This is a genomic window from Myxococcus sp. AB056 (assembly GCF_006547365.1).
In the GTDB taxonomy this organism is placed as follows: Bacteria; Myxococcota; Myxococcia; order Myxococcales; family Myxococcaceae; genus Myxococcus; species Myxococcus virescens.
Genome location: NZ_VHLB01000044.1, coordinates 1 through 57,671, shown reverse-complemented (window position 1 = coordinate 57,671; position 57,671 = coordinate 1). Strand labels below are relative to the sequence as shown.

The window sequence follows — 57,671 nt, the reverse complement described above, 5'->3', positions numbered from 1 at the left end:
AGTCAGGCAGCGTGGTGACGAGCACGCTGAACGGTACGCGCCCGCTGCTGGTGGAGGTGCAAGCGCTGGTGGCGCCCACGGGCTACGGCACCGCGCGGCGCACGGCGATTGGCGTGGACGGCAACCGCGTGGCGCTGCTGGCGGCGGTGCTGGAGAAGAAGGAGGAGATTCCGCTGGTGGGCTGTGACTTGTTCGTCAACGTGGCGGGCGGCATGCAGCTCACCGAGCCCGCGTGTGACCTCGCGGTGTGCGCGGCGTTGGTGAGCAGCCTCCAGAATCGTCCGTTGGATCCAAAGACGCTGGTGCTCGGAGAAGTGGGCCTCGCCGGAGAGGTGCGCGCGGTAGGTCAGGTGGAGCCGCGACTGGCGGAGGCCGCGAAGATGGGCTTCCAGCGCGTGGTGCTGCCCGCGGGCAGCGCGCGGCGGCTGGAGGACGCGGGCCCGAAGATGAAGATCGTCGGGGTGGAGACGCTCGGCGACGCGCTGGTCGCGATGTTCGACTGAGCGGAGCGCGCCGCACGTGAGCTGAAGATGAAGTCACCCCGCGAGTTCCGTACTGCCAGCGCCCCCCCTGAGCTGTCCGATTTGACGGGGCCAACTCCACCGGAGGGAGCGCATCCAAGCCACACGGACACGCTCCCTCCCGAGGTACCGCGAGCTAGGCCTGCGGCCGAGGCATCACGGCGTAGCGCAGCAGCACGACGCCGTTGGCGTAGACCTTGGTGGACTTCAGGTCCAGGTCCACCACCTGCTTCAGCGAGACCACCAGCGGGATGCCCGAGCCGAGTATCAGCGGGTTCATCTTGAGCAGGACCTCGTCGACCAGCCCCTCGGCGAGCAGCAGCCCCGCGAACGCGCCACCACCGCTCAGGTAGATGTCACCGCCCTCCTTCGCCTTCAGACGCCGGACCTCGCCCACCGCGTCGTCCGACACCAGCTTCACGCGCGGATTCGGGCTCTCCTTCATCGTGCGGCTGAAGACGTAGGTGTCCATGTTCGGATAGGGGTCCGTCACCCCCACCTTGAGGCCGCCGTCATAGGTGCGCCGCCCCATGAGCACCGTCGCATAGGTCGCCAGCGACGCGACGTAGTCCGCGACGTGCTCGCTGTCCTTGATGAGGCGGTCCTGCATGAAGGCGCCGTACGTATCGTCCTCGTGGGCGATGAAACCGTCGACGCTGGTGGCAACGTGGTACTTGAGCTTTCGCATACGTGTTCTCCATGCCGCGCGCGCAAAGGCGCCGGTCATTCAGGTTCAGGAAGACGACTGGGAAACACAGCGGGGACCCACGCATCCGGACAGCAGCCCACGTCAACGCCACGGCACATCGGCCGGAGCGGCAAGGGCAATCACGGAAGCCTGGGTTAGCGAGCGAAGGTCATGGGACAGCGCCGTGAGGCGCCACATATAAAGTACGCACACGTTGGCGCCCTCGGCAACCCCCATCCGAGCAGGCAGCAGCACACAGCCACGCCCCGCGAGGGAGACGAGGCTCGATTAAAGTCCCGCACCGGACATGCCCCACGTTGCCCCACACACTTCGCGATGGCGTGACGCGCTGGGCTCGCTCTCCGCGCGGCTGCTGGTGGCGTTCCTCGTGCCCACCCTGCTCTTCGTCGCGGTGGCGGGCACCGCCGTCTACCAGCTCGCGCGCGTCATCCTGGAAGAAGAGCTGGGCACCAGCCTCAGCGGCATCGCCGCCGCCACCGCCACCCAGGTCCATGGTGAGCGGCTGCTGACCATCGAACCCGGCGACGACGTGGCGAGCACCCGCACGTGGCGCAACTTCGTCCGCACCTTCGAGAACATCGCGGAGGCCAGCGGCGTGCGCCGCGTCTACGCCGTGGACACGCAGGGTCGGATGCGCGTGGACGTCGGGGGTGGGCTCCCGGTGGGCGCGGAGATGCCGGAGTTGGCGCGCGACAGGCTGGAGCTCACCCGTGTCTTCGCCGGGGAGCGCGCCGCCAGCCAGGTGCTCTTCACCGGCTCGGACGGACAGCGCTACAAGACGGGGTATGCGCCCATCCTGTACGAGGGGCGCGTGGTGGGCGCCGTGGGGGTGGAGGCCAGCGCCGCCTTCTTCGGTCCCCTGCAGCGACTGTCACGCACCTACGCCATCATGGGCGCGGTGGCGCTGAGCGCGCTCGCCGTCATCGCGTTGGTGACGGCGCGCGGTCTGGCCCGGCCGCTGCGGCGGCTGATGGCGTCCGCGCTGCGAATCGGCCGGGGCGACCTGACGACCCCGGTGCCACCGGAGCCCACGCTGGAAATCGGCGTCCTCGCGCGCGAGCTGGAGGACATGCGCGGCGCCCTGGAGAGCCGGGACCGTCAGTTGAAGATGATGCTCGCGGGCGTGGCCCACGAGGTGCGCAACCCCATTGGCGGCATCGCGCTCTTCTCCGGAATCTTGAAGGAAGACCTCCAGGCCGGCGCCCACGCCGACGCGGGCGCGCACGTGGAGCGCATCCAACGCGAGGTCGCCTACCTCCAGCGCATCGTCGAGGACTTCCTCGCCTTCGCCCGCGAGCAGCCCCTGGCCCGCGCGCCCGTGGAGGCCCCTACCCTGCTCTCCGTCGTCTGCGAGCTGATGGCCGCTGAGGCCAGCGCCCGCGACGTCACAGTGGACATCGACGCCGCCCCCGCGGTGCTGGAAGCCGACGGCAGCCTGCTCACCGCGGCGCTGGTCAACCTGGTGAAGAACGCGGTGCAGGCATCCCCCCCGGGCGGACGCGTGCAGGTGTCCGGCGCGTCCAACGACGGCCACTACACCATCCAGGTCCGCGACACGGGCCCCGGCGTGCCCGGCACGGCGCGCGAGCGCATCTTCGAGCCCTTCTTCACCACGCGCGAGAAGGGCACCGGCCTGGGCCTGCCACTGGCGCACAAGATTGCGCTCGCGCACGGCGGCGCGCTGCGGCTGGACTCCGCGCCGGGCGACACGCGCTTCATCCTCACGCTGCCGCTGGGTGGGAAGCCGGGCCACGGCGCTTCCGTCACCCCGTCGCGTTGAACTGCCGCGCCATCCGCGCCACGTCGTCGGAGACGACCCTCAGCGTGTCGGTGGCCTCCTGTGTGGACTCCAGCCGCTTCAGCGTGGCGTCCATGAGCTGCGACAGGTCCGCGATGGCGTCGAAGATTTGCGTGAAGCCGGCATCCTGCTGCGTCACCGCGGCGGCAATCTGCCGGGCCGCGGTGGAGTTCTCCTGGGCGATGCGAGACAGCTCCCGCAGCGAGTCCCCTGACGCCCGCATCTGGTCCAGGCCCGTGCCAATGGTCTGCACGCCGGCCTCCCCCATCTTCGCCGCGTCGCGGATGCCCGTGCTGATGTCCTGGAGGATGCCGCGGATGCGCCGCGTGGCCTGGATGGACTGGTCCGACAGGCCGCGAATCTCGCGGGCCACCACCGCGAAGCCCCGCCCCTGCTCGCCCGAGCGCGCCGCCTCGATGGCCGCGTTGACCGCCAGGAGGTGGGACTGGTCCGCCAGGTCCTTCACCGTCTCGGTGATTTCGCCAATCTGCGTGGTGCTCTGGGCCAGCCGCGTCAGCCGTTCCTGGATGCCGTCCACCACGCGGCGGATATCCGCCAGGCCGTTGAGACTCCGCTCCACGGCGGCCTCGCCCTGCTGTCCCAGTGCCTCCGAGCGGCGGGCCACCTGAAGCACCTCCTCCGCTCGCTCGACGGCCATCAGCGACGTGCGCCGAATCTCCTCCGACGTCATCTGCGCCTCGTGCAGCGCGGACGCTTGACGGACCAGGCTCTGCTGGTGCTCATCGTGCGACTCCCGGAGATGGCGCCCCGCGCCGCTCAGCCGCGTGGCGGAGGCATTGAGCGACAGGGGCAACTGCCGCAGACGGACGAGCACCGCGTTCATGCCAGCCGACAAGTCCCCCATCTCATCCGTGGACACCCAGGCGGGCGAGACGACACGCCCCGCGGACAGTGACTCGATGGCCACGCCCACCGCGCCCGCCGCGTGCGCCTGGCGGCGCGCCAGCATCCAGGTGGTGACGGCGGGAATCGCCAGCAATCCGCCCACCCAGGCCAGCCCGAACGCCAGCTCCCCCGCCAGCATGCCGCCCATGCCCATCAGCGCCTCCGCCGAGCCGTGCGCGCCCTCCGCCACCAGCGCATTGTGCAGTTCGTCCCGGACGCCTTGCAGCTTCACCAGCACCACGCACCCGCTCAGCACCAACGCGCAGAGGCTGGAGCCAATGAAGGTGACGGGCATGAACCAGGCCTGCCGCGGCCAGAAGAAGCCGCCGCCCTTGAGCGCCATCGTCGGGTCCTTGCGCTGCTCCTCCAGCGCCAGCGGCAACAGCAACCGCTCCAGCGTGACGCTGATGGGAAAGCCCAGCACCACGCCGAAGCAGATGCCAATGAGCGTGCCCACCACGACCAGGGACAGGTCCTTCTTCCACAGCAGACACACGTGGAGGCTGAACCAGAGGCCTCCCAGCGTCCACGCGCCCCACGAGGATGCGACCGCGGCGCGCCACGGCAGGCGCAGGATTCGCTCCAGCCGCGCGCCGGGCGTGTCCTCCGGCCGCTCCCGCAGCGCGCCGTCCACCAGCACGTGCATCATGAACGCGGGATAGGCGATGCCCAGGCCCACGATGATGGGCGGCAGCACCCACGCCACCGCAATCAGGCCCGACCAACCCGCCACGCCCATGGCCATGCCATTGAGATACGCGGCGATGGGCGCCACCGGCAGCACCCACAACATGAACACCTTGAGCGCACGTCCCCGGTACTCCTGGATGACCTTGTCTGCGGCATTCATGTGGCACATCCCCCCGAGGCCATGGGCTCACACCCCGAGGGCAGAGCCAGAAGTCCTCACCCGCAAGTACGGCACTCTCCGCGCGAAGCGGACAGGCGGGTCATCCGGAAGCTGCCGCCTTCCGGACAGAGCACATGAAACACGGGGCCCGTGAGCCCACGCGGAGCCTCGAGGTGTGCGGGAGGCGCACCGGAGGGCTGTGCGCTGGTGTCGCGCGATTCAGTCGTTGCAGCACGCGTGGAGCGCGGCGGCATACATCTGCAGCGACTTCCTGGCCGCGGCCTGGACGCGGAAGGGCTCACCGGAGCCCGCGTCGGTGGACAGCTTGATGATTTCCAGCGCCTCCTCCGGGTGCTGGTCGTCATAGCGCGCGTGCACCTTGAGCCACATCATCGAATACGCGTCGATGCGCGCGCCATCCTCGGCATAGGCGCGGAAGGGCTCCACCACCTCCCGCGTCCACACGCCGGTGATGCCCTCCACCGCCCAGTTGGACGCGGCCACGCCTTCGGCCAGTGTCCCGTGCGCGCAGGTGTCGAGCAGGAACTCATGCAGCGCCCGCACCTCCGGCAGAGGGCGCTGGGTGAAGACATCTTCCGGCGCCAGGCCGATTCCGCGCATCCAGTCGATGAACCACTCGGCATGCTTCGCCTCCACGCCCAGGTTCTGCAGCAGCCAGCGGCGGGCGCTCGCGTCGCCAGGACGCTGGCCGTAGGTCGTCTTCGCCAGCGACAGGCCCATGTATTTGGGGAAGGACTCGACGATGAGGAAGAAGTGGGACAGCACCCGCCGCCAGTGACGCAGCGGCGGACGCTGACCGTCAGCCGTCGCGCGGAACAACGGAGGCCAGCAGGCCGCGTTCCACTCGTCGCGCACGGACTCCAACATCGACTCCAGCCAGCGCGGGTGCGCGGTGGGCGTGAGCACAGGGGGGCTGTAACGGTGGGGCGCGGCGGACGACATGGGCACGGCTCCTGGCTTCCCGACAGGTGACAGGCCGGCATGGCCTCCCTCACCCGCCCAAGCAGGACGGCATGGTTGCAATCGCTTTCCAGCGGCACCATCGGCCCAAAGGCAATCAGGCCGCGTTTCCCATATTTTGTTTCAAATCCGGGTGCGGGCGCGCGCGCTCGGTCCGCGAAGCCACAGTGCCCCTGACCGCGAGGCCGTGCGCGCTTCCGCTTTCGAGCGCTTCAGGGCGCGGAGGCCACCACGCGCCGGGCCTTCGCCAGCATGCGGCGCAGAGGCGCTTCGTCCGCATGCGTCATGGCTTCGTCCCAGGTGAGCCACCGCACGCCGAAGGACTCCGCCGGGTCATGCACCAGTGCGTCGGGGTTCTCCGCCACCACGAGGAAGCGCACGTCCAGGTGGTGGTGCTCCGGCTCGTCGCGGCGCGCGGGGATGGTGTGGATGTCCACGTCCAGCGGCCGGGGCGCGGCCAGGTGCAGGGACACGCGACATCCCGTCTCCTCACGGGCTTCACGCAGCGCCGTGGCCTCCATGTGGCCCGCGTCCGTGACATCCGCGTGTCCTCCGGGCTGCAGCCAGCGTTGGAGCTTGCGGTGATGCAACAGGACGACGCGCGCGCCCTCTGGGTCCACCACCACCGCGCTGCCCGTGAAGTGGGCCTCCAGTTGCTCCCGGGAGAAGGGGCGCGCCAGGGAACGGGCGAAGTGGCGCATGCGCTCCAGGTCCTCGCGCTCCTTCACGTCCTCGGGAACGTGACGCTCGAGCAGGGACTGGAGGGACGCGGCGGAAGAAACTTCGGATTCCATGCCTCCCCGTACTGCTCCCGGACAGGCGGCGCCAGCACCTTCGCACGCCTGTGACATGTGGCAACCTCCTGAGCCGGTGGAGCAAGCCGGTCCGGATGTGCTCTCATCCGGCGGCCCCGGGATGCGGCCGGCATCGGGTTGCAGGGAGAATCGACTCACGCCATGGCGCGAATCCTCGTCATCGATGACCACGACACGCTGCGTGAAGGGATGACTGTCACCCTCACTCGGGCGGGCCACACCGTGTCCGCGGTGCGCAGTGGCCAGGACGGACTGGCCGCCTACCGCAAGGCGCCGTTCGACCTGGTCGTCACCGACCTGAAGATGGACGGCATGGACGGCATCGAGGTGACGAAGTCGCTCAAAGCGCTGGATGCCGGCGCCGTCGTCATGGTGGTCACGGCCTTCGGCACCATCGAGACCGCGGTGCAGGCGATGCAGCAAGGCGCCTACGACTTCATCACCAAGCCCTTCCCGCCCGAGGTGCTGCGCGCCAAGGTGGACAAAGGGCTGGAGCTGGCCTCCACGCGCAAGCAGGTGGAGCGGCTGACGGCGCGCACCGCCGCGCACGACACGGACGCGGCCCTCACGCACGGCAGCCTGGTGGGCGACAGCGAGCCCATGCAGCGGCTGGTGTCCCAGGTGCTCAAGGTAGCGCAGAGCGACGCCACGGTGCTGGTGCGCGGAGAGAGCGGCACCGGCAAGGAGCTGGTGGCCCGGATGCTCCACCAGCGCTCCCCGCGCCGAGACGGCCCCTTCATCGTCGTGCACTGCGCGGCGCTGGCGGAGACACTGCTGGAGAGCGAGCTGTTCGGGCACGAGCGCGGCGCCTTCACCGGCGCGGTGAAGCGCAAGCTGGGGCGCTTCGAGCTGGCGGACGGCGGCACGCTGTTCCTGGACGAGATTGGCGAGATTCCCGCCTCCGTGCAGACGAAGCTCTTGCGCGTTCTCCAGGAGAAGGAAATCCAGCGCGTCGGCGGAGAGGACACGTTCAAGGTGGACGTGCGCGTGGTGAGCGCCACCCACCGGGACCTCCAGGCCGAGGTGAAGGCCGGACGCTTCCGCGAGGACCTCTACTACCGCCTGCACATCGTTCCGGTGGTGTTGCCGCCCCTGCGCGAGCGGCCCGAGGACATTTCCCTGCTGGCCCGGCACTTCGTGGCCAAGCACGCCATGCGCGTGAACCGGCGTGTCATGGGCCTGGACGACAGCGCGCTGCGTGCCCTGGCCCGCCACGCGTGGCCCGGCAACGTGCGCGAGCTGGAGAACGTCATCGAACAGGCGCTCGTCTTCGCCGAAGGTGAGCAGCTCACCGACCTGGACCTGCCCTCACACCTCACTGCCAGTGGCACCCCGCGCGTCGAGGCGGGCCTGCCAGTGCTCCAGGGCGACCGCCCCCTGCCCGACATCCTGGAGGATTTGGAGCGTCAGCTCATCGCCCGGGCCTATGAGAAGGCCAGCGGCGTGAAGACGGAGACGGCCCGTCTGCTAGGTATCAAGACGTCCGCGCTGTACTACAAGCTGGAGAAGTACGGCTTCCTCCCCAAGGGGACGCCTCCCGAGGAGAGCTGAACCTCGAAAATCTGTCACCCGCCCCCGCCCCCCATGACTTTTCACCGGTATCCCACCTCCGCCCCTGTCCCCCTGGATGCTCCAGGTGTCCGGAATTGTTGGACGCCGAGGGGCCTCGAACCCCGGGGATGGGCTGGCAGGCTGGCACTCACCTTGCTCTGGGGCTGTCGCTGATGAATCTCCGCCCCCTCGCCCTCCTGCTGAGCCTGCTGCTGGCCATGCCCGGTCAGGCCGCGTCTGGGCTGGAGGCGGTGCGGGGACGGGCCCAGTCGGCTCGCGCGGAGACGCGCTCGCTGCGGGGTCAGCAGCAGGCCCTGCGCGACGAGCTCAACGGGCTGGCGGCACGCATCGAAACGCTGAAGGCGCAGCGCCAGGGCAAGCTGATGGCGGGGACGGAGCTGGAGGACGCGCTGCGGCGTTCGCAGGAGCTGAGCGGTCAGCTCACCGGGCTGGCGCAGGCCGTCGTCGCGGCGGAGGGCGAAGCGGAGCGCGCCCACCTGGCCCTGCACACGGCGCTGTCGGACGAGCTGACGCGGCTGCTCGCGGCGTGGGAAGGCACGGCGGACCGGGGCCAGCGGGAGAAGCTGTTGGAGGCGGTGCGCTCCGTTCGCGCCGAGCGGGAGGCCATCCGCGCCGCCCTGCCCGCGTCCCAGGTGCCATCCCTGAACAAAGCCACCGCGGGCGGTGATGACCCCGAGGATTTGCTGGCCCAGGCGGACACGCTCCGCGATACCCGGGACAAGGTGCGCGAGCGGCTGAAGGCGCTGCGCGGCCGCATCACCGAGGTGCGCGAGGAGCGCGACCTGGACCGGCGCATGAACGACTTCCTCGGCGAGGAGTCGATGTTCGACGACCAGGACCGGCGGCTGCGCCTGCGCATGGGGAGCGACCGGGCGCTGCAGGTGGAGCGCTCCGTGCCAGGCACCAGTGCGCCGAACTTCCAGGGTGACAGCCCCGACGATCCCCCCCCCAACGTGGGCGGACGCCCCGGTGAAGGTGTCGACCCGGGCCGGCCCCCCTATCCGGCGCAGTTGTCTGCCCGGGCCACGGACCGGCGGCCCCAGGTCGAAACGCAGCGCGCCCAGGCCCTGGCGGCGGGCGGCCCCGTGGACCTGGCGGCGATGGAGGCCGAGGCCGCGCGGCTGGAGACGCTGGCCAGGGAACTGGAAGGCCGCGCCACGAAGCTGGAGCGGCGCGCGCAGGAGATGGGCGTCCCCTGAGGGACGCGCCTCCCGGCGCCGGACTACAAGAGCCCGGTCTCCACCTGGAGCTTCACCACCGCCTGCAGCCGCACCTCGCGCGCCGGCATGATGCCGCGGCCGCGGATGATGATGCTCATGGACGGCGCGGAGACGAAGGGCTGCAACTCCACGTTGTCCACGCGCAGCGACAGCACGGGGTTGGGCGGCCTCAGGTCCAGCTCGGACACGTCCTGGCGCGCCGCGATGCGCGCCTCCCGGTCTCCCGCGCGGGCATAGAACTCCACGGAGTCCAGGAAACGGAGGTCCTGGTCATTGGGGCTGAGGACCTTGAGCGTGAGTGACTCCACCTTGACGGACGTCACCTCGCCCTTGTGAATTCCCTGGTTCTTGAAGTCCTGGTTCTTGTCGAAGTCCATCCCCGCGAAGCTGCTGATGGCGGGAAGGCCGTTGAGGGGCGTGTCGACGCCAGGCGGGCCCGCGGGCACGGTCGACTCCCCTTTCACCTCGGTGGTGAAGGAGGAGGAGGCGCAGGCGGACAGGCCCAGGCAGGCCACCGCGAGAAAGGACACAAGGCGCATTCGCCCAATGTAACGGGCCGCCGGGGGCGTCGTCACCGGTGGGAGCGACTGGACGGCCGCCCCTGCCCTCCGGCGACGGAGTATGGTCGCGCGCCGTGGTCCGCTCCTTCGCGCCGCTCCTACTCGTCCTCGCCATGCTCGCCGCTGGCCGTGCGCCCGCGGCCGAGTGGGAAGGGGCACTGAGGGGAACCGGCCGCCTGCTGCTGGACACCAACGCGCCTCGGGACTTCTCCGACCAGCACACCCCCAACCCGGAGCGGGACTTCGCCCTCAGCCTGCTGGGCTCCGCCGAGGGGCGCGGCTCCTTCGAACAGGCCCAACTGGTGGGCCGCTACGAGCTGGGCACGCGCGCGTACCGCCTGTACCAGGACGAGAACACGCTGGTGCAGTCAGGCGCGGTGGAGGCGTCACACGCGCTGGGCACGGCGCTGGGAATCGGCCTGGAGGGCCACGCGAAGGACCGGCGGGGTGGCTCGCGCTCGTACTCGGACCTGGGGACCACCGCGTTCCTGGAATACGCCCCGGACGTGCGACTGGCGCTGCGAGTGCGGGCAGGCGCCCGGCGATTCGTTTACCGGCCAGACCCCACCGCCAACTTCGGCGGCCCCGAGGTGGGCGTGCTGGGCCGCTACCGCTTCGACCGGCGGCACAGCCTGTCCGTCTTTGGCGACTGGAACTCCCGGCGCTTCGGCACCCCACCCCGGGCACGCCCGTCGGGGACGGGGGGCGACTCCGGACTCCTCGCCGGCCGGCGTCAGGATGCAGCCCTGACGGCGGGAGCGTCGTACACCTACCGAGGCCCGCTGGCCCTGGGGCTGACCTACGCCTTCCAGGAGAGCTCCTCCAACAGCTACGGCGAGACGATTCGCCGGCACCGGGTGTCAGCCAACGCCGGCGTCCGGCTGCCCTGGCGGGTGACCCTGCTGGCGCAGGGCTCGCTGGGCATCACCCAGTATCCGGACGGCATCTATCTCTCCCCGGAAATCATCCTGGTGGAAGAGGACGAAGGGCAGAACTCGCTGTCGGTGAAGCTGGCCCGGCCGCTGACGGAGTCGCTGGACCTGGAGGCGACCTGGGGCATCTGGAGCACCCGGCTGCCCCGCAACTCGCTCACCTACACGCGCCAGGTCTTCAGCACCGGCTTCACCTGGCGCTACTGAGGGCGTGGCCTATGACAGGTCGGCGATGCGCTCGTCGATTTCCTCGGCGAGCCCCGGGTGCCCCTGGGCCAGGGCGTGCTCCCGGGCCCGGCCCAGCACCTCGCGCGCCTTGTCGGACTCCCCCGCCCCGGCCCAGGCATCCCCCAGGGCCACCATGGCGGCCGCATAGGTGGGGTCCAGCCGGACGGCCGACTCCAGGGCCTGGGCGGCCTCCGGGTACTGCCGCCGCTCCAGGTACAGCTTCCCGAGGGAGAAATGGCTCATGGGGGAGTCCGGGAAGTCCACCACCATCTTCTTGAACTGTTCCAGCCGGGCGTCGCTCATGGACACCAGCAGATAGAGGACCGCTTCCGTGTTGCCAAGGGTGCGGTAGGGTGCGCCGCACATGGCCACGAAGAAGAAGACGACCGCGAAAAAGACCACCACCCGGGCCCCGGCGGCCCGGAAGAAGACGGTATCGGGCAAGACGCCCGCGAAGAAGAAGGCCCCCGCAGCCAAGAAGTCGGCGGCGAAGGCCCCCGGCAAGGCGCCCAGCAAGGCCCCCGCGAAGAAGAAGAAGGCGAAGCTCCCAGTTGCCCCGCCCCAGAAGGTGGGCCCCGCGGAGAACCCGGCCGCCAAGGCGCTGGCGCACCGCATCGGCAACCTGCTGGTGGACAAGAAGGCGCAGGACGTCGTCATCCTCGACGTGCGCGGGATGACGTCCTACGCGGACTACTTCGTCATCGCCTCCGCGGAGACCGACCGCCAGGTGAGCGCCATGGCGGAGAACGTCCAGGTGCAGCTCAAGACGGGTGACGAGCCCCTGCGTCCCATCGGCACCGAGGGCTTCGAGACGGGCCAGTGGGTGCTGCTCGACTACGGCGAGGTGGTGGCGCACCTGTTCCTCACCGACCTGCGCGCGCACTACGACCTCGAGGGCCTCTGGGCCGACGCGTCTCGGGAGAAGCTGGCCTGAGGTGAAGGTCCGGCTCCTCTCCATCGGCAAGGACCGCTCGGGCCTGTATGAGCCCGCGGTCCAGGAGTACGCCAAGCGCCTGGGCCACTACACCCGCTTCGAGCTGGTGGAGCTGGCGGAGGCCAGCGGCAAACGCCTCAAGCCCGGCGACGCGAAGGCCGCCGAAGCCGAGGCGATTCTCTCCAAGCGCAAGCCGCAGGACTGGCTGGTGGCCCTGGACGAGCGCGGCTCGCTGCTCGACTCCGTCGAGCTGAGCCGCTACGTCGGCAAGGCGCAGACGGGCGCCAAGGACCTGCTGTTCATCATTGGCGGGGACGAGGGGCTCGACGCGCGCGTGCGGGACGCGGCGAACCTCACGCTGTCCCTGTCGAAGATGACACTGCCTCACCGGCTGGCGCGCGTGGTGCTCATCGAACAGCTCTACCGCGCGTTCACCATCCTCAAGGGCGAGCCCTACCACAAGTAGGCGGCCGGGCACGGGGCCCGGCGCCACCGTCAGGCGTGGCGCGCGGGTGCCGTCAGCCCGGGCATGCGCACTGACGCCTCCTCTGAACATCTCCCCACTTCCGCGCCGCAGGCGCCCGTGCGTGTCATCGCCTCCGCCCAGTCCTGGGTGGAAGGCGAGGCGGTGCGGCAACTCGAAGCCATGGCCCGCTTGCCAGGAATGAAGCTGGCGGTGGGCCTCCCGGACCTGCATCCCGGCAAGGGTGCTCCGGTGGGCGCGGCCTTCACCTCCGAAGGCTTTCTCTATCCCTATCTGGTCGGCAGTGACATCGGCTGTGGCATGGGCCTGTGGAACGTGGACCTGCTGGCACGTAAAGCCAAGCCCGAGCGTTGGGCAGGCAAGTTGGACCTGGAAGGCCCGTGGACGGGTGACACGGAAGGTTTCCTCCAGGAGCACGGCGTGAAGTCCTCGGGCTACGAGGCCGCGCTGGGCACGGTGGGCGGCGGCAACCACTTCGCGGAGTTGCAGCGGGTGGACGCGGTCCATGACGCGAAGGTCTTCAGCGCCCTGGGCCTGGAGGCGGACCGCTTGCTGCTCCTGGTGCACTCCGGCTCGCGCGGCCTGGGCGAAGCGATTCTCCGGGCCCACGTGGACCGGCACGCGGCGGGCGGGCTCGCGGACGACTCACCCGAGGCGCAGACCTACCTCACGCGCCATGACCACGCGGTGGCCTGGGGCCGGGCCAATCGGGCCCTGGTGGCGCGGCGGATGCTGGACGGCATCGGCGCGATGGGCCAGCGAGTCCTCGACGTGTGCCACAACAGTGTCACCCCTCTGCGTGAGATGGGACGGACGCAGTGGCTGCACCGCAAGGGCGCTGCGCCGTCCGACGAAGGGCCGGTGGTGATTCCCGGCAGCCGCGGCGCACTGAGCTACCTGGTGATTCCCACCGGTGAGAGCCACGTCAGCGCGCACAGCCTGGCGCACGGCGCGGGCCGCAAGTGGACACGCACGGCGGCCCGGGAACGGATGCGCGAACGCTTCACGGCGGAATCGCTCACCCGCACCGCCTTCAAGAGCCACGTGGTGTGTGAGAACAAGGACCTCCTCTTCGAGGAAGCGCCGCCCGCGTACAAGCCCATCGACCGCGTGGTGACGGACCTGGTGGAAGCGGGGCTGGTCCGGGTGGTGGCCACCCTGGCGCCCGTCCTCACGTACAAGACGCGCGCCCGGCCGGAGTAGGGTCTCCCCATGCAGCCTTTCCTCGAGCCAGACTCCCCGCGAGTGAGCTCCGCCATGGAAGCCAATCAGGTGGAGCACATGACCTATCTGACGCGGAGCCTCCCCGGCGCCATCGTGAAGGACACTCCCGGGCTGCTGCTCGTCGACTCCGGGTTGCCCTGCAACACCTTCAACGTGGTGTGCCGGGCCCGGCTCGAGCGCCACGAAGCGGACGCGCGCATCGCCGCCGCCGTCTCCCACTTCCGGGACAAGGCCTTTCCCTTCGCATGGTGGGTGGGACCGGACGCCGCGCCCGAGGACCTGGACGCCCGCCTGTCGGCGCACGGTCTGGTGAACGCCGAGCAGGAGCTGGGCATGTCCATGGACCTCTCCCGGCTGCCAGGACTCACGCGGCCCTCGGGGCTGTGCATCCGCCGCGCCGAGGACGAACACACCCTGACGGACTTCGCCCGCGTCGTCGCGGCGAACTGGGAGCCCGCCGACCCACACGTGCTGGACTTCTACGCGAGGACGGCGCACGTGGCGCTCGCACCCGACAGCCCCATCCGCTTCTTCGTGGGCTACCTGGACGGCGAGGCGGTCGCCGCCAGTGAGTGCCACCGGGCGTGGGGGGTCGCGGGCCTCTACTCGGTGGCCACCGTGCGGCACGCCCGGCGACGAGGCATTGGCGCGGCGCTCACGCTGGCACCCCTGTTGGATGCCCGGGAGGCGGGCTACCGGACAGCCACCCTCCAGGCGTCCGCGCAGGGCCAGGGCGTCTATTCCCGGCTGGGTTTCGTACCCCAGGGGACCTTCCGCGAGTATCAATAGACGCGCTCGCTTTTTGTCCTCTCCCGTCTGGCGCCTGCATGGTTAGGGTTCGGAGCATGACGCCCGCGCACAAGGTCCTGCTCTGCATCCTGGATGGTTGGGGTATTCGCCAGGAGCGTGACAACAACGCCATCGTCCTGGCCGGCACGCCGCACCTCGACAAGCTGGCGAGCCCCTACCCCTTCACCGAGCTGCAGACAGCGGGTCTGGCCGTGGGCCTGCCCGAGGGGCAGATGGGCAACTCCGAGGTGGGCCACACCAACATCGGCGCGGGGCGAATCGTCTACCAGGACCTGGTGCGCATCAATCGCGCCGCGGAGTCCGGAGAGCTGGCGCAGAACCCCGTGCTTCGCGCGGCGCTCGACGGAGTGAAGGCGGACGGCAAGGCCCTGCACCTGCTGGGGCTGGTGTCGCCCGGCGGCGTCCATTCGTCCATGGACCACCTGTTCGCGCTGCTCAAGGCCGCGAAGGAACGCAACGTGGCCCATGTCTACGTGCACGCCTTCCTGGACGGGCGTGACACGCCGCCACAGAGCGCGCTGGGCTACGTGGAGGAGCTGGAGCGCTTCCTCCACGAGACGCACACCGGCCGCATCGCCACCGTGACCGGGCGCTTCTACGCCATGGACCGCGACAAGCGCTGGGACCGGGTGCACCAGGCCTACGAGGCGCTGGTGTTCGGCCGCGGGCCCAAGGCGCCGGACGCACTGAGCGCCATCCGCGCGGCCTACGCGGAGAAGGTCACCGACGAGTTCGTGAAGCCCACGGTGCTGGCCGCCGGTGACGGCACGCCGGTGGGCCGCATCCAGGATGGCGATGCGGTGCTCTTCTTCAACTTCCGCGCGGACCGGGCGCGGGAGCTGACACAGGCCCTGGCGTTCCCGGAGTTCAAGGAGTTCGACCGGGGCGGGCTGCGGCTGGGGCGCTACGTCTGCATGACCCAGTACGACGAGACCTTCAAGCTGCCGGCGCTCTTCGAGCCGGACCAGCCGCAGGACATCTTCCCGGAGCTGCTGTCACGCCAGGGGCTGCGCCAGTTCCGCACGGCGGAGACGGAGAAGTACGCGCACGTCACGTTCTTCTTCAACGGCGGCCGCGAGGTCGTCTACGCGGGCGAGGACCGGCACCTGGTGCCCAGCCCGCGCGACGTGAAGACGTACGACTTGAAGCCGGAGATGTCCGCCTACGAAGTCACGGCCGAGCTGGTGAAGCGGCTCGACTCCGGGAAGTACGACTTCGCGCTGGTGAACTTCGCCAACCCGGACATGGTGGGCCACAGCGGGCGGCTGGACGCGGCGATGAAGGCGGTGAAGGCGGTGGATGAATGCCTGGGCGCGCTGGGCAAGGCGTGCGAGCGCAACGGCTGGGTGCTGGCCATCTCCGCCGACCACGGCAACTGCGAGCAGATGGTGGACCTGGAGACAGGCGAGCCCCACACCGCGCACACGCTCAACCCGGTGCCCTTCCACCTCATCCACCCGGACTTCCGAGGGCAGAAGCTGCGCCCGGGCATCCTCGCGGACATCGCGCCCACCCTCTGCACGGTGATGGGATTGCCGCAGTCCAAGGAGATGAACCGTCAGGGCCTGCTGCCGTGATGCGCGCGGGGCACGGCCCGTGCTGAAGGCCCTGCTGGACGTGCTCTATCCCCCTTCGTGCCTCGCGTGCACGAAGGTGCTGCCGGGCCCCGAGGGCTTCTTCTGCGAGACGTGCGACACCGCGGTGGAGCGGCTTCCTCCCGCGTGCTGCCGCACCTGCGCGGAGCCCGGCGCGTTTCCTGGGGACACGTGTCCCCGCTGCCGCGCCACCCCGCCGCCCTTCACTCGCGCCTGGGCGCCCTTCGCCCACGAGGGGCCCCTGGCGCGCGCCATCCACCGGTTCAAGTACGAGGACCACCCCAATCTCGCGGGCCCGCTGGGGGCGCTGCTGGCGGACGAGGCGCGAAGCTTCCTCAGCCGCGCACCCGAGCTGGTGGTCGCGTTGCCGCTGCACACGCGGCGCTATCACGCGCGCAAGTACGACCAGGCGCAGTTGCTGGCGGGCGCGCTGGCGAAGACCACGGGGCGCAAGGCACCCGTGGGATTGCTGACAAGGCACCGCGAGACACAGCGCCAGGTGGGGCTGAGCGAGGCGGAGCGGGCGAACAACGTCGCGGGGGCGTTCGCCGCGTCTTCCCGCGTCTCGGGGCAGCGAGTGCTGCTGGTGGACGATGTGTTCACCACCGGAGCCACCGCCAGGGCGGCGGCCTCGGCCCTGCTCGAAGCGGGCGCCGTCCAGGTGGAGATGCTGACGCTGGCGCGGGCCTTCAGCCTGGAGTGAGCGGCCGAGGCCCGCGGGCTACTTCCGCGAGGCCCGGACCCGCTCCAGCTCTGCCTGGAGTTCGGCCACGCGCCGCTCCGCGTCTTCTCGGCGCCGGGACTCTTCTTCTCGGCGCCGGATTTCATCTTCTCGCAGGTGGGCCTCCTCATCCGCGCGCTGTTCAAGCCACGCGATGCGCTCCCGCATCCGGACGATGAGTTCGTCGGACTCCATCAAGAGCGCGTTGCCAGCCCAGAACCGGAGCCGGTCCCCCACCAACTCCAGCTCCAAGCCCAGCACCCGCGAGACGTAGCGTCCCTGCGTCGGCTCCATCCGCACGTAGACGCCCGCGCCGGGTGACGCCAGCGTGTACGCCTCCAGCCGCTCCCGGGAGCAGTCGTAGATGAAGTACTCGGGAATTCCGAGCCGGGCATAGCGCCGCACGTTGAACTCGGCGTCCTTCTTCCGGTCGCCCCCGACGTGGACCTCCATCACCCAGTCCAACCCACGGCACTCATGGCTGACGAGCCACTTCTCCCGGGGGTGGGCCCCCACATCGAAGACGACCAGCAGGTCTGGCGCGAAGCGCCGCTCGTCCGGGTAGTACACCGGCAGCTCCGAGCCGACGTAGGCCGTGCGCCGCTGATGACCGAAATAGCCCCGAAGAACATCCAACGCCCGGAACTTCGCCCACTGGTGCCGGTCCCCTTCGGGCGGCGCCATCTCCGCATACGTCACTTCCGCTGGCAGCGACTCCACCACCCGCGCCCGCTCCTCCGGATTCATCCTGTCCCACGCATCCTGCGAGGGCGCCCGGGGGAAGGCAGCCCCTCCTTCGTCAGTAGGCCGTCCCATGATGCCTTCATCGTGTGGCGGCACTCCGTCGCGGTCAATCCGCCCCCATGTCCCGGCGTCAGCAAATGGCGAACCAACGAACGCCTCCGACGCGCGCGGTCCGAGTCACCGCACAGCCTCGTTCGCGTTCCGGAACACGGCATCTCATGACGCGGACGCCCAACGCACACGGCCCCACTCTCCGCCTCTCCGGAAAGAGCCGCGTTCATCCGCGAATGGCGACACTCCAGGACTTCGGCCCGAGGGCCGACTGGAGTTAGCGTCAGCCCATGCGCTCGCTCCTCCCACTTGTACTCGCGGTCGCCGTCCTCCGCTGCGCCCATGCGCCCGAGGCGCCCCCCGCCGCTCCCGTGGCCACCGCCCCTGAATGGCCCGAACCCCAGCCTCCCGCGCTGCGGCTGCCCGACTCGGTCCGCCCCACGCGCTACGCGCTCGACCTGAAGCTGCTGCCCGCCGAGCCCACCTTCTCCGGCAGCGTCAGCATCGACGTGGACGTGAGCGAGCCGGTGCGCCAAGTCTGGCTGCACGGGCAGGACATGGAAATCTCGCAGGCCCGCATCGAAGCGGGAGGCCGCACCCTGGAGGCCCGTCCCGTCACCGCCAGCGAAGGGCGGCTCGGGCTGCTGCTCCCCGAAACGCTCGCGCCGGGCAAGGCCCGCATTCACATCGCCTTCACCGGCAAGGTCGACCGCGAGCGCAGCCAGGGTCTCTACGCCGTGGAGGAAGGCGGCGAGCCCTACCTCTACACCTTCTTCGAGCCCGTCGACGCGCGCCGCGCCTTCCCCTGCTTCGACGAGCCGGGCTTCAAGGTGCCCTGGACGCTGCGCATCACCGCCAAGGAGGACCACGTCGCGCTCGCCAACCACCCCATCGTCTCGCGCGAGAAGCTGCCGGGCGGGCTGGCGCGCGTCACGTTCGCCGAGAGCAAGCCGATGCCCAGCTACCTCGTGGCGTTCGTGGTGGGCCCCTTCGACGTGGTGGACGCGGGCACCGCGGGCCGCAACGCCGCGCCGCTGCGCTTCATCGTGCCGCGCGGCCGGGGCGCGGAGACGGCCTACGCGGCCAGTGTCACGCCGCGCATCGTCACGCTGATTGAAGACTACTTCGACATGCCGTACCCGTACGAGAAGCTCGATGTCGCGGTGGTGCCGCGCTACTGGGGCACCATGGAGCACCCGGGCCTCGTCGCGCTCGGACAGCCGCTGACGCTCATCCGTCCCGGCGAGGAGACGCTCGCGCGCCGCAAGTGGTACGTGAACATCGCCAACCACGAACTGGGGCACTACTGGTTCGGCAACATCGTCACCTGCCAGTGGTGGGACGACATCTGGCTCAACGAGTCGCTCACCTCGTGGCTGGACCGCAAGACGGTGGACCCCTTCGACACGAGCTGGGGCTTCGGCCTGGAGCAGAGCACCCAGTCCACGCTCTTCGCGTTGGACACGGACGCGCTCGCCGCCACCCCGCCGGTGCGCAAGCCCGCCAACACGCATGACGAGGTGCTGGGCTCGTTCGACAACGGCACCACGTACGCCAAGGGCTCGGCCATCATCGACATGTTCGAGGCGTGGCTCGGTGAGGAGCGCATGCGCGACCTGCTGCGCGGCCACATCAAGAAGCATGAATGGGGCGTGGCCACGTCGGAGGACTTCGCCGCCACGCTGTCGGCCGCCGCGGGGCCGGACGTCGCGCGTGCCTTCCGCAGCTTCATCGACCAGCCCGGCGCGCCGCGCATCGCCGCCGAGCTGCAATGCCAGCCGGGAGCCCCCGCGAAGCTGAAGTTCACGCAGGAGCGCTACGTCCCCGCGGGCTCCACCGCCAGCAAGGACCAGACGTGGTCCGTGCCGGTGTGTGTGCGCGCGGGCTCCGGCAAGACGTCCGAGCGCACGTGCACCATGCTCACCGGGGCCACGGGCGAGTTGGCGCTGCCCGGCAAGAGCTGCCCTTCCTGGTTCGTGCTCAACGCGGGCGGCACCGGCTACTACCGCTCCGGCTACACGCGCGAGCAGCTCAACCGCGTGCTGGCCGCGCCCACGGAAGCGCTGACGGTGCGCGAGCGGCTGACCCTGTTGGCCGACATGGAGGCCGGGGTGCGCCGGGGAGACCTGCCCCTGGGCGACGTCCTGCGCTACGTGCCCACCACGGCCAAGGCGGACCACCGCCTCATCATGCAGCGCGGCGCCCGGCTGCTGACCTTCGTGCACGTGGACCGGCTGTCCAACGACGAGAGCGCGCGCTACCGGAACTGGGTGGCCGCGATGTACGGCCCGCGGGCCCGCGCGCTGGGCTGGGAGCCCAAGCCCGGTGACGATGACGCGGTGAAGTCGCTGCGACCCAACCTGCTGGGGCTGGCGGCGCTGCGCGGCGAGGACCCGGCCCTGGTCCGGGACGCGAACCGGCTGGTGAAGGCGTGGCTGGCGGACCGGAAGTCCGTCCACCCGGAGGCCGTTCCCCTCGCGCTGATGGTGGCGGCTCGGAACGGAGACAAGGCCTTCTTCGACACGCTGGTCGCGCGCGCCCGCGCCACGGAGGACCGGACCGAGCGCAGCCGCGTCTTCACCACCCTGGGCGCCTTCCGGGACCCGGCGCTCGTGCGCGAGGCGCTCGCGCTGGTGGCCGGCAGCGAGTTCGACGTGCGCGACACCCAGTCCATCCTCACGGGGGCCTTCTCGATGCCGCAGACGCGGGCGCTCGCCTGGGCGTTCTACCAGGAGCACTTCGACGCGCTCGCCAGCCGGATGCGCTCGGACGAAGTCGCCGGGCTCATCGGACTGGCGGGCATGCTGTGCGACGAGAAGACCGCCGCCGAAGCGGAAGCCTTCCTCACCCCCCGCGCGGCGAAGCTGGAGAACGCGTCGCTCGCCCTCACCCGCGCCATGGAGTCCATCCACCTCTGCGCCGCGTCCAGCACGCTGAACGCGCAGAGCGTCAGGGACTTCCTGAAGGGCCAGCCGAGCCCCGCGAAGCTCCGCTGAGCGCACGACACGCCTCCCGTGCGCGTCATCGCGAAACGCATCTGCGTTCCGTCATGACGCGCACGGCCGCGGTGACTGCACCCCGTGGCAAGGGCCCACTCCAGCCACGTCCGGCACACGGGCTGCACTCAGCCCGCCGGACCCATGCCTCGAACGTACACAGCACAAGAGGGCGACTGCGTCTCCAGCATTGCCCACGCGCACAACCTCAGTCCTCAACGCGTCTGGGAAGCGCCCGAGAACGAGTCCCTGCGACGGGAGCGGACGAGCCCCCATGTGCTCAAGCCGGGCGACACGGTGACGCTCCCGGACAAGGAAATCCGGCAGGTCCCCTGCGCGACGGGAAGGACGCACACGTTCAGGCTCAAGGGCATCCCGGAGCGCTTCCGCCTGCGACTGCATGAGGACGGTGCGCCCCGGACGAAGGTGCCCTACCGGCTCGTCATCGGGGACGTCACCCACGAAGGAGAGACGAACGAGCAGGGCCTCATCGAGTGCGGGATTCCTCCCGGTGCCAGAGAGGCGACGCTGGAGGTCGGCGGCGAGGAGTACACACTGTCCCTGGGGACGCTCCGACCCGTGTCCACGGAGGAGGGGCTGCGAGCGCGCCTGGTGAACCTGGGCTTCCTCGAGAATGAGGCCAGCGAGGAGGACGCGCTCTCCGAGGCAGTCGCCCGCTTCCAGGCCGATTACGGGCTGATGCCCTCCGGCACGGTGGATGAGCGGACCCGGAACAAGCTGCGGGAGGCTCACGGTGCCTGAGACCACGACACCTCCTCCAGCGCCCAAGAACCGCCGACTTGGCCACGTCGCGCGCGGCGGTGAAATCAACACGCTCAACATCCGGTTTCCCGGCCGCTACTACGCGTTCGTCACGGAGCGGGAAGGCGCGGACGACGACCCGCTCTACCTGCGGCTGGAGTGCGTCGAGCGCGACTGGATGGACCGGGTCTGGAACGAACTGGAGAAGCAGTTCGACCCGGGCGACTTCCTCCGTTTCTTCAATGCCGTCATCAACGGCCGGCGCTTCGAGGACTTCTACGATGCGCTGACGCTGGAGCAACTCAACCTCTTCTACGTCGTCTATTACTGGTTCCTGCGGCGAGTCATCGACGACGGCAATGATTCCGCCCCGGTGTCCGTCTTCGAGTTCGAGCTCGCGCCCGGGGACCCGCTGCGTGATGACCTCTACGAGACGGACTGGTTCCACCTGGAGCTGCAGGCGGCGCCGGGCAGCACCCGCCCGGACGGGCTCTTCGTGCGGGCAGGCAGCGTGCGTCGCGCGGGGGTGCACACGGTGCGGGGCTTCACCCCGGACACGGACTCGCCGCCCGTGGAGCGCTGGCTGCGGAGCTTCCTGCGGGTGGAGGATCGCTCGGATGGCGGGCTGACGCAGGGCGCGCTCAAGGCGCTCCACTTCCCACTACCCGCGCCGCCACCACCGCCGCCTCCGTCTCGTCCAGGAGGCCCTGGCGGCTCCGGAGGCTCGGGCCCGATTCCCGAGCCGCCCGTGAAGGACCCCTTCGCCATTCCTTCCGCGCCCCTCCCCATCCCGGTGTCGGCACGGGTCGCCACCCCGGCGCTGGCCCGGTGGATGCGCGCCGCGGCCCGCCAGTTCTCCCAACAGGTGCGCGCCTTCACCGAGGAGGTCGCGGACTTCTTCGATGACTGGATGCCGCCTCCCGGAGGGCCCGTGCTCGCATTCGCCGGAGCAGCCGGCCCTGCGTTGGCTTCACGAGCGGTGCCCAGAGAACGGTCGCGGCCAGGTGCCCCACCGCCCACGGCCCACGCCTACGTAGGTGATGGCGCGCCCAATCCGATGGATGCGTCCGACCCGAACCGCTTGTTCGCCCCCTTCGTGGGGCTGTTCAACGTGGGCCAGGGCGCGTGCTCGGTGCTGTACGACAACCAGGGGCGCGCCATCGTCTATTACGACTTCGGCAGCCCGGCGAACGGCCAGCAGGGGACCTTCCCCATCATTCCAATGGGGCACTGTGTGGGCCCCTGCATGTGCAACGGCCCGCTCATCATCTTGTCCCACTGGGACATGGACCACTGTGATTTGGGGCGCTACTACCCGGAGTCCTTCCGCTGCCGGTGGCTCGCGCCGCAGCAGCACATGGGCACCGTCGTGTGCCGCGACACGGTCGCGCGCGTCGTCCACGACGGTGGCGAGTTCTACATCTGGGCGGCGTCGGGACGGCCTGGAACCGCCGCGAGTCCGCGCGGCACGCCGAGCTCCTATAACCGCCCAGGTGGCAGTCACATGCGGTTTCCCTGGGGCTTCGTCGAACGCAACTACCGTGAAGGCGCGCAGAACCCGCTCGCCAGTGGCTCGGACCCGCGCAACAACTCCGGGCTGGCGCTGTATGTCTGCGTGCGCGACGCGGCCGGCGCGGCTGCTGTCGCCGCCGGCCCCGTGGCCACCGACGCCAACAACCTGGGGGGCAATGGGCGAGGTCTGGTCACCATCGGCGGAGGCGCCCCTCCGGGATGGGTGGCGGCCGCGTTCGCGGGGCCCAACCTTCCTGGCATTGGAGGCGGCCTGGCCGCATTCCTCGCGGCGATGGGTCCGGCGGGTGGCAACCCCAATCCCGCGGCGGTCCTCGCCCGGCGACAGTCGGCCGCGGCCACCGCGGCGGTGGGCCCGGGTGGTCCAGGCGCCGGTCTCACCGCGAGACAGCGGCTGGTCGTCGCGACGCTGGCCGTGGCGTACCCCGCGCTCGCTGCCGTCACGGCGGTGGCGCTGGGCCGGGCCGCTGAGGTCGCCGCGGACGCCGTGGCGGTCGCGGGCGGAACCCTGCCCCAGATGGCGGCGGCGGCGGGCGCGGCCGTCATCGTGGCGAGCGGCGCGCCGGGCACGGCGGTCGCCACCTTCACGGCCATGGGGACAGCGGCGGCGGGCGGCGCGCCGCTGATGCCCGGGAGCGCCGGGGCCCTGGCGTTGGCCCACGTGCAAGGAGCCATCGTCGGTGCACCTGCCGCCTCCCCCGTCACGACGGCGGCGAATACGGCGGCCGGCGTCGTGCCACAGGGCGGCGAGGCGGTGCGGGCCGCGGTGGAGGCCGTGGTACGCACCCACGCCCCCGCGCCGCTCCCCGGCCTTTCGCTGGAAGGCGCGGTGGCCCGCGCCGCTGGCGTCAGCAACCCGGCCGCGGTCTGCAAGGCCCTCGCGCCCCCGCTGCCACCGACGCTCCAGGGAGAGGCGCCCTTCCACGCCAACGAGCGGTTCGTGCTCCTCACGGGCGACGTCAACTACCAATACATCCCCGCGCAGCGGCGCCCCTTCGCCGCACCCGGTGGCGGAGTTCCCGGAGGCGCGGTGCCGCTTCCCTACGCCCCCACGGCCCACCCGCCCGTCGTCGTGGGCCTCACCGCGACCCACCACGGCTCCAACAAGGTGGGAGCGAACGACCTGAATCCCGACAGGATTCCATGGGCCCCCAACACGCTGCCCACCCGTGCGGCCGCGGTCGCGCACGCGGCGTCAGCGCTTCCCAATCCCAACATCCGCCGGGCCGCGACGGCCGCGGCGGCCGCGGCGGCGCTCCCACTCCCATTGCCCGCGAACCTGGCGAACCTGGCCGCCGCGGCGGAACGCGCCGCCTATGCCTCCTCCGCGGGGGCCTTCACCCCGCTCGTGGTGGCCCGTGCAGCGGCCGCGGCGGTGGTCCTGGAGAACGCCGTCCCGAACACGCCACAAGCGCAGTTCGACCATTTGGGAGCCGTGTCCGCGGGCCCCCCGCCCGCTGTGCCCGCGCTGGTCGGCGGAACGGCGGTGGCCTGGGGCCTGGTGACGGCCGCGTTGGGCGGTGGCGGTGCGGCGGCGGTGCCAGGACTGGGCCCCGTGGTGGCGGTGCCAGGAGGCCCCCAGGTGGTCAGGGCGGCCACCGAGGCCGTCCTCATGGCCAGGGGGCTCCCCAACGCCCACCGCACCGCATCCGCGCGCAGAGCCGTGGAGCAGGCGCACGTCGGCGCGAGGCCCGGAGCGCCACAGCCCGTCCTGCAGGCCGTCGCCGCGGCCGTGGCCGTGCGGCGGAGCATCGCCCAAGGCGGAACCATCTCCGTCCCGACCGCCACCGCCATCGTCCAGGCCTCCCGCCTGAGCATCACCACCGGCGCCGGGGGGACCGTGGCGGCCCTCGCCGGAGCGGGGATTGCCAACCTCCCCGCAGTGACCCATCCCTATTTCGCCACCGCTGTCGCCGCCATTCCCAACCCGCCGCTGGCGGCGGTCCAGGCCGCGCTGGGGCTCGCGCGGAGCGCGCCCATCGACCCGGCGAATGCCCCCTTCGCTGTGGCCAACGCCTTCGCCCCCTCGCCCGTCCTTCCCGAAATCATCCTGGATGCCCTGGTGTCTCGCGGCCAGTCGCTCCCGAAGTTTCCGCTCGCGTTGGTTGAGATTGCCGCCGCCCTCGCAGCCATCGGGCCCGCGGCCTCTCTCTCCGAAGTGGCCGCCGTCGTCGAGGCGGCGCGCGCGGCGCAAAACGGTCAGGCGGCGGGCGCACCTCCCGCCGCCGGGCTCGCACACGCGGCAGCGGACCGCATCGGCTATTCCTACGGCGTCGCCATCCAGACGGGCGGCGCGGCGGCGGTCCCTCCCTTCGCGCACCGCTATCTCTCCCAGGGCGTGGGGCATCCTGCCCACCTCGCCATCGACAAGTACCAGCGCCGGGGTTGGGCGGTGCGCCGCAACACCAGCATGCACGCGGACCAGAGCACCCAGCCAGACCACAGCCCTCGCGGGCACCACGCCTTGGGGTGGGAGCTGGCCCCGTTCTACGAAGGACCGCTGCGTCCGGCCTCCGCCGTCACGGGCACCCTTTCGCGGACCTGCCATGGCTGCAAGGAGGTCGCCGCGGCCCGAGCCGCCGTGGCCGTGGGAGCGGGAACAGCGCCAGCCACCGCCGTGGCCACCGCCATCGGCGTGGTCCCCGCCGCGGCCGCCGCCACGGCCCCCGCGGCAGGTCCCGTCAACGCCGCGCAACTGGGCCGGCTGGGCGTTCCAGCCGCGCGAGCGGCACGTCGGAGCCTGGAGCCCGCCATCGCGGCCCGGGCCGCCGTGCCCTTCGCCAGGGCAGCGGTCGCGGGCGTCGCCGCGGCCCATGCCACGAGCGCATGCATCCTCGTGACCCAAGCGGCCCTCGCGGCCTGGTGGCCCGCCGCCACGGCACGAGGGGACGTCGTCAGGGGCGGGCCTCTCTCCCCGGCGGCCGCGATGCTCGGGGGCGTCCCGCCATCGGCCGCCGAGGCCGTCACGACGGCCCGTGCCGCGGTGCTTGCCGTCCCACTCGCCCTGGCCCCGGCGGACCTCGCCGCCGTGGTGGCCGCGCTGGCGGTGAGCCTGGGAGAACCGCCCCTCACCGCTGTCGCCGCGACCGTGGCGCTTCCCTTCCTGGGAGGCACGGGCGCGGCGGCCCTCAGCGCGGCCCACGCGACGGCCGCCGGTGTCGGGATTGATAACTTCGCGGCGGCCATCGTCGGAAGCGCCCATGCCTGCGCGTTGGGCGCGAACCTGCCAGCGCCCGTCGCCGCCAGGGTGGCCGCCATCTCCGCCATGGTCGGAGGGGCCCCACTTCCCGCGAGGCTGGATGCGGTGGCCAACGCCATCTCGGCGGGACCTCCGGTCGCGGCGCACCACGCCCTCCTCCTGCGCACGGTGGGCATCACCCTTCCGGCCATCGCCGCGGTCGTCGCGGCGGCAGCGGGCATGGCCCACGCGGGCGTGACTCCGCCAGTCGCGGCGGACGCGAGCACCTGTCATGCCGCCGCGGCCGCCACCGTGCCGGGCATCTCCCAGGCCGCCGTGAATGTCTGCGCCGCCACGCTCGCGGGCGGCGCCATCCACCCCATCCCAGCCGCTGTCGCGGGCCTCGTGGCTGCCTCCACGCCGACAGCCGCCGCCGCCGTGACAGCCGCGTCTTCCGTGCTGACAGCCACTGGGGCGGCCCCCCCGGCGCCTGGGGACGCCGCCGTCTGTTACGCCTCGGCGGCAGCCGCCGTCACCGCTGCGATGGGAGGCGCCGCCGCCGCCGCTGAAGCCGCGGCCAACACCCTCGCGGGCCTCCTCGTGCCCGCCGTCGGCAACACCGCGGTGACGGCCGCCACCGCCGCGAATTCCAGCGAGGAGGCAGCCGCGGCGGTGGCGGCGGCAGACGCCCTCGTTACGGCGGATGCATTGACGCTGCCGACCGCGGCCCAGTCGGCGGCCTGTTACGCGGCGGCCGCGGCGGCCGCGGGTGTTCCGGCGCTCGCGGCGAACGCGGCGGCCGGGACCATTGCCCTGGCCGGCGTCACCGCCGCCACCGATGCCAACACGGCACTGGTCGCGGGCGCCACCCCGCTCGCATGTGCCACCGTCGCCGCGGCCATGGTCGTCACCCAGCTCGCCGTGGGCGGCACCGCCAATCACCGCGCGGTCGCGGCCGCGGCCAGCGCTTCAGCCATCGGCATTCCCGCGGGGCCGGTGGACCAGGCCGCCCAGAGCCTCAGCGTGGGCATGGCCCATCCCATCTCCGTGGCCATCGCCGAGTCCGCGTCGATGCGGGCTTCGGGCGCATCCGAAGAAGCAGCCGCGGCCATGGCCACCGTGCGGGCGATCGAGCCTCGGAGCGCCCCCCTGGCCGCCGCGGCAGCAGCCAGTGCGGGCGTACCCGCCGCGGACGCCGCCGCCACGGCGGCCATCCGTCTCTTCAATGTCTGACCCGTCTGCGCCCTCGCGTGACACAGTTCCCCCATGTTCGACGTCGCGCGCTACCTGGAGCGAATCGGCGTGGGGGCGGAGCAGTCCCTCACGAGGCTGCACCGGGCCCACTTGGAGGCCGTGCCCTTCGAGAACCTCGACATCCACCTGAAGCGGCCCATCCGGCTCGACACGGACGCCCTCTTCGAGAAGGTCGTCGTCCAGCGGCGCGGCGGCTTCTGCTACGAGCTCAACGGTCTCTTCGCCCGGCTGCTGACGGCGCTGGGCCACCGGGTGACGCTGCTGTCCGCGGGCGTGGCCACGGCCCCGGATGGCAGCGCCTACGGCCCCGACTTCGACCACCTGGCCCTCCAGGTGGAGGATGAACAGGGACGCTGGTTGGCGGATGTCGGCTTCGGTGAGTGCTTCACCGAGCCCCTGCTCCTGGACACCCACGACGTCCAGGTGCGCTCCGGCCGCGCATACCGGCTCTCACCGGAGGGCGAAGACCTCATCCTCTGGAGCGAGAAGCCCTCCGGATGGGAGGCGGAGTACCGCCTCTCCCTCGTGCCCCGCCAGCTCGCGGACTTCGAGGGCATGTGCCGCTACCACCAGACCTCCCCGGACTCCATCTTCACCCAGCGGCGGCTGTGCACCCGGGCGACGCCAGAGGGGCGCATCACCGCCAAGGAGGGCACACTCGTCCTCACCCGGAGCGGGGTCCGGACGGAGCAGCCTCTCCCCGACGAAGACGCCCTGCGGCGCGCGCTCGTCGAACACTTCGGCGTCATCCTCCCGTCCCTGGAGTAGTGCGTACCTGTCCCCACCCCATCCTCCATCGTACGATGGCCAGGCAGGGGAAGCCCCAGAGGGGTTCGCCTGTTCATCCGCGTCGACGCCCCTGCCCGGGGCTGGCGCCCCTTACCGCAAGCCGTCCACCCAGGAGAACGGATGTCCCGCTTCACATTGCTGGCCGCAGTCCTCGTGCTCACCTGCCCGTTGTGGGCGCAGGCGAAGCCGGCCGCGGATGAGACCGCTCGCGTCCATGCGGCCGAGGCGATGAAGCAGGCCTCCTCCCCCCGAGGCGCCGCCAGCCTGCTGCGGATGCACGCGCTGGTGGACGAGGTGGAGGACCTCACGCCCCTGCTGAGCACCTACGCCTACGTGGCCTCCCGCCGCACCTCGGACCCGAATACCCGCGCCACCGCGCAGATGCTCCTGCTGGACACCGAGCGCGCCCGGGGACGGCTGGTGCGCGCCAACGAGGTGAAGCAGTGGCTGGGCTACGTGGGCGACTACTACGTCACCGGCGGCTTCGAGAACGAAGGCAAGGCCGGCTGTGACACCGACTTCGGCCCCGAGGCCGCCAACCTGGACCTGTCCGCCACCTACCCCGCGGCCAAGGGCGGCAACACCACCTGGCGCAAGCTGACGGCGAACACCGCGGATGGCTACATCGACCTGGCCACCGCCATCCGCCCCAACCGCGAGGCCGTGGCCTACGCCGTCACCTGGCTGGAGTCCTCCCAGGAGTCGCGCGTGTCGCTGGGCGTGGGCACGTCCGGCGCGTTCCGGCTGTGGGTGAACGGGCAGCTCGCCGCGAAGGAGGACCGCTACAACCTGCCGCGCCCGGACCAGTCCCGCGTGTCCGTGAAGCTGCGCAAGGGCCTCAACCGCGTGCTCGTGAAGGTGTGCCAGGAGTCCGGCCCGCTGGGTTTCTACCTGCGCCAGGAGTCGCCCACCGTGCGCGCGACGCTGCCGGCGAAGGCGCCCGCCCTGGAGAAGGGCACCGCGCCGCAGCCCCAGTCGCTGCCCACCCTCACCTCCGCCCTGCGCGCGATGGTGGAGAAGAACCCGGATGACGCCGCGCTGCGCGGCGACTACGCCCGGGTGCTGGGCTTCTTCCGCGCGTATGACGAGCGCGAGCACACCGCCAGCGCCGAGGCCGCGCGCGCCGCGGAAGCCGCCCCCAAGGACGCCCGGCTCCAGTTGCTCGCCGCCCACGCGCAGCGGGATGACCTGAACGAGCGCCGCCGCTTCCTGGAAGCCGCCATCGCCGCCGACCCTGCCATGCCGGAGGCGCGCGTGGCGCTGGCCGACCACGAGCTGGACCGCGGCCACCCCGAGCGCGTGCAGTCGCTGGTGGCGCCCGTGCTGGAGAAGACGCCGGATGACGTCAACGCGCGGCTGGTGCTGGCGCGCGCGCATGAAGCCCTGGGCGAGCGCCCCAAGGCCCACGCCCTGGTGGAGGAGACGTTCCGCCTGCAGCCCCGCGTGCCTCGCGCGGTGCGCGCCGCGGCCCAGGTGTCCCGGCAGCTCGACCGCGGTCGCGAGGCCATGGACCGGATGCGCGTGGTGCTGGCGCTGCGCTTCGACGACACCACCACGCGCCACATGCTCGCCACGATGCTGGCGGAGGCCGGGCAGGTGGAGTCCGCCCAGCGCGAGTACGCGCAGCTGGTGAAGCTCAACCCCTTCGACAATGGCTCCCGTGTGCGGCTGGCGGAGCTGAAGGCCAGCAACGGCGCGGTGGAGGAAGCCGTCGCCCTCTTCGCCGAGGCCCGCGCGCTGTCCCCGGACGAGCCGGAAGTCTATGAGCGCGAGGGCCGCGCCCTGCTGGCCGCGGGCCGCCGCGAGCCGGCGCTGGCCTCGTTCGAGCGCTCGCTGGCGCTGCGCCCGCAGAACCCGGGCCTGAAGGAGGCCCTGCGCACCCTCAAGGGCGAGAGCACCGGCACCGGCATGCAGTATCTGGTGGACGCCCAGCCGCTGGCCAAGGAGTCGGAGGCCTACGTCCACGAGGACGCCCTCTACCTGGTGGACAACACCTACGTGCGCGTCCAGCAGAGCGGCCTGTCCAGCCGCCTGCACCAGACGGTGGTCAAGGTCTTCAACTCGCGCGGCGTGGACGCGTTCCGCACCATCCCCGTCACCTATTCACCGGACCGTCAGGAGGTGCGCGTGCTGCGCGCCCGCGTCATCAAGGCGGATGGCTCCGTGGTGGAGAGCTACGGTGAGAACGAGCGCAACATCAACGAGCCGTGGACGGGCATGTACTACGACGCCCGCGCCAAGATTCTCTCCTTCCCCTCGCTGTCGGCGGGCGACACGCTCGAGCTGACGTACCGCCTGGACGACACCGCGCAGGACAACCTCCTGTCGGACTACTGGGGTGACGTGGAGAGCGTGCAGGGCGTCTACCCGAAGGTGCGCTTCCAGTACCTGGTGGACATGCCGCAGGCACGGCCCCTGTATTGGAACAAGAGCAAGCTGACCGGCGTGGCGAGCGCGCAGGAGACGCTGGATGCCGGCCGCGTGCTGTACCGCTGGAACGCCAAGCACGTCGCCAAGGTGGTGCCGGAGCCCGGCATGCCCGGCTGGGCGGAGGTGGCGCAGAACCTCCACGTCTCCACCTACCAGACGTGGGAGCAGGTGGGCCGCTACTGGTGGGGCCTGGTGCGCGACCAGCTCCAGCCCAACGCGGAGCTGCGGCAGACGGTGGACCAGGTGCTCCAGGGCGTGGACCGGAAGAATGAGCTGGCGGTGGTGCGCGCCATCTACAACTTCGTGGTGACGAACACGCGCTACGTGGCGCTGGAGTTCGGCATCCACGGCTTCAAGCCCTACCGCGTGGACCGGGTGCTGGCGCGCCGCTTCGGCGACTGCAAGGACAAGGCGAGCCTCATCCACTCCATGCTCCAGGTGGCGGGCGTGGAGAGCCGGCTGGTGCTGCTGCGCATGCGCAACCTGGGCTCCATTGGCGAGGAGCCCGCGAGCCTGGCGGCCTTCAACCACGCCATCGCCTACGTGCCCAAGTTCGACCTGTACCTGGACGGCACCGCGGAGTTCCACGGCGCCAACGAGCTGCCCAGCGCGGACCGGGTGGCCAACGTGCTGGTGGTGGAGCCCAACGGCAAGAGCACCTTCCTCACCACGCCGGAGGCGAAGGCGGCGGACAACGCCACGCGCATGTCGCTGAACGTGACGCTCCGCGCGGACGGCGGCGCTGAAATCACCGGCTCCAGCTCCGTGGGCGGGCAGCACGCGCCCGACTACCGCCGCGCCTACCGGCCGGAGGCCACGCGCAAGTCCACCTTCGAGCGCGCCTGGGCGCAGAGCTTCCCCGGCCTCACGGTGCACGAGGTGAAGCTGAGCGACACCACGCGGCTGGATGACGACGTGGCGCTGGACTTCAAGATGAGCATCCCGCGCTACTCGGAGGTGCTGCCCAACGGCATGCGCTTCCTGCCCTTCGGCACCGGGCGCACCTACCAGCAGGCCTATGCGTCGCTGGCGCAGCGCCGCTTCGACCTGGTGATGTCCAGCCCGTGGACCAACGGTTTCCTCCTGCGCTACGCGCTGCCCGCGGGCTGGACGGTGGCGGAGCTGCCCCAGGCCGTGGAGGAGACGACGAAGTTCGGCCACATCAAGCTGAGCTACCGCCTGGAGGGCGGCAAGCTGGTGGCCGAGGGCGAGGTGGCCCTCACCACCGCGCGCGTGTCCGCGGATGACTACCCCGCGTTCCGCGAGTTCCTCGGCCGCGTGGACCGCGCCTTCGGCCGCCGGGTGTTCATCCAGAACGCGGCCAACCGCACCGCGTCCTCGACGCCGTAGCGAACGCGAGCAGGCCCGCGCCCGCCGAACCTCCGGCGGGCGCGCGGTGGTTACGACTCCAGCAGACCCGCCAGCAGCGCGCGGACCTCGTCCGGGCCATTCACCCGGAACGCCGCGCGCGTGGGCTTGTTGCCCGCATGGATGGTGAGCCCGCCGGGCGGAATGGATGCGAAGAGGTCCTCGTCCGTGCGGTCATCGCCGATGGCCACCACGAGGGCCCCGGGCGCCGCGCCCTTCGTGGCCTCGCCCACCACGCGGCCCTTGTGCACGCCCTGCGGACGAATCTCCACCACCTTGTCCCCGGAGAGGATGTCCATGGACTGCCCGGCGAACTTCTCCGCCAGGTACAGCCGCAGCTCGCGGGACTGGATGGCGCCGAACTCCGCGTCCACCAGGCGGTAGTGCCACGCCAGCGACGCGGTCTTCTCCTCCACGAAGGAGCCCGGCACGCGCGCGGAGAAGGTCTCCAGTTCGGGGCGCACGCGCTCCTTCCAGTCGAACGTCACGCCCTCCAGCATCCGCCACGCCTCCCCTGGCGCCGGGCGGGACCACAGGCCGTGCTCGGCATACAGGCCCATGGCCAGGTCGCCCAACCATTCCTCCAGCGTCTCCTTGGGCCGGCCGCTGACGATGCTCACCGAGGTGCCGGGCCGGGCCACCAGCTTCGCCAGCAACCCCTTCAGCGCCGCATCCGGCGCGGCCAGCTCCGGCCGGGGCGCGTAGCCCACCAGCGTCCCGTCGTAGTCCAGGAGCAGTTGCAGCCGCTCCGCCTGCTTCATCTGCGCCAGCGCCTCGGGCGCGCCCGCCTCGGCGCGCACGTCCACCGCGGGCAGCGACTGGAGCCGGTCGAGGAAGGAGGACGTCCACCAATGCACGTCCCGCGACTTCACCTGCTTGCGCAGCGTGTGCATGCGCGTGCGGCGCTCCTCCTCCGCCATCCCCAGCGCCTTCTCGATGGCGTCCGCCATGGCGTCCACGTCGTAGGGGTTGACGACGAGCGCGCCCCCCAGCTCCGCTGCGGCGCCCGCGAACTCGCTGAGCACCAGCACGCCGTCGTCGTCCGGACGCGCCGCGCAGAACTCCTTCGCCACCAGGTTCATCCCGTCCCGCACCGGCGTGACGAGCATCACATCCGCGCCCCGGTACAACCCCACGAGCTGCCGTTCGTTGAATGAGCGGTAGAGGTAGTGCACGGGCACGTTGTGCACCGTGCCGTAGAGCCCATTGATGCGCCCCACCAGCTCGTTCACCAGCTCGCGGTAGTTGGCGTACGCCTCCACCTGGGTCCTGCTGGGCACCGTCACCTGGATGAACCGCAGGCGGCCACGCCACGCGGGCGTGCGCTCCAGCACGCGCTGCACCGCCAGGAGACGCCGCGGTATGCCCTTGGTGTAGTCCAGCCGGTCGATGCCCAGCAGGATGCGCTGCCCTTCGGAGGACCGGCGCAGGTTCGCCACCTCCTCCTGCATGCCGGGCTCGCTCGCAATCGACTCGAAGGCCTGCGCGTCGATGCCCATGGGGAAGGCGCCCACGCGCACGTCGCGGCCCTCCCAGATGATGCGGTCGATGTCCGTGTCCAGCCCGAGGTGCCGCAGCAGCGCTCCGGAGAAGTGCCGCACGTAGCTCACCGTGTGGAAGCCGATGAGGTCCGCGCCCAGCAGCCCCTTCAGCAGCTCACGCCGGCGCGGCAGCGTGCTGAAGATTTCCGACGACGGAAACGGGATGTGGTGGAAGTAGCCGATGCGCGCGCCGGGCAGCCGCTGGCGCAACATGCCGGGCACCAGCATGAGCTGATAGTCGTGGACCCAGATGGTGTCCCCGGGCTCGTAGTGCTTCGCCACCAGGTCCGCGAAGCGCTCGTTGACCTTGCGGTACACCTCCCAATCGCGGTCCTGGCGCGGAATGCGCTCCAGCATGTAGTGGCACAGCGGCCACAGGACGCGGTTGGAATAGCCTTCGTAGTAGCGGCTCACCTCGCTGGCGGACAGCGTCAGTGGCACGCAGCGCAGCTCCGCGAGCTGGGCGTCCACGCGGGCGCGTTGACTTTCCGACAGACGGGAGACATCCCCGGGCCAGCCAATCCACAGCCCCCCCGAGCGTTCGTGCGGACGGCGCAGGCCGGTGGCCAGGCCTCCCGCGCTGCGGACCACGGAGACAGTGTCCTTCTCCACCTTGACGGTGACAGGAAGCCGGTTCGAGACGAGTAGGAGTCGGGACATAGGCCCCTCCTGAATTAGTCACTCCGTGCAGGAATGGCCATCGTCGAAACGGGCTTCATGCCAGATGTGCGTCCCTCGTGTCGGGTGGCCATCGGTGTCCAGCCCAGCCGTGACAGCAGCGCGGGCTGCCGGCCCGGCTTCCACACGAAGGCATCCAGCACATAGTGCGTGGCCTGCGGCAGCGCGAGCAGCGGCACCACGAGCGACAACACGTCCGGCGGCAGCGTCACGTCGCTCTCGCCGAAGAGCGCGCCGTGTTCGCGCCACACGACCTGGTCCCACAGGAACTCCTCCGCCAGGGCCAGCGCCACCAGGAACAGCAGGAAGCCCGGCAGCCCCGCGCGCAGCAGCGCCGCCCCCGCGCCGTAGCCACCCTCCTCCAGCCGTCCCCGCGCATAACGGAAGAGCAGCGCGAAGTAGGGAACGCCGTGCAGCACCACGTTCATCACCGTGAACGTGAAGTCGTCCCGCGCGACGACGATGCCGCCGAACCACGCCACCCACGTCGCCACCACCAGCAGCACCTTGCCCGCTTGCACACCCTCGCCGCGCACCACCCGCGCGGCTTGGAAGCCGGCCCACGCGATGAGCACCGCCGCGTGAACCCCCAGCCCCACGGTGCCCACCCAGGACGGCAGGCCCGACAGGAAGTCCCCGGGCACGAACCACCAGAAGCCGCGCGGCAGGTTCGCATGCCACCAGATGACGGGGCCCAGCGTGGCGGCATAGACGGCGGCGGCATCCAGGCGCCGCTCCAGCACGGAGACGCGCGCCTTGCGGCCGTACAGTGCCACCCAGCCGTACTGCTGCCGCACGAAGTGGCTGAGCGCGACATAGGCGAACAGCGTCCAGAACGTGCCCGGCGACACCAGGTGGGCGAGCACGCCCGCCATGTAGGCGGCCAGCGGCGCGCCCAGGTAGAGCCCGGGGCGGGTCCGCAGCTCGTCCGGATCCAGATAGGTGCGGAACAGCGTGGACCAGACGTGGGCCACGTCCACGCAGACGACGAAGAGCAGCCATGCCCACAGCGGCGTGCCGCCCGCCACGCCCAGCCAGGGCGCGGCGAGCACGAAAGCCACGGAGACGAGCGCGCTGCCAGCGAAGACGGACAGGTCCACTCCCGGACTGAACAACCAGCCCTGGGAGGGCGCGAGAAGACGAGGCATCGGGGCCATGCAGCCTACCAGAGTCTCCGCGCCAGGGACTCGGCACCGGGCCCACGTCCGGATGCGGTATGAACCGTCCCATGCACGCCGCCGCGCCCACAGGGGCCCGCACGCACGGTGACAGGGTGGGCCTTGAACACGCCGCGGACCTTCCGCTGCCCCCTCCACGCTTCCGGCGCCGGCTGCTAGCGGTGATGCTGCTCGCCGGCTGGGTGCCGCTGGTGCTGCTCGGCGTGCTGGCACAAGCCGCGCTGGAGCGGGTGCTGTCGGTGTCCATCGCCCCGGTGGAGGGCGTGCTGGAGGAGGTCGCCTCGGAGCTGGCGCGGCGGGAGCTGCCGCAAGACTCGCTCAACGAGGCGCGGCTCAACCTCGCGCAGGCGGAGCTGGCGCGACGAGCCCTGGTGCGCCGCGTGCCCGCCTTCATCACCGCGCTGGTCCTCATATCGGGCGCGGCGCTGACGGTGGCTGCGGTGCTGCTCGGGCGGGCCCTCACGCGTCCGGTGCGAACCCTCACGGAAGGCATGTGGGCCTATGCGAGCGGCGACCTCTCCGTGCGGCTCGCCGCCCCCGAGCCTCCACGCGACGAGCTCCAGTTCCTCCTGGGCCAGTTCAACCGCATGGGCCAGGAGCTGCTGTCGCAGCGCGAGCGGCTCAAGTCCGCGGAACAGATTGCCGCCTGGCAGGACGTGGCCCGCGCGCTCGCGCACGAGCTGAAGAACCCCCTCACCGCAATGAAGTTGTCGCTCGCGCGTCTGAACCGGACGGATGCGTCCACGCCCCACGACACCACCCGCGTCACCGAAGCGGTGGCCCTCCTCCAGGAGGAAGTAGACCTGTTGATGCGGATGACCCAGAGCTTCTCCACCTTCGCGCGCCTGCCCGCGCCGCGCTTCCAGGACGTGCCCCTGCGCCCGCTGCTGGCCGAGGTGTGCACCCTGTACGCGGGCACGTCCCCCGTGCCCGTGGAGCTTCGGCCTGGCGCGGAGGCCACGCTGCGCGCGGACCCGGATGGCCTGCGTCGCCTCTTCGGCAACCTGGTGAAGAACGCCACCGAGGCCTCTTCCGCCAGCGCCGCGCCAGTCCACGTCACACTGGAGTCGCCGCAGCCGGGCACCGTGTGCGTCACCGTGGCGGATGGAGGCAGTGGCGTCCCCACCGTCCTCGAAGGCCCGGCCCTCACGCGTGGCCTCTTCAGCACCAAGCCCGGCGGCAGCGGCCTGGGCCTGCCCATCTCCCAGAAAATCGTCCACGAGCACGGCGGCAGCCTGCGCCTGGAGCCCGCGCCCGGCGGCGGTACGCTCGCGCGCGTGGAACTGCCCCTCACCCCGCCTCCGTCCCCATGAAGCCCGGTCCTCGCATCCTCATCGTCGATGACGACTCTGGCGTCCTCAGGGCCCTGCGCGGACTGCTGAGCGATGAGGGCTTCACGCCCGTGGAGGCCCGCTCCGCGGCGGAGGCCTCCCAGCTGCTCGACGCGCCCGAAGGTCCCCCGGCGATGATGCTGCTCGACCTGCGCATGCCGGGCGAGACGGGCCTGGAGCTGCTCGCGCGCCTCCCCCGGCCCTTCCCCGCGCCCGTGGTGGTGCTGTCCGGGGAGGCGTCACCCGCCGAGGCCGTGCAGGCGCTGCGGCTGGGCGCGACGGACTTCGTGGAGAAGCCGCCCTCCCCCGAGCGGCTGCTCACCGCCGTGCGAAACGCACTGGCACTGGGCTCGCTCCAGGAAGAGCGCGAGCGGCTGCTGGACGCACTGGCCCGCCCCGGCCACCTGGTGGGTGACAGCGCTGGCATGGCGTCACTGCGCCAGCTCATCGCGCGCGTGGGCCCCAGCGACACCGCCATCCTCATCACCGGCGAGACGGGCACTGGCAAGGAACGCGTGGCGCGGGCGCTGCACCTCGCTTCGGGACGCAAGGGCCGGCTCATCGCCGTCAACTGCGCGGCCATTCCCTCCACCCTGCTGGAGAGCGAGCTGTTCGGCCACGAGAAGGGCGCGTTCTCCGGTGCGCTGTCGCGGCGCGCGGGCCGCATCGAACAGGCGCACGGCGGCACGTTGTTCCTCGACGAACTGGGCGACATGCCTCTGGAGCTCCAGGCCAAGCTGCTGCGCGTCCTGGAGACGAAGGAAGTGGAGCGGCTGGGCGGCAGCCTGCCCGTGCCGGTGGATGCGCGCGTCGTCGCGGCCACGCACCAGGACCTCGCCCGCGCGGTGAAGGAGGGCCGCTTCCGGCAGGACCTCTACTTCCGCCTCAACGTGATGCCCCTCCAGGTGCCGCCTCTGCGCGAGCGGCCGGAGGACTTGCTTCCCCTGGCCCGCGCCTTCGCGGCGGAGTTCGCGGGGCCTCAAGTGCCACTGGTGCTCGCGCCCGGCGCGGAAACCTCGCTGCGCGCCTATGCGTGGCCGGGCAACGTGCGCGAGTTGCGCAACCTCATTGAGCGCCTCAACCTGCTCCGGGGTGAGGGCCCGCTCACCCTGGGCCCGGAGCTCGTCTCCGCGCCCCAGGCCACCGCCGTGGCCAGCCGTCCCTCCCTGGGACAAAAGAGCTACCGGGAGCACGTGGAGGACTTCGAGCGCGAGCTCATCCGCGCGGCGCTCCAGGAAGGCGAAAGCATCGCCGGAGCCGCGCGGCTGCTGCAGGTCGACCGGGGCAACCTCTACCGGCGCATCAAGGCGCTCGGACTCCCTGTCACCTGAAGCCCGCGGGAGTTCTGCTGATCTGCCCCCGATTTTCGGACCAGCCGCAACCACGGCCCCGGTACCGAAAGCGCCCCCATGCCTCCAGGCGGGTGCCGGACGGCCGCACGCAATCGCCACTGGCGATGTCAGTACCACATCACGACTCGACATCCCGATGTCTCCATGACATCGACATGGCTGCTCGGCCCTCGTTCTTTCAGGCACTTGCCCGACGCCTCTGGGTGGAACGGCCCGTGCTCTCCCTTCGTGCATGAACCGCTTCGCGCTCCTCATTTGTCTCCTCCCCGCGCTCGCAGTCGCGCAGCCAGCCCCTGCACCTGAGCCACGCTCCGACGCGCCCTCATCCGCGGAAGCCGCTCCGTCGCAAGGTGAAACGGGCAACACCCCGCAGTCAGAGCCTGCGGAAGGCGCAACCACGGCCACGGACAACCAGGAGGCTGGCGGCAAGCCACGCTCCCCCGCGACCGACGCCCGAGGCGACACCCCAACGGACACGAAGAAGTCCTGCCCCGACGACTTCGAGGACGACGACTCGGGAGACACCAGCGTTCTGGCCCCGCTTCAGCTCGCCGTGGATGGGCGCTCGCTCACGCCCGGCCGCATCGAACTGCACGGGCTTCACTGGCTGACGGATGCGCAGGTGCGTGCCTTCATCGGTGCGCCTCGTGCGGACTCGGAGGCCCTGCTGAGCGGACGAGAAGTCCACCTGTTCCTCCGGCGGCTCGCTCGCTCGGGACTGTTCGCCCGCGTGGAGCCGCGCGTGCGCGTGGCCGAGGCGCCGCAGCCAGCGGTCCTCGAAGTCCACCTGGAGGAGAACGCCGTCGTCTCCGCCGTGGAGGTGAACGGGCTTCAGGACCTGCAGGCCACCGAGATTCTCGAAGAGCTGCTCTGGCTCCCGCACCGGTTCCCCACCGAGGACGAAGACGACGACTCCTTCACCGCCACGCTGCGCGTGGACTCCCGGCGCGGCACGCTCTCCGTCGTCCGTCCCTGCCCGCCTCGCTATCCGTCCCGTGACTGGGTGGCCCGGCTGGAGCGCGGCACGCTGCACCCCGGCATCTTCCTGGGCGGCGTCGCCCACGGCCTGGAGCGCACGCTGAAGCGCCTGCGTGACGACGGCTACATGCTCGCCAGCCTGTCCGCGGTGTTGTCGCCGGATGGCAAGTTGACGGTGACGGTGGATGAAGGCCGGCTCGAGTCCATCGAAGTGCGCGGCGTGGACGCCGACATCGCCGCGCGTGTCCAGGACGCGCTGGACCTGAAGCCTGGCACCGTGTTCCTCCGCAGTGACGCGAAGCGCGCCGTGCGGCGGCTGACCTCGCGGCTCCCCTTCCTGGAGCCCGCGGACGCGGACGACTCCGACAGCCCGCGTGCCCAGCGCGCCCACATCATCGAGACGCGCGAGCCGGACGGCACCCGCGCCTATCACACGCAGGAAGCACCGCGCGCGAAGCCGCGCCACCGGGAGCAGGTGGAGTTCGAGCTGAACTGGAAGCAGTTCGCCGACTGGTGGGACGACGTGGACTCGGCCGACAGCATCACCCTCGAGGGCAAGAAGCTGGTGGTGCACCTGCGCACGCGGCGGCCCGACTTCGACGTGGACCTGCTTCCGATGCACACGCAGGTGACGGGCTTCTCGCCAGGTCTTGCAGGGCGGCTGCGCCTCTGGGATGCGAAGGACCGCGCGCACGTCACCGTGGATGCCGCGCTCACCATCCCGCTGCGGTGGGGCGGCCAGTATCTGCCGGATGACCCGGAAGGCACGCGGCGCCAGCGGCGCATCAACATGCTCGGTGGGGCGAAGCTCCAGGTGCCGCGGGTGGGGCTCGCGGAGCTGGGCGCGCAGGTCTACGACTTCACCGACACGCTGGACCGGTGGCGGATGGGCGACATCGACTCGTCGCTCTACTCGGCCCTCATCAACCGGCCGGACCGCGACTACTTCCGCCGCAAGGGGCTCACGGCCTTCGCCACCTGGCGCTGGGCGGACGACTGGCTCGCGGGCGTCGAGTACCGCAACGACCGCTACGAGTCGATGCGCAGCTTCACGCCGCCCTTCTCCCTGTTCCGGAACGACTCGGCGCCCTTCCCCAACGCGCCCGTCACCGAGGGCCGCTTCGACTCCGTGGTGGTGCGCATGGAGTACGCCAGCAACGTGCCCGCCGCCGCGTCCGTGGGCTCGCTGTTCCGCACGCCGGAGACGTCACTCTTCGACCGGGATGGCGACTGGGAGAGCCGCGCGTCGCTCCGGGGCCTGCTCACGCTGGAGGTGGGCAACGGTCCGGGGAGCGCGGGCGGTGACGCGCGCTTCTGGAAGCTGGTGAGCGACATCGCGATGGAGGTGCCCACCGGCTGGGACACCGGCCTGTCGCTGCGCGTGCGCACCGCGGGGGGCCACCGTCTGCCCGAACAGAAGCGCGAGGCACTGGGTGGATGGACGGCGCTGCGCGGCTTCGGCTTCAAGGAGTACCGCGGCGACGTGTCCGTGCTCACCAGCGCGGAGTACCGCTGGAGCGCCCTGGGCGTCTTCGTGGACCTGGGCACGGTGCGGGCAGATGACGCATGGACGGATGCACGGCTCGGCCTGGGCGCCAGCCTCCACTTCGGAGACAACGTGCGGATGGACGTCGCGTGGCGCACGGATGAGCGGGCCACCGCCACGCCCGAAGCCCGGCTGCTCTTCCAGCGGACCTTCTAAAGACGCATGGACTGGCCACGCAAACACGTGGGACGCAGGCTCGGCACGGCGCTCATCGCCGTGGCGGGCCTGCACGCCCCCACGGTCCATGCAGAAGAGCCGCGCACCACCTGCACCGCCACGTTGGCCGGACGGCGCGTCATGGTCCGTTCCGAAGCCTTCGACTTCGTCTCACCCGAGCTGGACCGGTTGGTGCGACTGGGCATGGCAGGGAAGCTGGAGGTGGAGCTGACGCTCTGGCAACGCAACACCGTCTGGTTCGACGCGCGAATGGACACCGCCCGTCTGACGCAGGTGCTCGCCTTCACCAAGGGCGCCTACGTGCTGGATGGACGCCCCCTGCCAGAAGGCCCGTCCGCACTGACGCTGGAGCGCGTGGCGTGGACCTTGGAAAAAAGGCCCGAGCCCGGCGCGCGCTATGAAGTGCGCATCAGCGTCCGCCTTCACGTCGTGACCGCCGCGAGCCTGGGCCGGGTGGCCGCGTGGCTCACGCAGGGGAAGCAAGCCCCGGGCGAGGAAGGCAACACCCTCACGGGCACCGTGCTGCTTCGCTCGGTGGCCGAGGACCTCGCCCGCGGCGCCAGTGCGCGCTGTGACGTCACCCGGCCGCCCTGAGCCACGGCCGCGCCGCACATCCGTCATGAACCCATCGAGCGCCCGGCCATCAGGCCGAGGCCAGGAGTCCCGTCATGCGACGTTGGCTGTCCTTGCTGTTCGCCCTGGCCGCTGGGTGTGCTCCGTCGCCACCCGCGTTCCCCGACCACGACGTCCAGGTCTTCGCGCCTCCGGGCATCGAGGCCCGGGGAAGCCGCGTCCCCGTCCTCTACGTGGAGGCGGAAAGGGCGCTGTACTTCCCCCAGGGCGTCGGAGGCGGAGGCTCACGGTACCCGGTGGTGCCCAGCCCTGCCGAGCTGCTGGCCCTGGGGCGACGCACCGACATCATCATCGTCACCGTCGCCCCAGGTCCGTCCACCGCCCACGCGGCTATTGCCGCGCCATGACCGTGTTCGCCTCCGTCGCGGCGTCGTGGACGTGCTCACCCGACACGTCCACCACCACCTCCGTCAGCGTCCCGCCCTTGAAGGCGAAGGGCGGCTGGTACTGCTGACTCACCGGTGAGTTCTCGTCTCGGCCGCATGTCAGCCCCTCGCCCAGGCTGATGAGCAGCGGCATGGTCTCCGAGATGTCGCGCTGCGCCACCAGGTCTCCGTTGATGAAGAGGCGCCCCAGCCCCGGCGCGCCCCGGCCCGCGGGCAGGTCAGGCGTCCCCGTGGGCTGGAACTCGAAGCGCAGCTCCGCGTGTCCCTTCGGCACGTCCACGGCGGACTCCAGGTGGAACTCCTTCTCTCCCACGAAGTTGTAGACGTAGTGCAGCTTCCCGTCCTTGACGAAGAGCGAGTACCCGCCCGTCAATCCACCGTGGCAGAGCAACACGCCCTCGACGCCGTCCTCCACCTCCACCCGCGCGGTGATGGCGTGGGCACGATTGAGGACGTGCACCGCCACGTTCTCCGGCGCGGGTGAGGTATTCGGCCGGTAGACGTAACGCTCCCGCTCCCGCGAAATCTGCGGCCGTTCCACGGCGAAGAGTTCGCGGGACGGCGTTATCAGCGGAAGCACATCGTACCGGCCCGCCTCGACGTACCAACGGGCAATCATCTCGATGAGCTTGTCGCGCTCCTGCGCGGCCACGTTCCGCGTCTCCGAGCAGTCCTCCGCCACGTGGTACAGCTCCCAGCCCTCCGTATCGAACTCGCGCAGTCTGGCCTCGGTGAGCTTCAGCATGCCGAACGGCTCGTGCGACTCCGTGAAGGACGGTCCGGGGAACGGGCACACCGCCCGCCATCCGTCGTGGTACAGGGCCCGGTGGCTGAACATCTCGAAGTACTGCGTGTGGTGCCGGCTCTCCGCGTCCGCGTCTTGGAAGGAGTACTTGAAGCTGACGCCTTCGATGGGTGACTGCGTGACGCCGCGAAGCTCCGTGGGCGGGTCGATGCCCAGGCAGTCCAGCACCGTGGGCACCATGTCGATGGCGTGGCAGTACTGAGAGCGAATCTCGCCCCGCGCCTGGATGCCTCGGGGCCAGTGGACGATGAAGGGGTCCGTGGTACCACCCCGATACGTCTCGCGCTTCCACCGTTTGAAGGGCGTATTGCCCGCCCAGGCCCAGCCCCAGGGATAGTGGTTGAAGTGGCGCGGTCCGCCCAGCTCGTCCAGCGCCGCCAGGTTCTGCTCCAGCGACTCCGGCGCGTTGTTGAAGAACTTCAGCTCATTGACGGAGCCATGCAGGCCACCCTCCGGACTGGCGCCATTATCGGAGATGACCATGACGAGCGTGTTCTCCAGCTCCCCGCTCGCTTCCAGTGACTGGATGAGCCGGCCGATGTGGTGGTCCGTGTGCTCCAGGAAGCCCGCGAACACCTCCATCATCCGCGCATAGAGCCGCCGCTCCTCCGCAGACAGACTGTCCCAGTCCTGCACGTCCGGGTCATGGCGCGACAACCGGGTGCCCGGTGGCAGCACGCCTGTCTCGAGCTGACGCCGGAAGACCTTCTCGCGGTAGGCATCCCAGCCGTCGTCGAACTGGCCTTTGTAGCGGTCCGCCCATTCCCGGGGGACATGGTGGGGCGCATGCATGGCGCCGGTGCAGAAGTAGAGGAAGAAGGGCTTGTCGGGCGCCACCTGCTTGGCGTCGGCGATGAAGCCGATGGCCCGGTCCACCAGGTCCTCCGTCAGGTGGTAGCCCTCCTCGGGTGTCTTCGGTGGCCGGACCTGATGGTTGTCGTGAACGAGGTCGGGGTAGTACTGGTGCGTGTCGCCCCCGAGGAAGCCGTAGTACCGCTCGAAGCCGCGGCCCAGGGGCCAGCGTGAGTAGGGCCCCGCGGCGCTCGTCTGCTCCGCGGGAGTGAGGTGCCACTTGCCCACGCAGTAGGTGTTGTAGCCGTGCCCAGCCAGCATCTCGGAGAGGAAGCCATTCTCGAAGGGGATGGTGCCGTTGCGGCCGGGGTAGCCCACGGAGATTTCGGTGATTCCCGCCATGCCATTGGAGTGGTGGTTGCGGCCGGTGAGGATGCACGAGCGCGTGGGCGAGCAGAGCGCGGTGGTGTGCATGTTGTTGTAGCGCAGCCCACCCTTCGCCAACCGGTCCAGGTTCGGCGTGCGGATGGGCGAGCCATAGCAACCGAGCTGACCGAAGCCCGTGTCGTCCAGGACGATGAAGAGGACGTTGGGTGCCCCCGGCTTCGCGCGCAGCGGCGCGGGCCAGGCAGGCGAGGACTCCTCATCCGTCCGGCCGATGACACCAGGGAATGGCGTTCCGGGAAGGTATTCCTTGAGCGACATGGCGCGGCCTCCACGAGGACGCGCGGGAATGAACGTGCCGCGGACCCTCGTGGAGGGAGATGCACATGGGGACCGACAATGCCCCCTGGCCTTCAGGCGGACACGAGCAGGCGGAACACCGCATGCCAAGGGCGCTCACCGCGTCAGAAGACCTCCTCCATGGGCGCCTGGAATGGAACGCGGCAGCCGGCGGCTACAGCCAGCTCACCTCACGCCGGCCCAGCTCCGCCAGCACGCGCTCCGCGGCCCGCACACCAAACCAGTTCGCCTCTTCGAAGAGACCCATGCCGCCCAGGTCCGAGTGCGCGAAGTGCAGCGAGTTCCCCAGGCTCTCCCCCGCGGCCTGCTTCGCCTGCCCCCACATGAAGCCCGGTGTGGGCCGCACCATGGCGTGGCCCCAGCGCTGGACCTCCAGCCGCTGCGCCTGTCCGGCGATGCCAGGGTGCGCGGGCAGCATGTCCGCCATCACCAGGGCCTCCCAGTCCGCGTAGCTGGCCGACAGCGCCTTCTCGCGCTCGGCCTTCACGTTCGCGCCGTCCATGGGCAGGTACCAGGTGAGCACCGTGGGGCCCTGCTCGTCCTGGCGCAGCGTCTGGTGCGTGGCCACCACGTAGCCCAGGCTGCGGCTCTCATAGAAGACGTTGTCCCAGGCCAGCGGAAAGCCCCGCGAGTGCGGCGGCGACGACAGCGTCAGGTTCGCCACCACCCACGGCCCATACGTGAAGCCATTCAGCCACGCCGGACGCTCCCGGCGCCACGGCGCCACCACGTGCGCGGCGATGAAGCGCGGACACGCCAGCACCACCTGCCGCGCCAGGAAGGCCCGGGGCTTGCCCGAGCCCGCCTCCAGCGCGTCCACACGGCAGCCGCCCTCCACGGGCTCCACGGTGTGCACCAGCACGTTGCGCTCCACCGCGCCGTTCGGCAGCGCCGACACGAGCTGCCGCACCAGCCGGCCATTGCCTTCGGGCCAGCTCAGGTAGCCCTCGCTGCGCTCGCCATTCCCGTCCTGCCGCGCGGTGAAGTACCAGATGCCGGCCCAGGCGGAGACATGCTCGGCGGTGGTCCCGAAGTCGTCGCGGCACGCGTAGTCCACCACCCACTTCAGCCGCGCGGAGCGGAAGCCCTCGCGCTCCATCCAGGCCGCCATGCTCAGCGCGTCCAGCGCCGTCCACTCGGCGTCGTCACTGGAAAGGCCGGAGGGCACCGCGAAGGCCCGGCGCCCCTTCGCGTCTCGCGCGGAGGCGAAGCCGTTCATCCGCGCCTCGAAGCGCCGCAGCTCCTCCAGGTCCTCCACGCTGGCGCCCGCGTGCAGGTAGAGCCCTTCGTACCAGTGGCCCCGGTAGAAGAAGCGCTCCTCCGGCTCGTGGATGAGCAACGACTCCTCGAAGCGAGGCCGACCCGCGTCATCCACGTCGGTGACGGCCCCCATCTCCCGCAGCAGCCGGACAACAGGACCCCGGTCCTCCAGCGGCGCCGGCAGGTAGTGCGCGCCCCATGGGTACGCGGAGATGGCGTTGCGCCCGGAGCGAGACGTGCCTCCCGGCTCCGCCTCCAGCTCCAGCACCCGCACGCCTCGCACGCCCGCGCTCGCCAGCCGCCAGGCCGCGGACAGGCCCGCCACGCCCGCGCCCACCACCAGCACCTCCACGGGCTCCACGATGTCCGCGCGGGGCAGCGGCCCGCCGCGCAGCCGGTGCCCCAGCTCCACGGCCTGGTCCACCACCGCGCCGGGCACACGCTCCCGTGGCCCTGACTTCCGGCACGCGCTGGCCGCCACCGCGGAACCGAGGAACGCGGCGACCAGCTCCCGCCGCGTCAGTTCCACCGCTGCCACTCCGCCTCGTAGTAGTGCACCAGCACCTGGTTGTTCAGCCGGTTCACCTCCACGGGCAAGGGCCCCATGTCCGGAGGGAACTGGGTGAGTGACGCCATCGTCGCGTCGTCCAGGAACAGCAGCCCTTCGGGCAGCGGCCGGTGCCGGGCGGGCGGCTCGTGCGCAATCAGCACGTAGCCCCACTCACCGAACGACGGCACCAGCGCGTGGTACGGCTCCGTCCAGAAGCCCGCGGCCTTGAGCGTCGTCTCCACGCACCAGAAGGAGCGCCGGGCGAACAGCGGGCTGGTGCTCTGCACCACCGCCACGCCGTCCGGCGCGATGCGCTTCTTGAGCAGCTTGTAGAAACCCGTGGTGTACAGCTTCCCCAGCGCGAAGTTGTTCGGGTCCGGGAAGTCCACCACCACCACGTCGTACTGCGCGCCGCCCTCGGTGAGGAACTGCATCGCGTCCCCGTTGACCACCCGCATCCGCGGGTCCGTCATCGCGTGGCGGTTCAGCTTCGCCAGCTCCCCGTAGTTCGTCGCCAGCCCCGTAATCGCCGGGTCCAGGTCCACCAGCGTGACGGAGCGGACCTCCGGGTAGCGCAGCACTTCCCGCGCGGCCAGGCCGTCCCCACCGCCCAGGATGAGCACGTTCTCCACCTTGCCCGCGCGCACCATGGCCGGGTGCACCAGGGACTCGTGGTAGCGGTACTCGTCCAGGCTGGCGAACTGGAGGTTGCCGTTGAGGAACAGCGAGAAGCCCCGCTTGCCGCGCGTGAGGATGATGCGCTGATACGGCGAGCTGGACGCGTGGACCACGTCATCCGCGTAGAGCTGGTCCTCGTAGAAGGTGGTGAGCCGGTCGCCCATGACGAAGCCCACCAGCAGCAGCACCGTCAGCCCCACCGCCTTGATGCGCAGCCGCAGCGGGTTGCCCAGCAGCGGCGCCAGCAGCCAGGTGCTCCACAGCGCCACCGCCGCGTTCAGCACGCCGAACAGCAGGGACGTGCGCACCAGGCCCAGCTTCGGCACCAGCAGCAGCGGGAAGGCCACGCTGGCCGCGAGCGCGCCCACGTAGTCCAGCGACAGCACCTGGCTGATGAGGTCCTTGAACTTGACCTGGTCCTTCAGGATGCGCAGCAGGAGGGGAATCTCCATGCCCACCAGCGCGCCAATGGCAATCACGCTGCCGTACAGCGCCACCTGGAACAGGTCCGTCAGCGTGAAGGTGAGGAACAGCACCGGCGCGCAGATGCCGCCCAGCAGCGCCACCGCCAGCTCCACCTCCACGAAGCGCTGCGCCACCCCGCGCTCGATGTAGCGCGACAGGTAGCTGCCAATGCCCATGGCGAACAGGTAGCCGCCAATGACGGTGGAGAACTGGGTGATGGAGTCGCCGAGCAGGTAGCTCGCGAGCGCCCCGACGACGAGCTCATAGATGAGCCCGCACGTCGCGATGACGATGACGGTGATGTACAGCAGCGTCTTGTTCACGGCGTCACTTCACTTCGCACAGGCATGGGCGTGCTGCGCGCGCACTCATCCGCTGATGGCCGCGGCCACGATGATGGCCAGACCGATGATGAAGGAGCCGATGACGATGCCCACCGCCGTGTTCTGGTCGGCCTCCAGCTCCTTGTGCACGTCGAACGGCATGATGAGGCGGATGACATAGAAGCCCGCCACGAACACCGCCAATCCGATGAGCGAGTAGATGATGCTCGCCAGCACACCCTGAACGCTGACCACCACGCCAAGTAACAACATCACTTCCCTCCCATGTAGCCGCCAGTCCACAGCAGGACGCCGCCCGGCCCACGCCGGACATTGCCCGGTACCTTGTCCCGCTCTTCCTTCGTGAAGGGGGACCAGCCCGAAATCGTCAATGCCGCGTAGCCCAGCAGCACCAGTCCTCCAAACCACTTCATGACGCGCCTCCGTCACGTTTGACGACTCAAACCTAGACGTTGCTCTCCGCCCAGCGCCGCGTCTCGAAGCTGTGCGAGCGATACAACGCCACCACCGGCCCCACCACCATCAGCCCCAGCGCGAAGCAGAACCAGCTCGAGTTGGGCGTGTCGTGGATGACCTTCACCCGGTACGTCATGGGCCGCGGCCGCCTCGGGTTCGCCGTGAAGCTCGCCGTCGTGCGCAGCGCGTACTTCCCGGCGGGCACCGGCGACAGGTAGGTGCTGGTGGACATGTTGCTTTCGGTCCACTCGCCGTCGCCGTCGTTGCCGCGGTAGTAGCTCAGCTCTTCATAGAAGAGGACCACGTCGTTCGTGTCCTGGTTCACCAGGTCGCCCTGGATGCCCAGCCACTCGTTGAAGGGCGTGCCGCTGATCTCCACGCGCATGTTGCCGCGCTTGGGCAATTCGAAGGGCTCGCTGAAGTGCATGGCCGCGGGCGTGCCTGGCGCGGCATCCGGCGGTATCACCACCGCCTCGTCCAGGACGACCGCCTTCGCGGCGGACAAGGACAGCACGGCCGACAGCACGAACAACGCCAGTATCCAGAGGCCCGTCCAGACGAAGACGGAGCGCAGCCCCGACTGGTGCGGGTTCGGCTGGCTGGGGGCGATGCCCTCCCGCTGAGGCATCGGCTCCTTCAAGCCGAAGGCCTCCTTCACCACCTCGGGCTCCAGGTACTCGCCGTGGGTGTACGACACCTCGTCGTCCGTGGCGTCCACGTTCACCGAGTACGGCGCGGCGACGTACTCCGACGCCTCGGCCCGCTCGCCCACCCTCACCGTCCAGTAGAACTCCCCCAACACCTTGTCCGTGACCGCGGTGACGTGCTGGAAGCACTTGTAGCGGCGGTGCTCGTAGAAGGCGGCGACGTCGGGCGACAGCGACACGTCACCCGCGGGCAGCGGCTTCAGGAACACCCAGTGGCCATTGGAGTTCATCAGCCAGACGAAGCCGCGCGACGCGTTGTAGAGGAGGAACTCCTCCCACGGGTAGCGCACGCCCTCCACGGTGCACGAACGCTCCAGGTAGCCGATGCAGATCCACTCCGCGCCATCCAGCTTCCCCTTGGTTCCCAGGGGAATGATGAGCGGCCGGCTCGGCTTCTCCAGCATGCGCAGGAAGGACAGCTTGCCCTGGCGCGCGTCCAGCAGCGCGCCGCAGTAGGGGCACGCCACGCGCAGCGTCTTGTCCGGCGCGCGCAGGTCCAGGTTGCCGTTGCACTGCGTGCAACGGGCCTGCTGCAGCTCCACCTTGCGCACGCGGGGCCGGAGCTGCCCGGCCGGGATGCCCAGCTGCTCCAGCTTCAGCGCCTCGCCGACGAAGACCTCGGGCGAGTGCCCACGCGTGCCGAAGTCGAGCGTGAGGAAGGAGCCCTTGGGCCCCGTGGCGTCCACGTACCAGGCGTCCTGCGTGGGGTCCACGTCGCTGGGGAGCTGACCCGCGGCGGCCACCACGCGGCCATGGCCACGCTCCTCGATGACCCACGCGCGGTCGCGCAGGTGCAACCGCTCTCCCGGGTGCAGGTCCTCCAGCCCCACGCCCTCTTCGGGCCCCATGTCGAACATCAGGTGGAAGGCGCCCTCGGACTCGCTGAGCCACCCGGTGCGGCCGTCCGCGAACTCCACGTACCACTCGTCCCAAGGCCCCGCGCCGTGGTCCTTCTGCAGGTGGCCGACGATGGTGTACGCCACCTTGCGGTAGCGCCCCTCCGCGCGGAGCTGCAACGGCGAATCAGTGGGGACGATGCTGCCAATCTTCCCGTGGGACTCGAAGTCCAGGCCCTTGCGCGCCACCACCGTCTGGCAGTAGCCGCACACCACCACCTGCGCCGAGCCGGCGGTGAACTCCACCATCGCACCGCACGATGGACACTTCCCCTGCGTCACGCCGTCACCCCTCGCTTCAGCTCACGCACCACGCACGCCGTCGCGCCCAGATGGCGCGTCAGCAGCGCCTCGAAGTCCGGACGCTGGCGCTCACGGCAGCAGTACACGTTGAGCGCGGCGAACCCGTGCTCGGGAAATGTGTGGATGCCCAGGTGGCTTTCGGCCAGCAGCGCCAGCCCGGTGACGCCACCAGGCTCCGGGAACACGTGCCACTGCGGCTGGCCCACGACCTTCAGGTCCAGCACGACGATGAGCTCCTCGAAGAGCGCCGCCAGTGCCGCCGCGTCCTTGAGGCTGCCAGGCACGCAGCCGCTGGCGTCAACCAGCCATTCCTGTCCGGTGGTCAGCTTCGAAATCCTCCGTCCCCGGACGTCTTATCACGGGCCCTTCCTCGCGTCCGGCCTCATGTCACCCCCTGGAACGCACGGCGCCTCGTTGGCGCCCGCCTCGGGCTTCCCGGTACGCTGCCTTTCAAGATGACGCCGTCGCAGACCGATGCCCCACACGCTCCGTCCACCCCCGCCGCGGCCCCGAGCGCCATCGCCCGGCTCACTCGCACGCTGCGCGGACTGCCTCCCGCCGAGCGCTGGTGGGGCCCTGGCTGCGCGGGCATGGCTGGCTGGCTGAAGCGGGCGGCGCAGTCCCTTCCCCCCGAGGACCTCACGCCCCGCTTCCATGCGCTGCTCGCGCGCGTCCGCCAGGGGCTGCCGGTGCTGCCGGAAGAGGCCCGGCGCCACCAGTACGTGCTGGTGCGCGGCATGCTGGGAGACGAGCTGCCCGGCTACCTGCTGGACAACGTGCAGCGGCTGGAGCGCCGGGGACTGAGCGTGCGCGAGGCCGCGGTGGACACCGAAGGGCTGCTCGCGGACAACGTGGCGGTGCTCCGCGAGGTGCTGCGCGACGCGGAGTACTTCGGCCGCAGCGTGGTGATGGTGGGGCACAGCAAGGGCGGCGTGGAGTGCACCGCCACGCTGGCGCTCTACCCGGAGCTGCGCCATGTGGTGCGCGCGGTGGTGACGCTCCAGGCGCCGTATGGCGGCTCATCCATCGCGCACGACCTGGCCACCACGCCCCGGCTCCGGCGGCTCATCGACTTCGCCTTCCCGCTGCTGTTCCACGGCGTGTCCCGTTCCGTGGAGGAGCTGTCCTATCCCCAGCGGCAGGCCTTCATCCAGCAGCACCCCTACCCCGCCGACATCCCCACCGTGTCGCTGGCCACCTCGCGGCTGTCGCGCACCTCCACGCTGTACCCGCTCCAGCGCTACCTGCACGAGCGCTACGGGTACCAGGCGGACGGCATGGTGACGGCGGTGGACGCGGAGGTGCCCGGCGCGCGCGTGGTGCGGTTGCACGACATGGACCACGCGGAGGCCGCGCTGCGCGGCCTGCCGGGCCTGGTCCGCTACCACCCGGGCGACCTCACCGAGGTGATGGTCGCCCTGGCGTTGGAAGCGCGCTGAGCCTCACGCCGCGGCGGGCGTCAGCGTCACCTTCTTCATCACGTGGTCGATGGTGGAGAAGCGCAGCGCCATCTCGTACAGGCGGCGAGCCAGCGCCTCGTCCTCCTTCACCGCCACGCCCAGCTCCTGCCGGTTGACGCCCGTGAGGTTCGCGAGGTCCTCCAGCATGGCTTCCGTCGCCGCGCGGTCCGGCTGGATGCCGTCGCGTTCGGCGATGGCTCGCAGGACCAGTGCCAGCGTGATGCGGTACGCCGCATCCATGCGGGTCAGCGGATCCTGCAGCCAGCCCTCCAGCGCTTCCTGAAGCTCGTCGGGCTGGAAATCCTTGCGCTGGAGGATGGGCCGCTCGGCCTCCGCCCAGCGCTGGCGAATCTCCTCGTCCACCAGCGCGGCGGACAGCTCCACCGGCGTGCGGTCCACGAGCACGTCCATGACGCGCTCCTGGGTCAACCGGTCGACGTCGGCGAGCCGCTCCTGGGCCAGTTCGTCGCCCAGCTTGCGCATGATGTCCGTGATGGAGCCCATGCCCAGCCGTGACAGCAACTCCGGCGAGTCATCGTCCAGCAACTTCAGCTCTCGCGCCGCCTTCACGCTCACGAGGAAGCGGGCCGACTGCCCCCGCAGCGCCTCCACGGGATAAGTGTCCGGCAGCGTCAGCTCGATGCCGACCGACTGGCCCACCTTCGCCCCCGCCAGTGATTCGAAGAAGCCGGGCAGCCCCGGATCCGCCGCGACGCGCACCCACCAGTTCTCCCGGACCGAGAAGGGCATCAGCCGATTGTTGGCGAAGCCCAGCACGTCCACGAGCACGTCGTCCTCGAGCGCCACATCCTCGCCCGGCTGACGCTCGCGGACGTCTGCGTGCCGGCGACGGAGCGCATCGAAGCGGTCCACGAGTTCCTGCTCCGTCAATGGCGCAGGCGCCACCTGGGCCACCGACACCCCCTCCAGGGAAGGAGCCTCCACCGTGGGAAGCTCCACCGGCTCGGTGCTGTCGAGCTGCAGCGCCGCCGGCATCTTCTTCATGATGCCAAGCGCATGAAGCTCTGCCAGCGAACGGGCATTCTTACGACCGCCCTGCGAATCATCATGGGTCGTCATGGTCTCTCGCTCCGCCCCCTCGGATAGCACAACGCTCCGGCAGGCCCTAAGCCCCCCGGAGCGTTGAGATTGACGACGCGGCGCTTCCTAGAAGAAGGAGCCGATGAAGCCAGACACGGTGGAGACGGCCGCCCCCACCTGGCTCACGACCGGGATGTTGGTCGCGGCGGCGATGGACCCCAGCGCCGTCACTCCAGCGGTAATCTTCTTTCCAGCCGACGCGTTCGGGTCCGTGATGGTGTTCACGGCCGCCACGGTATCCGCCGCGGCGATGGCGACGTTGAGGCCCGGGGTGAAGCGGCCCGCGGCACGCGCCACCGCGGTGCCACCGCCCTGCACCGCGGCGCGCGCGGCGGTGCCAGCCGTGCGGGCGGCGCCCTCGAGTCCGCGCTCGGCGACCTCGGCGGCCGCGCGGCGCACGACCTGACGCGACGCACCTTCCAGCGCCGTGTTGGCGGCGGTGGTGGCCACGCGGTTGGCGGCGGCACGCGAGGCCTCCGGGGCCGCGGCGGTGAAGGCGGTGCGAGCCGCGTTGGTGGCAGCGCGGTAGTTGCTGACATTGCCCGCGAGGCTCAGGCCATCCCGCGCCGCCATCAGCCCCGTGGAGAGCGTGCCCGAGGCGGTGCCCACCGCCTCACGGACGTTCGCTTCGGTCGGGTTGCGAAGCGCATCGCGCACGTCACGGAACGTCTCGATGGCTCCGGTGGGGAGCTGCGCCACATTGGCCGCGAGGCTGACGGCACCGGCGCCGCGCGCGAGGCGGGTGTTCGCCCCTTCGACGACGGGGCCATTGCCGCCCGGCAGGTTGATGGGGCCGAAGCGGCGGGGCCCGAAGGCGTCACGCACCTGCGTGGCGACAGCGGCATCCGAGACAGAGCGGAGCCCAGTGGCGGCCTGCGTCACGCGGTTGTGCGCGTCCTCGAACCGGTCGGACTGCCCGGGACGGGCCTCCGTACGGGCCGGAGGAGGAGGCGGCGGCGGAGTCGGACGCGCCGTCGCGGGAGGCGGCGGGACGGGACGGGGCTCGTTGCGGCGAATCGGAGGCGCCATGGAGTGTGCTCCTACGGGAACTTGAAGGGCTTTATGAGGCTCTACCCGGATCATCGGGCTTTCTGGTGAATTGTTGTGTCCAGACTCACAGACCTTGCCGATTTTCACTCCGGGTATTTGACAGATACCGACCGATGACCCCGTAAGCCCCTGGAATCCATTGGAAAAGGGGCTAAGGTCCGCGCGCCATGCGGACCCAATTCCTGACGACTGTCCTCCTCTGCCTCACCCTCACCGCCTGCAAGGACTCCGACAAGAAGGAATCCATGGGGGGTGGTACCCCGCCTTCCGCGACGACGCCGGCGAAGCCCACGGCGCCGTCCGCCGCCGAGGTGCCGGCCGCGGCGCCCCCCTCCGAGGCCGCCTCGGGTGAATGGACGAAGAAGGTCCAGGCGGGCCAGGACGTCTACGCCACTCTCGAAACGAACCAGGGCGCCATCGTCGTGCGCCTCTTCTCCAAGGATGCCCCCAAGACGGTGGCCAACTTCGTGGGCCTGGCCACGGGCGAGAAGGCCTGGACGGACCCGAAGACGGGCCAGCGCGTGGAGGGCAAGCCGCTGTACGACGGCGTCATCTTCCACCGGGTGATTCCGGGCTTCATGATTCAGGGCGGCGACCCCACGGGCACCGGCCGCGGCGACCCGGGCTACCGCTTCGAGGACGAGTTCCAGAGCGGCCGGACCTTCAACAAGAAGGGCCTGCTGGCCATGGCCAACGCCGGCCCCGGCACCAACGGCAGCCAGTTCTTCATCACCACCTCCACGCCGGACTACCTCAACAACCGTCACACCATCTTCGGTGAAGTGGTGTCGGGCTACGACGTGGTGGAGAAGATTTCCAACGTGCAGCGCGACCCGCGCGACAAGCCCCTGGAGCCGGTCGTCATCCAGAAGATTGCGATGAGCGACCAAGCGCCGGCCGGCAGCGGGAACTGACGATGGAACGCGCCCTGCGCCACGTGGCCACACGGCTGGGTGAGCTGGACTGCCACGTCATCGACGCGCTCCCCGAGGGCGCGACGCCCGAACTGGTCGTCGTCCTCTCCCATGGCCTGGGCGCGCCCGCCACCGACCTGGTGCCCCTGGGGCCGGAGTTGATGGCGTTCCAGCCGGCGCTGGCGGACCGCGTGCGGTTCGTCTTCCCCGGCGGGCCCATGGCCTGGGCGCACGGAGGACGCGCCTGGTTCCCCCTGCCCGACGCGGTGATGCGGGGGGAGCAGCGCGACTGGGAGCAGTTCGCGCGCGACGTGCCGCCGGGCATGCCCGCCGCGCGCAGGGCGCTGATGAGCACCGTGGACGCGCTGTGCGCCGCGATGAAGCTGCCCTACGGGCGCATCGTGCTGGGCGGCTTCAGCCAGGGCGGCATGGTGTCCACGGACGTGGCCCTGCGCCTGGATGAGCCGCCCGCCGGGCTGTGCATCCTCTCCGGCACGCTGACGTCGGAGCCGGAGTGGCGCCCCCGCGCCCAGGGCCGCACGGGGCTGCCCGTGTTCCAGGCCCACGGGCGCTACGACCCACTGCTTCCCCTGGACAGCGCCGAGCGACTGCGGGACCTGTTCGTGGCGTCGGGCCTCACCGTGGACTTCCACGCCTACGACATGCCGCACGCCATCGTCACCGAGGAACTGGAGGCCCTGGCCGCGTTCCTCGCCGCGCGGCTGGGAGGACGCTGAGCCATGTTCCACGCGAAGGAGCTCACGGTGTCCAGCCGGGGCCGCGGCTTCACCGACATCACCGCGGACGTCCAGCGCGCCGTCGCGGAGAGCGGCGCCCGCCAGGGGCTGTGCACCGTGTTCCTTCACCACACGAGCGCGTCCCTGCTGCTGTGTGAGAACGCGGACCCGGACGTGCGCCAGGATTTGGAGTCCTTCTTCTCGCGGCTGGTGAAGGACGGGGACCCGCTCTTCGTCCATGACGCGGAGGGACCAGACGACATGCCCGCGCACGTGCGCACCGTCCTCACGCAGAACGCGCTGAACATCCCGGTGAAGGACGGCCGCGCGGACCTGGGGACGTGGCAGGGCGTCTACGTCTGGGAGCACCGGACCTCGCCGCACCGGCGCCGCGTCACCGTGTCCGTGGTGAGCTGACCGCTACGGCGCGCCCCCCTGCGTCGCGGCGACCGCCACCTTGCGCGGCTTGCCCGTCGGCCGGGCCTGACCGCGGATGCGAATCCACGAGCCCGGCGCGTCCTCCGTCGCGTGGACCATGGACCAACCGACGGGCACCTGCGGCGCGGCCCAGGCATAGAGCGCTCGGGCGTCCTTCGGCGACAGGTTGACGCAGCCGTGGCTCATGGGCTGGCCGAAGCGGTCGTGCCAGTAGGCCGTGTGCAGCGCGTAGTCGTCCTGGAAGAACATGGTCCAGGGCACCGTGGCCACGCGGTAGGTGTCGTTGCCGGCGGTGCCGCTGCCTGTCATGTCGGCCTCCGCGAATTTGATCCAGATGCGGAACAGCCCCTCCGGCGTGTCCGTGCCCTGCTTCCCGGAGGAGATGAGCGTCGCGTACACCGGCCGCTCGCCTTCGTAGGCCACCAGCACCTGGGCATCCAGGTCCACGTCCAGCCAGCGAGAGCCGGGCTCCACCTGCGGCGGCGCGTGTGAGAACCAGGCGACGTGCAGGTCGTCTCGCGCCACCCATTGGTCCTCCGCGATGCTCACCCAGTGGCCGTCCTCGGACAGCTCCTTCACTGCCACCAGCGTGCGTGGTGGCAGCACCGTTTCGCGGGCGGCCTTCGCGTCTGGCGCTGTCCGTACTTCCACGGCGGCGGAGGGGCGCGTGCGGGACTGGGCCCAGGCGAACGTCGGCGGCAGCTCGGCGATGGCCTCCGCGTTCACGCCTTCGTAGGAGGACGGCCGGTACTCGCGCAGCACCCGCGCCTCCAGGTACTGGCCGTCGGTGGTGCGCCAGTACGTCTTGCGGCGGATGCGGACCTGCCCACGGAGCTGTACGGATACGGAGCCCTTCAGCAGCACGCCCTTTCGCCGGGCGCGCGCCAGGGCGAGGCTGGGATAGGCGCGCACGCGCTTGCCTACGACCCGGGCGTAGATGCCGGGCGTCAGCTCGCCCTCGCGCAGCTTGGGGAGTTCGCGCACGCGGGGTTCGCGGAAGTTGGGCTCCAGGTAGCGCTCGCAGACCCAGCCGCGCGGCTCAATCTGAATCCAAGCCTCGCAGTCCGGGCCGCGCACCGCCGTTTCGCCCTGCCAGCGCACGCGCATGTCCTGCGCCACGGTGCCCAGTGCGGGTGCGTCCTGCCGAGGCTCCTGGCGGACCACGATGGAGCGGCGCACCCGCAGCGAGCCCGCGTCCGGAGCGAAGGGCACGGTGTACGTTCCTCCGTCCTCCGCGCCGCTCACGGGCTCCAGTCCCGGGTCGACGTCTTCGAGCACCAGCCCCGTGTCCTCGAGCGGCTCGCCGTCCGGGCCGAGCACCAGTTCCTCGCCCGGGTGCAGTTCGTCCGGGATGACGGTGAGCTGCTCGGGCAGAGGGAGTTCCTCTCCGCCCGGCGTGTCCTCTTCCTCCTCGGACGGGGCAAGGTCGTCCAGGGCGGGGTCGATGGCCAGCGCCGGCACCTCGTCGCGCGCCTCGGCCGAACCCTCATCATGCGTGCGGCGCGGCGGAGACAGCGTCGCCTCGGCCGAACCCTCAACGCCGCCGTCAGTCCCCGCATCCGCCGCGGTGCGCTGCCACGCCGCGAACAGCGCATCCGCGGCCGTGCGCCGGTCATCCTCGGGGAGGTCCTCAGGAGCGTTGGTATCGGCGTGAGGTGCGCGGACCTCCACGCCGTCTCCTGGCGTCCCTGGGCCAGCGCCGCCGTCGAACGCCGCGGCCCTGGGTGCCGACACAGATGCACTCAGCGTGTCACCGCGTTCCTCCGCGCCCCAGGGCGCGGGCACTCTCGCCACTGAGGCATCGGGCGAGGTGTCCTCCGGGCCGGGAGGCGGCGTGCAGGCAATTCCAGGCAGCAGCAGAACGAGCGGAAGCCAACGGCGCATGGACCTGACACGGTACGGAGGAGCGGCGGCACACTCAACGTCGGCCACGGTGCGCTCGCCTGCGTGCGGCTCCGTGTGAGTGGGCATTTCGTGCCATCGCAGCGGCCCTTGTCACACGCAGCGGAAATCACGGTCCGCGGCCCATGGCGCGCGCCAGGGCTCCCGCTCATCATCCCGCAGTGGGCCCAAGCGACGCGTCAGTGAAGACCGCCCGCGAATCACCCCGCACGCAGGCCAAGGCGGCGCGCCGGTGGAGACAGCCCCCGGAAGCCCGCAGCATCCCCGAGCCTGGCGCCCGGGTGTCCGCCTCCCCTGCCACCAGGCC

Annotated in this window: 44 protein-coding genes (1 of these 44 running past the window's edge); 25 read left to right on the top strand and 19 right to left on the bottom strand. The window is 70.7% G+C overall.

Annotation, left to right across the window (positions count from 1 at the left end):
• Window positions 1-503 carry the end of a DNA repair protein RadA gene (radA, locus tag FMP39_RS20075; RefSeq protein ID WP_141591938.1) on the top strand. Its footprint begins 865 nt before the window's first position, so the window shows 503 of its 1,368 coding nt (coding positions 866-1,368); its start codon lies beyond the left edge, outside the window; its stop codon occupies window positions 501-503.
• Between the two features lie 154 nt (window positions 504-657).
• Here radA and FMP39_RS20070 read toward each other — a convergent pair whose 3' ends face one another.
• Window positions 658-1,209, bottom strand: a complete 552-nt coding sequence (locus tag FMP39_RS20070) for a dihydrofolate reductase family protein (protein WP_141591937.1) — start codon at window positions 1,207-1,209, stop codon at window positions 658-660.
• A gap of 307 nt (window positions 1,210-1,516) precedes the next feature.
• On the opposite strand from FMP39_RS20070, the gene FMP39_RS20065 reads away from it, so the two are divergent.
• The gene (locus FMP39_RS20065; protein ID WP_141591936.1) at window positions 1,517-3,010 is read left to right on the top strand and encodes an ATP-binding protein; all 1,494 of its coding nucleotides are present in this window, start codon (window positions 1,517-1,519) and stop codon (window positions 3,008-3,010) included.
• Here the strand turns inward: FMP39_RS20065 and FMP39_RS20060 are convergent.
• From FMP39_RS20060 to FMP39_RS20050, 3 genes are all read right to left on the bottom strand, one after another.
• Window positions 2,994-4,784, bottom strand: coding sequence for a methyl-accepting chemotaxis protein (locus FMP39_RS20060; RefSeq protein WP_228558153.1), 1,791 nt, complete (start codon window positions 4,782-4,784; stop codon window positions 2,994-2,996). The two genes, FMP39_RS20065 and FMP39_RS20060, sit on opposite strands and share 17 nt — an antisense overlap.
• A gap of 219 nt (window positions 4,785-5,003) precedes the next feature.
• On the bottom strand, window positions 5,004-5,747 hold the full coding sequence (locus FMP39_RS20055) for a TenA family transcriptional regulator (RefSeq protein WP_141591934.1): 744 nt from the start codon (window positions 5,745-5,747) through the stop codon (window positions 5,004-5,006).
• Between the two features lie 230 nt (window positions 5,748-5,977).
• Window positions 5,978-6,559 carry an NUDIX hydrolase gene (locus FMP39_RS20050; protein WP_141591933.1) on the bottom strand — a complete coding sequence of 194 codons (582 nt, stop codon included), beginning with the start codon at window positions 6,557-6,559 and terminating at the stop codon, window positions 5,978-5,980.
• Window positions 6,560-6,721: 162 nt separating this feature from the next.
• On the opposite strand from FMP39_RS20050, the gene FMP39_RS20045 reads away from it, so the two are divergent.
• Both FMP39_RS20045 and FMP39_RS20040 read left to right on the top strand, forming a co-directional pair.
• Entirely contained in the window at window positions 6,722-8,131 is a 1,410-nt protein-coding gene (locus tag FMP39_RS20045) for a sigma-54 dependent transcriptional regulator (protein ID WP_141591932.1), read from the top strand.
• Window positions 8,132-8,304: 173 nt separating this feature from the next.
• A complete protein-coding gene (locus FMP39_RS20040) occupies window positions 8,305-9,351 on the top strand; it encodes a TetR family transcriptional regulator (protein ID WP_228558152.1) in 1,047 nt (348 codons plus the stop codon).
• A gap of 23 nt (window positions 9,352-9,374) precedes the next feature.
• Here FMP39_RS20040 and FMP39_RS20035 read toward each other — a convergent pair whose 3' ends face one another.
• Window positions 9,375-9,911: a hypothetical protein gene (locus tag FMP39_RS20035; RefSeq protein ID WP_194858484.1), complete on the bottom strand. Its 537-nt coding sequence runs from the start codon at window positions 9,909-9,911 to the stop codon at window positions 9,375-9,377.
• 38 nt (window positions 9,912-9,949) lie between these two features.
• On the opposite strand from FMP39_RS20035, the gene FMP39_RS20030 reads away from it, so the two are divergent.
• Window positions 9,950-11,071 (top strand): hypothetical protein, encoded by a 1,122-nt coding sequence (locus FMP39_RS20030; protein ID WP_141591929.1) that lies wholly within the window; start codon window positions 9,950-9,952, stop codon window positions 11,069-11,071.
• 9 nt (window positions 11,072-11,080) lie between these two features.
• Here the strand turns inward: FMP39_RS20030 and FMP39_RS20025 are convergent, their stop codons facing one another.
• The gene (locus FMP39_RS20025) at window positions 11,081-11,458 is read right to left on the bottom strand and encodes a tetratricopeptide repeat protein (RefSeq protein WP_171442961.1); all 378 of its coding nucleotides are present in this window, start codon (window positions 11,456-11,458) and stop codon (window positions 11,081-11,083) included.
• Here FMP39_RS20025 and rsfS point away from each other — a divergent pair.
• The 6 genes from rsfS (at window position 11,457) to FMP39_RS37490 (ending at window position 16,842) form a co-directional block, all read left to right on the top strand.
• Window positions 11,457-12,026, top strand: coding sequence for a ribosome silencing factor (rsfS, locus tag FMP39_RS38025; protein WP_228558151.1), 570 nt, complete (start codon window positions 11,457-11,459; stop codon window positions 12,024-12,026). The genes FMP39_RS20025 and rsfS overlap by 2 nt on opposite strands.
• A 1-nt stretch (window position 12,027) precedes the next feature.
• Window positions 12,028-12,492 (top strand): 23S rRNA (pseudouridine(1915)-N(3))-methyltransferase RlmH, encoded by a 465-nt coding sequence (locus FMP39_RS20015; RefSeq protein ID WP_090484809.1) that lies wholly within the window; start codon window positions 12,028-12,030, stop codon window positions 12,490-12,492.
• 63 nt (window positions 12,493-12,555) lie between these two features.
• Window positions 12,556-13,713: an RNA ligase RtcB family protein gene (locus tag FMP39_RS20010; protein WP_141591927.1), complete on the top strand. Its 1,158-nt coding sequence runs from the start codon at window positions 12,556-12,558 to the stop codon at window positions 13,711-13,713.
• A 42-nt stretch (window positions 13,714-13,755) separates the two neighbouring features.
• A complete protein-coding gene (locus FMP39_RS20005) occupies window positions 13,756-14,523 on the top strand; it encodes a GNAT family N-acetyltransferase (protein WP_228558150.1) in 768 nt (255 codons plus the stop codon).
• A 56-nt stretch (window positions 14,524-14,579) separates the two neighbouring features.
• Window positions 14,580-16,121, top strand: coding sequence for a 2,3-bisphosphoglycerate-independent phosphoglycerate mutase (gene gpmI, locus FMP39_RS20000; protein ID WP_141591925.1), 1,542 nt, complete (start codon window positions 14,580-14,582; stop codon window positions 16,119-16,121).
• 19 nt (window positions 16,122-16,140) lie between these two features.
• Window positions 16,141-16,842, top strand: coding sequence for a ComF family protein (locus tag FMP39_RS37490; RefSeq protein ID WP_194858483.1), 702 nt, complete (start codon window positions 16,141-16,143; stop codon window positions 16,840-16,842).
• 18 nt (window positions 16,843-16,860) lie between these two features.
• Here FMP39_RS37490 and FMP39_RS19985 read toward each other — a convergent pair whose 3' ends face one another.
• On the bottom strand, window positions 16,861-17,676 hold the full coding sequence (locus tag FMP39_RS19985) for a Uma2 family endonuclease (RefSeq protein ID WP_141591924.1): 816 nt from the start codon (window positions 17,674-17,676) through the stop codon (window positions 16,861-16,863).
• Window positions 17,677-17,945: 269 nt separating this feature from the next.
• On the opposite strand from FMP39_RS19985, the gene FMP39_RS19980 reads away from it, so the two are divergent.
• The 5 genes from FMP39_RS19980 to FMP39_RS19960 all read left to right on the top strand — a co-directional run bounded on the left by FMP39_RS19980 (window position 17,946) and on the right by FMP39_RS19960 (window position 31,944).
• Window positions 17,946-20,651, top strand: coding sequence for a M1 family metallopeptidase (locus tag FMP39_RS19980; RefSeq protein ID WP_141591923.1), 2,706 nt, complete (start codon window positions 17,946-17,948; stop codon window positions 20,649-20,651).
• Window positions 20,652-20,795: 144 nt separating this feature from the next.
• On the top strand, window positions 20,796-21,413 hold the full coding sequence (locus FMP39_RS19975; protein ID WP_228558149.1) for a peptidoglycan-binding protein: 618 nt from the start codon (window positions 20,796-20,798) through the stop codon (window positions 21,411-21,413).
• A complete protein-coding gene (locus FMP39_RS19970) occupies window positions 21,406-27,354 on the top strand; it encodes a flagellar hook-length control protein FliK (RefSeq protein WP_228558148.1) in 5,949 nt (1,982 codons plus the stop codon). The genes FMP39_RS19975 and FMP39_RS19970 overlap by 8 nt, the downstream gene beginning before the upstream one ends.
• Window positions 27,355-27,387: 33 nt before the next feature.
• Window positions 27,388-28,143: an arylamine N-acetyltransferase gene (locus FMP39_RS19965; RefSeq protein ID WP_141591921.1), complete on the top strand. Its 756-nt coding sequence runs from the start codon at window positions 27,388-27,390 to the stop codon at window positions 28,141-28,143.
• A gap of 141 nt (window positions 28,144-28,284) precedes the next feature.
• Window positions 28,285-31,944 (top strand): DUF3857 domain-containing protein, encoded by a 3,660-nt coding sequence (locus FMP39_RS19960; protein WP_141591920.1) that lies wholly within the window; start codon window positions 28,285-28,287, stop codon window positions 31,942-31,944.
• Between the two features lie 50 nt (window positions 31,945-31,994).
• On the opposite strand, the gene FMP39_RS19955 is transcribed toward FMP39_RS19960, so the two are convergent.
• Entirely contained in the window at window positions 31,995-34,163 is a 2,169-nt protein-coding gene (locus FMP39_RS19955; protein ID WP_141591919.1) for a bifunctional alpha,alpha-trehalose-phosphate synthase (UDP-forming)/trehalose-phosphatase, read from the bottom strand.
• A 14-nt stretch (window positions 34,164-34,177) separates the two neighbouring features.
• Window positions 34,178-35,329 carry a hypothetical protein gene (locus FMP39_RS19950; protein ID WP_141591918.1) on the bottom strand — a complete coding sequence of 384 codons (1,152 nt, stop codon included), beginning with the start codon at window positions 35,327-35,329 and terminating at the stop codon, window positions 34,178-34,180.
• A 68-nt stretch (window positions 35,330-35,397) separates the two neighbouring features.
• Here FMP39_RS19950 and FMP39_RS19945 point away from each other — a divergent pair, with 68 nt between their 5' ends.
• The 5 genes from FMP39_RS19945 to FMP39_RS19925 all read left to right on the top strand — a co-directional run bounded on the left by FMP39_RS19945 (window position 35,398) and on the right by FMP39_RS19925 (window position 41,723).
• Entirely contained in the window at window positions 35,398-36,672 is a 1,275-nt protein-coding gene (locus FMP39_RS19945; protein WP_194858482.1) for an ATP-binding protein, read from the top strand.
• Window positions 36,669-38,021: a sigma-54 dependent transcriptional regulator gene (locus FMP39_RS19940; RefSeq protein WP_141591917.1), complete on the top strand. Its 1,353-nt coding sequence runs from the start codon at window positions 36,669-36,671 to the stop codon at window positions 38,019-38,021. The genes FMP39_RS19945 and FMP39_RS19940 overlap by 4 nt, the downstream gene beginning before the upstream one ends.
• A gap of 253 nt (window positions 38,022-38,274) precedes the next feature.
• On the top strand, window positions 38,275-40,722 hold the full coding sequence (locus FMP39_RS19935) for a hypothetical protein (protein WP_141591916.1): 2,448 nt from the start codon (window positions 38,275-38,277) through the stop codon (window positions 40,720-40,722).
• 27 nt (window positions 40,723-40,749) lie between these two features.
• Window positions 40,750-41,337, top strand: a complete 588-nt coding sequence (locus tag FMP39_RS19930) for a hypothetical protein (RefSeq protein WP_228558147.1) — start codon at window positions 40,750-40,752, stop codon at window positions 41,335-41,337.
• 74 nt (window positions 41,338-41,411) lie between these two features.
• Window positions 41,412-41,723, top strand: a complete 312-nt coding sequence (locus tag FMP39_RS19925) for a hypothetical protein (protein WP_141591914.1) — start codon at window positions 41,412-41,414, stop codon at window positions 41,721-41,723.
• Here the strand turns inward: FMP39_RS19925 and FMP39_RS19920 are convergent.
• The 7 genes from FMP39_RS19920 to speD form a co-directional block, all read right to left on the bottom strand.
• Window positions 41,707-44,064, bottom strand: a complete 2,358-nt coding sequence (locus tag FMP39_RS19920) for an arylsulfatase (RefSeq protein ID WP_141591913.1) — start codon at window positions 44,062-44,064, stop codon at window positions 41,707-41,709. The two genes, FMP39_RS19925 and FMP39_RS19920, sit on opposite strands and share 17 nt — an antisense overlap.
• Window positions 44,065-44,257: 193 nt before the next feature.
• Window positions 44,258-45,892, bottom strand: a complete 1,635-nt coding sequence (locus tag FMP39_RS19915; protein ID WP_194858486.1) for an NAD(P)/FAD-dependent oxidoreductase — start codon at window positions 45,890-45,892, stop codon at window positions 44,258-44,260.
• Window positions 45,883-47,379: a polyamine aminopropyltransferase gene (locus FMP39_RS19910; RefSeq protein ID WP_141591911.1), complete on the bottom strand. Its 1,497-nt coding sequence runs from the start codon at window positions 47,377-47,379 to the stop codon at window positions 45,883-45,885. Before FMP39_RS19910 ends, FMP39_RS19915 begins: the two co-directional genes overlap by 10 nt.
• A 45-nt stretch (window positions 47,380-47,424) precedes the next feature.
• Entirely contained in the window at window positions 47,425-47,652 is a 228-nt protein-coding gene (locus tag FMP39_RS19905; protein WP_002635242.1) for a DUF350 domain-containing protein, read from the bottom strand.
• Window positions 47,652-47,813: a hypothetical protein gene (locus tag FMP39_RS37485; protein WP_020478251.1), complete on the bottom strand. Its 162-nt coding sequence runs from the start codon at window positions 47,811-47,813 to the stop codon at window positions 47,652-47,654. The genes FMP39_RS19905 and FMP39_RS37485 overlap by 1 nt, the downstream gene beginning before the upstream one ends.
• A 32-nt stretch (window positions 47,814-47,845) precedes the next feature.
• Window positions 47,846-49,741 carry a DUF4178 domain-containing protein gene (locus tag FMP39_RS19900; protein ID WP_141591910.1) on the bottom strand — a complete coding sequence of 632 codons (1,896 nt, stop codon included), beginning with the start codon at window positions 49,739-49,741 and terminating at the stop codon, window positions 47,846-47,848.
• Entirely contained in the window at window positions 49,738-50,046 is a 309-nt protein-coding gene (gene speD / locus FMP39_RS19895; protein WP_255508252.1) for an S-adenosylmethionine decarboxylase, read from the bottom strand. The genes FMP39_RS19900 and speD overlap by 4 nt, the downstream gene beginning before the upstream one ends.
• A 171-nt stretch (window positions 50,047-50,217) precedes the next feature.
• Here speD and FMP39_RS19890 point away from each other — a divergent pair, with 171 nt between their 5' ends.
• Window positions 50,218-51,201 carry a lipase gene (locus FMP39_RS19890; RefSeq protein WP_141591908.1) on the top strand — a complete coding sequence of 328 codons (984 nt, stop codon included), beginning with the start codon at window positions 50,218-50,220 and terminating at the stop codon, window positions 51,199-51,201.
• Window positions 51,202-51,204: 3 nt separating this feature from the next.
• Here FMP39_RS19890 and FMP39_RS19885 read toward each other — a convergent pair whose 3' ends face one another.
• Both FMP39_RS19885 and FMP39_RS19880 read right to left on the bottom strand, forming a co-directional pair.
• Window positions 51,205-52,302 (bottom strand): peptidylprolyl isomerase, encoded by a 1,098-nt coding sequence (locus FMP39_RS19885; RefSeq protein ID WP_141591907.1) that lies wholly within the window; start codon window positions 52,300-52,302, stop codon window positions 51,205-51,207.
• Window positions 52,303-52,389: 87 nt separating this feature from the next.
• Window positions 52,390-53,352, bottom strand: coding sequence for a hypothetical protein (locus tag FMP39_RS19880; RefSeq protein ID WP_141591906.1), 963 nt, complete (start codon window positions 53,350-53,352; stop codon window positions 52,390-52,392).
• A gap of 188 nt (window positions 53,353-53,540) precedes the next feature.
• On the opposite strand from FMP39_RS19880, the gene FMP39_RS19875 reads away from it, so the two are divergent.
• Genes FMP39_RS19875 through FMP39_RS19865 form a run of 3 tightly spaced genes read left to right on the top strand, consistent with a single transcriptional unit; the run spans window position 53,541 to window position 55,441 of the window.
• Window positions 53,541-54,287, top strand: coding sequence for a peptidylprolyl isomerase (locus FMP39_RS19875; RefSeq protein ID WP_141591905.1), 747 nt, complete (start codon window positions 53,541-53,543; stop codon window positions 54,285-54,287).
• 2 nt (window positions 54,288-54,289) lie between these two features.
• Window positions 54,290-55,024, top strand: coding sequence for an alpha/beta hydrolase (locus FMP39_RS19870; RefSeq protein WP_141591904.1), 735 nt, complete (start codon window positions 54,290-54,292; stop codon window positions 55,022-55,024).
• 3 nt (window positions 55,025-55,027) lie between these two features.
• Window positions 55,028-55,441, top strand: coding sequence for a secondary thiamine-phosphate synthase enzyme YjbQ (locus FMP39_RS19865; protein ID WP_090484856.1), 414 nt, complete (start codon window positions 55,028-55,030; stop codon window positions 55,439-55,441).
• A 3-nt stretch (window positions 55,442-55,444) separates the two neighbouring features.
• Here FMP39_RS19865 and FMP39_RS19860 read toward each other — a convergent pair whose 3' ends face one another.
• Window positions 55,445-57,133, bottom strand: coding sequence for a L,D-transpeptidase family protein (locus tag FMP39_RS19860; protein WP_141591903.1), 1,689 nt, complete (start codon window positions 57,131-57,133; stop codon window positions 55,445-55,447).
• Window positions 57,134-57,671 lie beyond the last annotated feature (538 nt).

Coding starts and splice junctions, on each gene's coding strand:
- FMP39_RS19955 (WP_141591919.1), bottom strand. CDS start 34,163: ATGTCCCGACTCCTACTCGTCTCGAACCGGCTTCCTGTCACCGTCAAG.
- FMP39_RS20070 (WP_141591937.1), bottom strand. CDS start 1,209: ATGCGAAAGCTCAAGTACCACGTTGCCACCAGCGTCGACGGTTTCATC.
- FMP39_RS19975 (WP_228558149.1), top strand. CDS start 20,796: ATGCCTCGAACGTACACAGCACAAGAGGGCGACTGCGTCTCCAGCATT.
- FMP39_RS20010 (WP_141591927.1), top strand. CDS start 12,556: ATGCGCACTGACGCCTCCTCTGAACATCTCCCCACTTCCGCGCCGCAG.
- FMP39_RS19925 (WP_141591914.1), top strand. CDS start 41,412: ATGCGACGTTGGCTGTCCTTGCTGTTCGCCCTGGCCGCTGGGTGTGCT.
- FMP39_RS20050 (WP_141591933.1), bottom strand. CDS start 6,559: ATGGAATCCGAAGTTTCTTCCGCCGCGTCCCTCCAGTCCCTGCTCGAG.
- FMP39_RS19890 (WP_141591908.1), top strand. CDS start 50,218: ATGACGCCGTCGCAGACCGATGCCCCACACGCTCCGTCCACCCCCGCC.
- FMP39_RS20035 (WP_194858484.1), bottom strand. CDS start 9,911: ATGCGCCTTGTGTCCTTTCTCGCGGTGGCCTGCCTGGGCCTGTCCGCC.
- FMP39_RS19875 (WP_141591905.1), top strand. CDS start 53,541: ATGCGGACCCAATTCCTGACGACTGTCCTCCTCTGCCTCACCCTCACC.
- FMP39_RS19950 (WP_141591918.1), bottom strand. CDS start 35,329: ATGCCTCGTCTTCTCGCGCCCTCCCAGGGCTGGTTGTTCAGTCCGGGA.
- FMP39_RS20040 (WP_228558152.1), top strand. CDS start 8,305: ATGAATCTCCGCCCCCTCGCCCTCCTGCTGAGCCTGCTGCTGGCCATG.
- FMP39_RS19880 (WP_141591906.1), bottom strand. CDS start 53,352: ATGGCGCCTCCGATTCGCCGCAACGAGCCCCGTCCCGTCCCGCCGCCT.
- FMP39_RS19940 (WP_141591917.1), top strand. CDS start 36,669: ATGAAGCCCGGTCCTCGCATCCTCATCGTCGATGACGACTCTGGCGTC.
- FMP39_RS19870 (WP_141591904.1), top strand. CDS start 54,290: ATGGAACGCGCCCTGCGCCACGTGGCCACACGGCTGGGTGAGCTGGAC.
- FMP39_RS19960 (WP_141591920.1), top strand. CDS start 28,285: ATGTCCCGCTTCACATTGCTGGCCGCAGTCCTCGTGCTCACCTGCCCG.
- FMP39_RS20025 (WP_171442961.1), bottom strand. CDS start 11,458: ATGTGCGGCGCACCCTACCGCACCCTTGGCAACACGGAAGCGGTCCTC.
- FMP39_RS20055 (WP_141591934.1), bottom strand. CDS start 5,747: ATGTCGTCCGCCGCGCCCCACCGTTACAGCCCCCCTGTGCTCACGCCC.
- FMP39_RS37485 (WP_020478251.1), bottom strand. CDS start 47,813: ATGAAGTGGTTTGGAGGACTGGTGCTGCTGGGCTACGCGGCATTGACG.
- FMP39_RS19965 (WP_141591921.1), top strand. CDS start 27,388: ATGTTCGACGTCGCGCGCTACCTGGAGCGAATCGGCGTGGGGGCGGAG.
- FMP39_RS19985 (WP_141591924.1), bottom strand. CDS start 17,676: ATGGGACGGCCTACTGACGAAGGAGGGGCTGCCTTCCCCCGGGCGCCC.
- FMP39_RS19905 (WP_002635242.1), bottom strand. CDS start 47,652: ATGTTGTTACTTGGCGTGGTGGTCAGCGTTCAGGGTGTGCTGGCGAGC.
- FMP39_RS20045 (WP_141591932.1), top strand. CDS start 6,722: ATGGCGCGAATCCTCGTCATCGATGACCACGACACGCTGCGTGAAGGG.
- FMP39_RS19980 (WP_141591923.1), top strand. CDS start 17,946: ATGCGCTCGCTCCTCCCACTTGTACTCGCGGTCGCCGTCCTCCGCTGC.
- FMP39_RS19865 (WP_090484856.1), top strand. CDS start 55,028: ATGTTCCACGCGAAGGAGCTCACGGTGTCCAGCCGGGGCCGCGGCTTC.
- FMP39_RS19885 (WP_141591907.1), bottom strand. CDS start 52,302: ATGACGACCCATGATGATTCGCAGGGCGGTCGTAAGAATGCCCGTTCG.
- rsfS (WP_228558151.1), top strand. CDS start 11,457: ATGGCCACGAAGAAGAAGACGACCGCGAAAAAGACCACCACCCGGGCC.
- gpmI (WP_141591925.1), top strand. CDS start 14,580: ATGACGCCCGCGCACAAGGTCCTGCTCTGCATCCTGGATGGTTGGGGT.
- FMP39_RS20060 (WP_228558153.1), bottom strand. CDS start 4,784: ATGAATGCCGCAGACAAGGTCATCCAGGAGTACCGGGGACGTGCGCTC.
- FMP39_RS19945 (WP_194858482.1), top strand. CDS start 35,398: ATGAACCGTCCCATGCACGCCGCCGCGCCCACAGGGGCCCGCACGCAC.
- FMP39_RS19920 (WP_141591913.1), bottom strand. CDS start 44,064: ATGTCGCTCAAGGAATACCTTCCCGGAACGCCATTCCCTGGTGTCATC.
- FMP39_RS19935 (WP_141591916.1), top strand. CDS start 38,275: ATGAACCGCTTCGCGCTCCTCATTTGTCTCCTCCCCGCGCTCGCAGTC.
- FMP39_RS20065 (WP_141591936.1), top strand. CDS start 1,517: ATGCCCCACGTTGCCCCACACACTTCGCGATGGCGTGACGCGCTGGGC.